Source organism: Saccharothrix sp. BKS2 (assembly GCF_047689505.1).
Lineage (GTDB): Bacteria > Actinomycetota > Actinomycetes > Mycobacteriales > Pseudonocardiaceae > Actinosynnema > Actinosynnema lopnurensis.
Genome location: NZ_JAUQOL010000029.1, coordinates 1 through 54,995 on the forward strand (window position 1 = coordinate 1; position 54,995 = coordinate 54,995).

Here is a 54,995-nt window from a genome sequence, read left to right on the forward strand (position 1 = left end):
CCCACGCATCCGCCAAAGCACGCAGATGATCCTCATTCGCATCCGGCCACTCCTCACCGGACAACACCTGGAACAACATACGCACCTCATCAGGCACCATCATGGCCATCGGAGAACTCCTAGAGCGTGTTGGTGACCGCGTCGGCGTCACCGATGGCGGCGTCGAACGACTGGGAAGTCCCCACGGTGCGCTCGCTCGCGCCGCCGAGGACCTCTTCCAGCAGGCTGAGGAACTTCAGCGCCATCTCGGCGGACGGGCGGTACTTCTCGTTGAACATCTCGCCCATCTCGCCCGTGCCGCCGGAGTTGCCGTACAGCTCGACGGAGTGACGCAGGTCGCCGCAGATGGAGATCGCGAGCTGCGCCGTGGCGTCGATGTCCACCCCACCCTTGCGCAGGGCGTCGACGTCGACGGCGATGCGGTCGCTCACCGGTCCCCCCGCCCCGACGCGAGGTCCTGGACCGCGGACTCGAACAGCGCGTCGAGATCGGTGCCGAGGTCGCGCAGGCGCTCCGGGTCCAGGCCGGCGGGCATGAGCCCCGACATCAGGCTCGCCGTCTGCTGCGCCGCCTGGTCCTGGGCCCGGTTCACGACCTCCACCAGCTTGGCGGCCAGCTCCTTCGGGGCGAGGTCGCGCCACCGGCGGCCGGTGAACTTCAGACCGGTGAGGCGGCCCTGGCCGTCGACGGTCGCCTGGAGGAGGCGGTCCTCGCTGGTGGAGGTCGCCTCCACCGAGCCGAGCTGGGCCAGGGTCTCCGCGATGCGGTCCTGCTGCGCGCGCAGGTCCGTCAACGCGGTGGTCATCTCGTCGTGCAGCGGGCCGGACATCCGTCCTCCTGTCAGGTCGTGGTGCTGGATTGGGCGGTGTGGTCGGCAGTGCGCTCGGCGGGTGCCGTCCGGCCGCGCGGGGCGGCGGAGCGGACGTGGACGTGGGTCGGGACGACCAGCTCGTCGGCGGCGGTGTCGCCGGCGTCGGGCCGGCCGATCACGCCGAGGCCGACGCCGCTGTCGGTGCCCCAGATCTCCTCGTCCTCCGAGAGCCAGGTCTGCCGTTCCCGCTCCTGCTGCTGTTGGTTGTTGTTGAGACCGCCCATCCCGCCCATCATCGGCGGGAAGAACGGCATACCGCCCCTGCCCTCATCACGGCTGCCGGCGCCTCCGGGGTTCGCCTGCCCGGCGAACTGACCGCCGAGGAACCCGTCACGCCCGTCGGGCGCACCGGCCAGGAAGCCGTCCCGGTCCGTGCCGGGTCCGCCGAGGCCGTCGCCGGCGGAACCGCCGAACCCGGGCGTCCCGGCGAACGCCGAGCCGAGGCCGCTCCCCGCGCCACCGCCCGACTCGTCCCCCGGCATCGTCGGCATCCCCGGCGCTTGGAGCGACCCGGCGCCGAACGACATCTGACCGTCGGCGGCCAGGCTGGGCAGCGACGGCCTGATCTCGCCGGGGGTGGGTTCGGGGGCCCAGCCGTCACCGGCGCCACCCTGGCCGGGTCGGCCGGGCTGGTCGGGCAGGTCGAGTTCCGGCACGTCGAACTTGCCGTCGCCCAGCGAGGGCTGCTTGCGCTCCGGTTCCCCGGTCGGGCGACCGCCCTGGCGGAGGGCCGGCACCAACGGGACCGGACCCCCGAGACCGCCGTCGCCCGCGCCGTTGCCGAAGCCGTCCACGCCCGGCCCGCCGTTGCCGAAGCCGTCGAAGCCGCCCGAGCCACCGGACCCGCCCAGGCCCCCGGGACCGTCGACCCCGGCCCCGTTGCCCAGTCCGTCGCCGAGGCCGTTGCCCAGTCCGTCGCCGAGGTCGAAATCGCCGGTGCCGTTGCCCAGGTCGAGACCGCCGTTGCCGGTGCCGTTGCCCAGGTCGAGACCGCCGCTGCCGTTGCCCAGGTCGAGGTCGCCGTTCCCGTTCCCGTTCCCGTTGCCGTCGCCCGGGTCGAGGTCGAGGTCGAGGTCGCCGTTGCCGCTCCCCTTCCCGTCCGGCGGCATCGGGGGCCACTCGAACTTGAACTCCTGCTCGCCCTTGCCGTCGCCATCGCCCAGCTCCGGGATGTCGCTGCCCGGCGGACCGTTGCCGTTGCCGTTGCCGAAGTCGGGCGGTGGACTGCCCAGGTTCGGCGGCTGGTTGGTCTTCAGGGCGGTCATCGACCGGCCGCTGCGGGTGTAGACCTCGGCGAGCTTGACCATCTCCTCGCGCGCCTTGAGGTCCAGCTTCTCCACCTCCTTGCGGAGGTAGCCGCTGAGGGCGGCGTTGAGCGATTGCCACAGGGCCGGGTTGGACAGGTCGCCGCGCACGTGCTGGAAGCCCGGCGGCAGCGGGTGCTCGTACGGGACCGAGGAGTCGTAGCGGGCCATCACGCTCCTGATGTACTCCTCGGCCTCCTCCCTGCTGCCGTAGTCGTCGAGCACGTAGTAGCGGTTGTCGTTGACGGGCAGGTCCTTGTTGCTCACGAACAGACCGGCGTACCGGAGGTGGTCCATGACGTTGCCGATGATCTGGGTGGCCGTCGCCCCCGCCTGGTTGAACAGGAACTTGTTCGACTCCCACCACACCCAGGCCATCGACTGGCCGAAGTGGCGGAGCGCCTCTGCCGCGTCGTCCAGCGCGACGGGCGTGGCGGGCTTGCGGTCCTCCATGATCTGGTCGCGCAGGTCGTTGAAGGTGAACGCCAGCCGCTTGAGGTTGACCTGGATCGCGTACGCCGCCTTGCCGCGGAACGCCGAGTCCTCGCTGTCCAGCCCCGCCACCCAGGTCTTGGTGGTCTCCAGGGAGTTCTCCAGCCAGCGGACGTACTTCTCCGTGACGTTCCTGGCGTCCCACAAACGGGGGGCGTCCATCAGACCGAGCTTGCCGTTGGCGAGGGCGGGCGCCAGCTCCTCGACACCGTTGGCCGCCGCGTTCCAGTTCTGGTAGGCGGAGTTGTTGATCTCGACCCGGAAGTACTCGTGGTCCCACGCCCGGTAGGACATGGTGTTGGACGCGCCCTCGGGCTCGGCGGTCTTGAACCAGCCCCCCGCCCCCAGCCCGGCATCCAGGGTGCTGTGCAGCTTGATGTCGTACCCCGTGACCGCCTTGATGATCTGGTCGAACGTCGACCGGGAGTAGTCCCCGCCGGGCGACCCGGAAGACTCGGCCATTGGTGCTCCTCTCCTGACCCGGTGCTACTTCTTCGGCTGTTCTTCGGTCTCGGGCGGCGTGTTGTCGCCGCCGAAGGGGTTGCCACCGCCTCCGTAACCGCCACCGCCGCCCAGACCGCCCGTGTTGAAGTCCGGGTACTCGGCGACGAACCGGCCGATGTCGTACGTGGCGAGGTCGTCGGTGTCCTTGAAGATGCCCCTGGCGGCCACCAGGGCGTTGCGGAACTTGACGAGCCCCTGGCGCAGCGACTCGTTCTGCTGGTCGACCGAGCCGCCGAAGCCCTTGCCCTTGGACACCAGGTTGGTGGCGGCCTGCCAGCCCTGCCCGTCCGGCTGCACCTGGAAGTCCGTGTCGAGCGGGACCGTGTCGGACTGGGTGGCGTGGTGCACGAGCCCGTCTTCCAGCTCCTCGATCACCGCGATCAGCTTGTTGTACTTCGCCTCGTCGAACGTGGTGTTCTCGGCCATGGTCTCTCTTCCGCGGGTGTGGTGGTCACGGCGGCACGCCGCGAGTCCGGTGTGGACTCGCGGCGTGCCGGTCGATCAGCTCATCATGATGGTCGCGCTGCGGTTGTCGCCGTTGTTGAAGATCTCGTGCACGTCGATCGAGGCCAGGGTGTTCCGGTTGAGCTTCTGGGTCATCTCGGTGTAGGCGTTGTTCCACTCCTTCTGGAGCTCCAGCCAGACACCGGTGGCCTTGTTGTCGACGGCCGTCGGCACGGAGGCCATGACGGCGTTGAGGTTCTCCAGGATCTCGCCCACGGTGTGGACCTGTCGGTACAGGTGCTCGTTCAGCTCGGTGAGGCCGTTGTTGTTGATGTCGAAGGAGGTCACGGTCGTTGGTTCCTCTCGGTAGCGGTGTGCGGGTCAGCTGCCGGTGCCGGCGCCGGCCGCGGCTTCTGCTTCGACCGCGGCGGTGCGGAGTTCGTCGCGCATCCTGATGACGTTGTCGTTGAGCGCTCGCAGGCTGTTGACCACGCGGTTGAAGCCGTGGCCCCAGTCGGTCAGCGCGTAGGTCAGCTTCTGGCCGGCCGTGGACTGGTTCGCCATGCCGAGCTGCCCGGCGATGAGCGTCACCTGCTGGTTGACGGTGCCCATGTTCTGGAGCGCCGTGTCCGTGCCGTTGATGATCTGGATCAGCAGCGCTTCGTCGTAGGCGTTGCGGGACAAGGTCTTCTCCTCGGGTCGTGGGATCGTGCGGTCGGGGGTGGTGGTGCGGTCAGGTGATGCGGTCGAGCACGGGGCCGGTCGGCAGCAGCGCCAGCAGGTCCGCGGGGACCGCCGTGGCCGACTCGACCGGGAGCCCCAGGGCCGCGGCGGCGTCGGCGCTCGCCACGGGGTACTTGGCACCGGGTTCGGTGATCAGGTAGACGCCCTCGCCGGGCACCCCCGGCGCGGGGCGGGTGCGGGCCAGCAGACCCGCACCGGGTGCGACCTCCACCCGGTCGGCGACCCGGTCGTCCCGGGTCGCGCCGGGCAGGGCGGTGGCGCGGGCGGGGCCGGCCGCGGGCGCGGTGACCAGTTCCGCGGTGTCGCCGGCCCAGCGCACGCACGCGGTGCGGCCGTCGCGGTCGAGCGGTGCGGGCGGTTCGGGCGGCAGGTCGGCCTGCAACTCCGGCGCGGGCAGCACGGTCTGCTCGGCCAGCTGGGCGGGGGTGATCTCCAGGACCGGCAGGCCCGCGCCGGCCGGGTCCGCGGCGAGCAGCGCCGCCACCGTCGCGGTGACGGGCGCCAGCCCGGCCGGGGTGACCACGAAGTCGCCGCCCCCCACCGCGCCGGGCACCCGCACGGACTGGCCGGCGACGGCCGCGCGAACACCGATCGAGCGGCCCGCTCCGCCCCGTTGGACGGCGGGCGCCCCCAGGTCGGGTCCGGCGGGCAGGGCGTTGAGCCACGCCGGGTCGACCTGCACCGCGTCCGCCGGGTCCAGCCCCAGCGCGCGGGGCGCCCAGGGGGCGGTGACCCGGAACCTGCGGTCCCGCCAGGCCACGTGCAGCTCCTCGCCCACCCGGACCAGCGCCGCGTGGTCGGTGGGCGCGGTGCCGGGGGCCTCGCCGATGGTCAGGGAGACCTCGGCGTCGTCGCCGGCGCACACCGTCCACGGCTGTGCGGCCACGCGGGTGGGCACCTCGTCGGGTGCGCCGAGGATGCCGACGGCCGCGCCCCTGGGCGTGCCGTCGAGGTCCGCGGACGACACCGCGACGACCCGCATGTCCGCGCCCAGCGCCAGCCTGGCCGAGGCGTGGTTGAGCACCGGCCGCAGCTCGCCGGCGACCAGCAGGTAGCGGTTGCCGGTGTCCTCGTCGACGACGAGCGTGCCGGGGGCGCGCCACTTGTCGCCGCCGCCGGGCGACAGCAGACCGGCGACCAGCACGCCCGCGATCACCAGGCCGCCGATCGCGATGCCGCCGAGCAGTCCGGTGGACGTCCGCCGCAGGGGCTGCTCGGCGGCGTCCGGGTCGGTGCGCAGCAGGGCCGAGTTGAGCCGACCGGACAGGAAGGAATGGGCCTGGACCTGCTCACGCCTGTCGTACACGGTGTTCCTCCTCTCCGCGCTGATCCGTTCTCCGTCTGTCCCTGCTCCTGTCACGCGGCGCGGGTGAGCCGGGGTTCACGCGAACGCGTCCCGGATCGCGCCGTAGGCACCGGCCAGCGACAGCACCAGCGGGACGACGGCCAGCGCGCACGCCCAGTGCGCCAGGTCGCCCCAGCGGCCCCAGCGCGGCACGAGCCGGCGGCCGGGCAGCAGGCGCGCGCCCGCCGCGGCGGCGACGGCGAGCACGACGAGCCCGCAGAGGAGCGCCACCCACCCCGCTTCGCCCAGGCGCGGTGTCCACGCGCACGCCAGCACGGCCGGGCCCACGAGGGCGGGCACGAGCGCGGAGAGCCGGTGCCGGGTGCCGGCCAGCTCCCGCGAGTGCAGCAGCAGGAGCAGCGAGATCACGCAGGTGCAGGCGACGGCGTCCCACCGGGGTGTGGCGGCGACCACGAGCAGACCGCCGGCGAACAGCGCGCCCAGCGCGCCCAGGAACGCCGTCAGGTGGGTGTCGGCGCGATCGGCGCGGTCCAGCACGTCGCCGCTGGGCAGCGGGTCCAGCCCTTGCTGGAACTCCTCGGTGGTCGTGGGCACCGGTTCGACCGCCAGGCCCGCCAGCCGGGCCGCCACCGCCGGTGCGGCCTTGGTCAGCAGCAGTGCGACCACGAGCACGGTGGACGCGGCGGCGGCGCCGCTCAGCGGGGTGAACGCGGCGACGGCCCCGCCGGCGGCGGTGAGCGCGCCCGCGACCGACACCGCGAGGAAGGCGGAGGGCGCCACCCCCGCCGCCACGCGGGCCAGGGCCGCCGCCACGGCCACCGCCACGCCCGCGGCGAGCACCCCCGGCCCGGTGAACCACCGGTCCGGCGGCGCTCCCCCGGCGGGCACCGCCAGCCCGGTCACCGCCGCGGCGAGCACGCCCGCCGAGCCGAGGGCCACCGCGCCGGCGCGTTCGCCGAAGGCGTGGACCGAGGCGGCGGACGCGCCGAGCAGCACCAGTGCCAGGGCGCCCGCCGCGACGGGGGAACCGGCGAGGGCGGTCACGACGGCGGCGAGGAGGGCGCTCGCCCCGGCCAGCGCGGTGCACGTGCGGCGCGTCACGTCCGGGGTCCAGCGGTCCTCCCGCCGGGACAGACCGGTGTGGACCCCGTCCACCAGGTCGTCGAAGTCCACCAGCGGCAGCAGGTCGTCGCGGGGCCGCAGGTGCAGCAGGTCGCCGTCGTAGAGCCCGGCGGCGGCGGTGCCCTGGTCCTCGTCCAGCGGCGGTTCACCGAGGCGCTGGAGCACCCAGCCGCCGTGCGCCAGGCCACTGGTCGCCAACGCCGGGTCGAGGTGGCCCAGCACGGTCGGCATGAGGTCGGCGATGGGGACGTGCGCGGGGACCGCGAGCTCCACCCGGGAGGTCGGCCCGCAGATGGTGAGCCGGCACATCTCCCCGGAGCCCGCGGTCGTGGCGGTCGGAATCGTGGACATACCCCCTCCACGCGCCGCACGCCGCCCGCGGTTCGCGGTCCGCCGGTGAACCCCGGGCGGGGGCCGTGCCGTGTCTGGGGTGCAGGCCCACCCAGACCGAGGAGCCGAGGGCGATGACCACGACGTTGTTCCGCAGGCAGGGCCGCGAGCAGCCGCCGGAGATGCCCTCCGGGGAGCTGTCGCTCCAGGAGCCGCCGGTGCTGCCGGAGAGCACCGGCGGCGGGCTCGGGGCGGCGCTGCTCATGCTGCCGATGGCCCTGGGCGGCGCGCTGATGATGGTGTTCATGTTCGGCCGCACCAACATGGCGATGGGCCTGGGCATGGGCGCGATGATGGGCCTGATGGCGCTGGGCATGGTGTTCAGCCAGGCCGGGCGCGGCGGCGGCGAGCGCAGGCAGCGGATGCGCGGCGAGCGCCGGGACTACCTGCGCTACCTGGGGCAGACCCGGGCGCAGGTGCGGTCGGTGGCCCAGCGGCAGCGCACCGCGCTGGCCTGGCGGCACCCGGACCCGGCGGGGCTGTGGTCCGTGGCGATGACCAACCGTCTGTGGGAGCGGCGGGCGGCGCACGCCGACTTCGCCGAGGTGCGCGTGGGGGTCGGGCCGCAGCGGCTGGCGATGACCATGAGCCCGCTGAGCACCAAGCCCGTCTCCGACCTGGAGCCCTTGTCGGCGCGGGCGCTGCGCCGGTTCATCAACGCCTACACCACCGTGTCCAACCAACCGACCGCGCTGTACCTGCGCGGCTTCGCGCAGGTGCGGTTCTCCGGCGACGAGGATGCGGTGCGCGGGGTGGTGCGCGCCGTGCTGGCGCAGTTGGTGACCCTCCACTCGCCGGAGGACCTGCGGGTGGCGGTGTGCACGAACCCGGAACGGGCGGAGCTGTGGGACTGGGTGAAGTGGCTGCCGCACGCCCAGCACCCCACCGAGCAGGACGGCGCGGGGCAGGCGCGGCTGCTGGCCGACGGCGTGGACGGGCTGACCGAGCTGCTGGACGCGGAGCTGTCGTCCCGCGCGCGGTTCGAGGCGGGCACGTCGCCCAGCCGCGAGGAACCCTACGTCGTGGTCGTCCTGGACGGCGTCGCCGCGCCGGTGGAGTCGCGCCTGGCCGGCGCGGGCTACCGCAACGCGGTGGTGCTCGACGTCTCCGGCGGGCTGGGCGAGACGGCGGGCAAGTCGCGGCTGCGGCTGGAGGTCGCCCCCCGGCAGGTGCACGTGGTCCGCACCGACCGCACCGGTCAGGCGGTGCGCACCGCCCTGTGCGCGCCCGACCTGCTCAGCGCGCCGCGCGCGGCGGCCCTGGCGAGGGTGATCTCCCCCTACCGGCTGGGCGGGGTCTCCGAGGTCTCCGAGCCGATGGTGGGCGACTTCGACCTGCCCCGGCTGCTGGGCGTGGCCGACCTGGACGCCCTGGACCCGGCGTCCCTGTGGCGCACCGCGCCCGGCCCGGAGCGGTTCCGCATCCCGTTGGGCGTGGCCGAGGACGGCTCGATCGTGGAGCTGGACATCAAGGAGTCCGCCCAAGGCGGCATGGGTCCGCACGGCCTGCTGATCGGCGCGACCGGCTCCGGCAAGAGCGAGCTGCTGCGCACGCTGGTGCTGGGCCTGGCGATGACGCACCCCTCGGAGGTGCTGAACTTCGTGCTGGTCGACTTCAAGGGCGGTGCGACGTTCCTCGGCCTGGACCGGCTGCCGCACACGTCGGCGGTGATCACCAACCTGGCCGACGAGGCGCCGCTGGTCACCAGGATGCAGGACGCGCTGCACGGCGAGCTGGTGCGCAGGCAGGAACTGCTGCGCTCGGCGGGCAACTACAGCTCACTGCTGGACTACGAGCAGGCCCGTCAAGCGGGTGCGCCGCTGGACCCGCTGTCCACCCTGTTCGTGATCGTGGACGAGTTCAGTGAGCTGCTCGCGGCCAACCCCGACTTCGCCGACCTGTTCGTGATGATCGGCCGGCTGGGCCGTTCGCTGGGCGTGCACCTGCTGCTCGCCAGCCAGCGCATCGACGACGGGCGCATGCACAAGCTGGAGAGCCACCTGTCCTACCGGATCGGCCTGCGCACCTTCTCCGCGATGGAGAGCCGCTCGGTGATCGGCGTGCCCGACGCCTACCAGCTGCCCAGCGCGCCCGGCAACGGCTACCTGCGCAGCGACGTCGCGAGCCTGGTCCGCTTCAAGGCCGCCTACGTCTCCGGCAAGCACCGCCGCCGCACCCGCGAGCAGCGGCAGGAGGAGGTGCGCCGGCAGGTGGTGCCGTTCGGCGCGGCCCGGCTGCCGATGCCCGCCGCGCCCGAGCCCAAGCCCGCCCAGGACGTCACCGAGACCGGTGAGTCGGTGCTGGAGGTCGCGGTGGACCGGCTGGTGGGGCACGGCCCGCCCGCGCACCAGGTGTGGCTGCCGCCGCTGACCGCCCCGCCGTCGCTGGACCAGCTCCTGCCGCCGCTGGTGCCGGACCCCGAACTGGGCCTGGTCGCGGTGGGCGGCACCTCGCGCGGCGGGCTGGTGGTGCCGGTGGGCGTGGTGGACAAGCCGTTCGACCAGGTCCGGGACCTGCACCTGGTGGACCTGTCCGGGGCCGGTGGGCACGTCGGCATCGCGGGCGGCCCGCAGGCGGGCAAGAGCACGCTGCTGCGCACCCTGATCACCGCGCTGGCGCTCACCCACACCCCGGCCGAGGTGCAGTTCTACTGCCTCGACTTCGGCGGCGGCACGCTGACCGCGCTGGAGGGCCTGCCGCACGTGAGCGGGGTGTCCAGCCGCATGCAGGCCGAGCGGGTGGCCCGCACCGTCGCCGAGGTCCAGGGCGTGCTGGCGCTGCGCGAGCGGCTGTTCACCGACCACGCCGTGGAGGGCATGGCCGCCTACCGGGCACGCCGCGCGGCCGGTGAGTTCGCCGACGACCCGCACGGCGACGTGTTCCTCGTCGTGGACGGCTGGGGCTCGCTGCGCACGGACTTCGAGCAGCACGACCAGGCCATCCGCCAGCTCGCCCAGCGCGGCCTGTCCTACGGCGTGCACCTGGTGCTGACCGCCAACCGCTGGTCCGACGTTCACAGCGCGCTGCGGGACCAGCTGGGCACGCGGCTGGAGCTGCGCCTGGGCGACGCGATCGACTCGGTGATCGACATGCGCAAGGCCGGGCAGGTGCCCAAGCAGCCTGGCCGCGGCCTCACCCCCGACAAGCTGCACTTCCTGGGCGCCGTGCCGCGCGTGGACGGGCGCGCGAGCGCGGAGGGGCTGGCCGGGGCGACGCGGGAACTGGTGCAGGCGGTGTCGGAGAGCTGGCCGGGCACGCGCGCGCCGGTGGTGCGGATGCTGCCCGCGGTGCTGCCCGCCGCCGAGCTGCCGGAGCCGCAGCGCGGTCCGCGGGTGGCCCTGGGCGCGGGCGAGCTCGACCTGCTGCCGGTGTGGCACGACTTCGCGGACAAGCCGCACCTGAGCGTGGTGGGCGACGCGGGCAGCGGCAAGACCGCCGTGCTGCGGCTCATCGCCTCGGCCGTGCCCCGCGTGTACTCCCCCGAGGAAGCGCAGATCGTCGTCGTGGACCCGCGGCGTACGCTGCTCGACAGCGTCCCGGAGGCCTTCCGGCGCGGGGTGGCCGTGTCCGCCGCCGCCGCCGCAGACCTGATCAGGCCGGTGGCGGCGGAGCTGAAGCAGCGGGTGCCCGGCGCGGACATCGCGCCCAGCCGCCTGCGCGAGCGGGACTGGTGGTCCGGCCCGGACGTCTTCATCGTCGTCGACGACTACGACCTGCTGGTCGGCGGTCTGGGTGGCCCGCTCGAACCGCTGGTGGAGCTGCTGCCGCAGGCGGGCGACATCGGCCTGCACGTGGTGCTGTCCCGGGCCGCGGCCGGGTCGAGCCGCACGTCGATGGACGCGGTCGTGCGCAGGCTCCAGGAGTCGAACACCCCGGAACTCGCGCTGTCCATGCCGCCCAACGAGATGCCGCTGCTCAACGGCGCCCGGGGACGGCAGCTGCCGCCGGGGCGGGGCGCGCTGGTCACCCGGCGCGACGCCACCGGCCTCCAGGTCGGTTGGACGGAGGAGCCGTGACGGCGGCGGGCAGGGCGGCCGTGGTCGCCGGTCTGCTGCTGGGGATCGCGGTCCCGCCCGCGCCGGTCGCCCTGGCGGAGGGGTGCGCGGCGGCCCAGGAGCAGGTGGTCGGCGAGGAGTCGTGGGCCCAGCGCAGGCTGGCGCCTTCCCGGGTCTGGGCGTTGGCCGAGGGTGCGGTGCCGGTTGCGGTCGTGGACACCGGGGTCAGCGCGACCGCGCCCGCCCTGGCGGGCGCGGTGACGCCCACCCCGGACCTCGGCGGCGGACCGGCGGACGTGGACTGCTCCGGGCACGGCACGTTCCTCGCCGGCCTGATCGCCGCGCGTCCGCGCGACGGCGTCCCGTTCGCCGGCGTGGCCCCGGCCGCCCGGCTGCTGCCGGTGCGGGTGACGGACAACCCGGCCGAGGTGGACCCCGTCCGGCTCGGCGCGGGCATCCGCGCCGCGGTGGACGCGGGCGCCCGCGTCGTCGCCGTCGGCCTGGTGACCCCGCTCGACCGGCCCGAACTCCGGGCCGCGGTCGCCGCCGCCGCGGAGAAGGACGTCGTGGTCGTCGCGTCGGCCGCCGTGCGGGAGAGCGGGACGCGGGCGTACCCGGCCGCGCTGCCGGGTGTGGTGGCGGTGGCCCCGCTCGGCGTCGGCGGTCCGCCGCCGAACACCCCGCTCGGCGCCGAACCCGCGGTGGCCGCCCCGGCCGAGGCCCTGGTGGGCATCGCGCCGAGCGGTGCCGGTCACCGCGAGGCGTCCGCCCCCGAACTGGCCGTGGCGTACGTGGCGGGCGCGGCGGCGCTGGTCCGCGACCGCCACCCCGGACTGCGCGCGCCCGCCGTCGTGGCCCGCCTGCTCGCCACCGCGGACCGGCCCGCCGGTCCGTCGCCGCACCCGCGGGTCGGCCACGGCGTGGTGGACCCCGTGGCGGCCGTGACGACCGTGTTCGCCCCGAGCGGGCCGGTCCGCGAACCCGTCGCGGAACGGCTGGACGTTCCCCGGCCGCCGGAGCCGGACACCGCCCCGGCGCGTCGGGCGCTGTGGTTCGCCGCGGTCGTGCTGGGCGCGGCGCTGGTGCTGGGCGGCGGCGCCGGGCTGGTGGCGCTCGGGCGGCGGGGTAGGGGTAGCCCTACTCCCGCACCGGGGGATGCCCGCTGAAAGCGTCGGGTGCGCCCGGTGTCCCGGAGGGACGGTCCCACCGATTTCCGCCGCCGGAATCGCGATTCTCTTCCCAGAGAGAACACGACCGGGAGGAAGAGGGATGTCCGCCTTCGAAGTCATCGTCAACACCCACGGCGCCGCCCTGCTGGCCTACGCGAGCAAGCTCACCGGCGACCACCACCGCGCAGAGGACGTCGTCCAGGAGACCTGGGTGCGGGCTTGGCGGCACCAGGACCGGCTGACCGAGGACCGCGGCTCCGTCCGGGGTTGGCTCATGCGGGTCGCCCACAACATCGTGGTCGACCAGTACCGCAGCCGGCGGGCCCGACCGACCGAGGTCGAGCTGCCGGACTGCGACTTCACCGCCGTCCCGGAACCGGCCGACGACGTGGTCAACCGCATGGTGGTCGACTCGGTGCTCGACGTGTTGTCCTCGCCGCACCGGGACACCGTGGTGGAGGTGTACTTCGCCGACCGCACCGCCGCCGGGGCCGCCGAGGTGCTGCGGGTGCCGGTCGGCACCGTCAAGAGCCGGGTGCACAAGGCCCTGCGGACGCTGCGGGAGGCCCTGCCGGAGGCCGCCGCCCTCGAAGCCGCCTGACCGGGGCGCGCCCGGTACGACCGCGCACCCGCGCGCCGCGGCCTCATCGGGCAGAGATGCCCACCCCGAAGGGGCAGTGGGGGCACCTCTTCCCCCAGTGCGGTGTATCCATTGCGATGAACCGCCACGACCGCCGAGAGGAGTGTCCACAGTGGGCTACGGACTGGGTGTCGACCTGGGCACGACGTTCACGGCAGCGGCCGTGTCGGGGGACTCCGGCACCCGGGTGGTGCCGCTGGGTCCCGACGTCGTGGTCCCCTCCGTCGTGTTCGCCACCGCGGGCGGTGGGCTGTTGACCGGGTCCGGCGCGGCGGCGCTGGCGCCGACGGACCCCCTGCGGGTGTCCCGCGGCCACAAGCGCCGGTTGGGCGACCCGACACCGGTCGTCGTCGGCGGGGCCGCCTACTCCCCCGAGGCGTTGCTGGCGGCGCAGCTGCGCGACGTCGTGGCCGACGTCACCTCCCTCGAAGGGGCGCCGCCGGATGCCGTGGTGCTCACCTGCCCCGCCATCTGGGGACCCTACCGACGCGAGCACTTCGACGAAGTACCCCGCCTCGCCGGACTCGACAACGTCCACATCATCACCGAACCCGAAGCCGCCGCCACCCACTACTCCACCGAACGCCGACTCGGCAACGGCGAACTCGTCGCCGTCTACGACCTCGGCGGCGGCACCTTCGACACCACCATCCTGCGCGCACACCACAACGGCACCGAAATCCTCGGCACCCCCGAAGGCATCGAACGCATGGGCGGCATCGACTTCGACGAAGCCCTCCTCACCCACCTCGACACCCGACTCGACGGCGCACTCACCACCCTCGACCCCACCGACCCCACCACCACCACAACCCTCACCACCACCCGCACCGCCTGCATCAAAGCCAAAGAAGACCTCTCACTCGAACCCGACGTCACCATCCACATCCCCCTACCCCACACCACACACCACATCACCATCACCCGCACCGAGTTCAACGACATGATCCGACCCTCGCTGGTGCAGACGATCGAGGCGCTGCACCGCACCCTCGCGTCGGCGGGGGTCGCCCCGCAGAGCCTGGCCGGGGTGCTGCTGGCGGGCGGCTCCTCCCGCATCCCCCTCGTGTCCCAGATGGTCTCCGACACCTTCGGCAAACCCGTCCGCGTCAGCCTCCACCCCAAGTTCACCGTCGCCCTCGGCGCCGCCACCACCGCCCGGTCCGCGTCGGTCCCCCCAGCGCGGCGGGTCCGCTCCGGTCCGGTCACCGCCGCTCCTGCGGCAGGTGGTCGGCCCGCCGCGCGGAAGTCCCGGTGGCTGGTCCTGCTGGCCGCGGTCGCCGTGGCGGCCGTCGGCACGACCGCCGCCCTCGCGTTCACCGGTGCACCGCCGGAGGAGGTGCGCGCGACGGGTGCGGTGCCGGGCGCCGCACCGGACACCTCGGCGAGCGCAGCGCGGACCACCGGCGACGCGGCAGTCGCGGGCGGGGGGTCGACACCGGACCTGGACGTCCACCCGAGCGACGACGCGGGCGCGTACCGCGGCATGCTCGGCTCCGCCGAGGACGGGTGGGCGGGCACGGTGATCGGCGACGACGGCCGGGCCGCCTACGGCGCGATCTCCGCGGCCCCCGAGGGGGCGACGGGCGTGCGGGTGACGTGGACGGGCACCTCGAACGCCCAGGTCTACTTCCAGCACGGCAACGGCGGCAGCGACGTGACCGCCCACGCCGGCCCCGGCAGCGCCCTGGTGATCGACCTCGTCGTGCACCAGCGGCCGACCGCGCCTACCGTGTTCGCCGTGCACTGCGTCTACCCGTGCGCGGCGGAGTTGGACGTCACCTCGGTCCTGCGGGGGCTGCCGGTCGGCGCGCCGCGGACCGTCAAGATCCCGATCAAGTGCTTCACCGACGTCGGCCTCGACCCCCGGCAGGTCAACACGCCGTTCCTGGTCGGGACCGCCGGCCGGTTCGACGCCACCTTCGGCCATGTGCGGTGGGCCGCGGCAGCGGCCGGGGACCCCGACGCCACCGGCTGCGGAGCACTCGGCTGACCCCGACCCGGCCTCGTAGGATGGGACGACGCGGATGGCGGTGCTGTCGACCCGACGCCGTTCCCGTGCGTGCCGGTGCCGTGCGGGGCAACGTTGATCGGAGGAGTCGTGACGGAGCCGGCGGACCGCTCGCTGCGCGTCAAGGTGCTGGGACCGCTGCGGGCCTGGTTCGGCAACCGCGAACTGCCCCTGGGCTCGAACCGCCAGCAGGCCGTGCTCGCCGTGCTCGCCGCCCAGCCCGACCGACCGGTGCCGCAGCGGGCGCTGATCGCCGGTGTGTGGGGCGGGGAGGTCCCCGCGAGCGCGACCGGCAACCTGCACACGTACCTGTCGGGGCTGCGGCGGGCCCTGGGACCGGCACGTGACCTGCTGGTCTCGGGGGCCGACGGCTATTCGCTGAAGTTGGACCAGGCGGCCCTGGACAGCGCGGTGTTCGACCGCGCGCGGCGGGAAGCCGAGCAGCGGTACGCGGCGGGCGACCGGCGCGGTGCGGTCACGCTGCTGGACGAAGGGCTCGCGCTGTGGGCGGGCGAGGCCTACGCCGGGGTGCGCAGCCCGTTCGCCGAGCGGGCCCGTCGCCGGCTGGCCGACCTGCGGCTGGAGGCGCTGCGGCTGCGCGCCCGCGCCCGGCTGGAGCTGGGCGAGCACGCCGCCCTGGTGGCGGAGCTGGCCGACTTGGTGCGCGAGCACCCGTCGGACGAGTCGCTGCACGAGTTGCTGATGCTGGCGCTGCACCGCGGCGGGCGGCATGCGGAGGCGCTGGAGACGTTCCGCGCGGCACGCCTGGCGCTGGCGCGGGACGGGGCGGAACCGGGCCGGGCGCTGCGCGACCTGCACCAGCTCGTGCTGGCCGGTCCGGCGGAGGCGCGAGCGCCGGCGAACGCGGCGGACCCGGTCGAGCTGCTGCGGGTCGAGCCGCCGCGCACGCCGCCGCCCCCGACCGGCGAGCTGGTCGGTCGTGACGCGGAGCTGGCCATGCTGACCAGGGCTCTGGAGAACGTCCTGGACGGGCACGGGCGGGCCGTGTGGGTGGAGGGCGAGGCGGGCATCGGCAAGACCGCGCTGCTGGTGGCGGCGCTGGCCGCCGACCCGGCCCGGCCGCACCACCTGGCGTGGGCCGCGGCCGACGAGCTCAGCAGCCGCTTCCCGCTCTCGGTGGTGCTGGAGGCCCTGGACGTGACGCCGTCGGCGCCCGACCGGCGACGCGCGGAACTGGCCGTGCGCCTGCGCGAACCGTCGGCGGGACGCGGCTGGAACCGGACCGCGCCGGTGGACCTGCTGCTGGCGTACGTGGCCGAGCTGTGCGCCACCGCGCCCCTGGTGCTGGTGCTGGACGACCTGCACCGGCTGGACGAGGCCGGACTGCTGTTCTGGGACCGGCTGGTCGCGGCCACCGGTCACCTGCCGCTGCTGCTGGTCGGCGCGACCCGCCCGGCCGGGCCCGGCGGCCTGCTCGCCCGGCCGCGGCGCAGCGTGGAGGCCGCGGGCGGGCTCGTGCTGCGCCCCGGACCGCTGGCCGAGGCCGACGTGGAGCGCTTGGTGGGGGCGTCGGCGGGCGCCGCGGGCGGCCCGGGGCTGCGCTCGCTGGCCTCGACGGCGGCCGGCAACCCGCGCTACGCCGTGGAGATCACCGGGATGATGACCCGCGACGGCAGCCTGCGGGTGGTCGACGGGCGGGCCGAGCTGGACGACTCGGTGCTCGGTGATGCCCTGCACCAACTGCGCGACGGCGCGAAGCACGTCCTGGGCGACCTGTCCCCGACCACGCGGGAAGTGCTCCGGTCCGCCGCGCTGCTGGGCACGCGGTTCGACGTCACCGCCCTGGCGGCGGTCACCGGGCGGTCCCCGGTGCACCTGCTGCGGGTGGTGGACGAGGCGGTGGCGGCCGGCGTGGTGGTCGAGTCGGGGGATCACCTGGCGTTCCGCCACCCGTTCGTGCGCTGGGCGGTGTACAAGCGGATGCCCCACTCGCTGCGGGCGGGGCTGCACCGCGAGGTGGCCGAAGCGCTGGCGGGGGCTCGCGCGCCGGTCGAGCGGGTGGTGGAGCACCTGGTGCCGGCGGCGGTGGACGCGTGGGTGGTCGACTGGCTGGTGCGGCACCACGAGGACGCGGTCGAGCGCGCCCCGCTGTCCGCGATCGACCTGCTGCGGCGGAGCCTGGCGAACGGCCTGCCCGCGGGCGCGGACCGGACCACGCTGCTGATGGCGCTGCTGCGCGTGCTGGCCCGGCTCGGGCACGACCTGCGCGCCGAGGCCGCCGACGCGCTGTCCGGGGCCATCGGCCCGGGGGACGCCGCCGAGGCGCGCCACCTGCTCGCCCGGTACCGCTACCGCCAGGGTGACGCGGCCGGCGCCATCGCCGTGCTCACGGACGCCGTGCGCGTGCCCGGCTCCCCCGCCCTGTGGCGCACCCGGCACCACGCGCTGATCGCGTCACTGCACCGCCACGAGGCGGGCGACCCGGACGCGCTGGACGCGCTCGCGGAGCGGGTGCACGCCGAGTCGAGCGCCGCGGGGCAGCGCTGCGCCGCGGCCTACGCGTCGCAGAACAGGTGGTACGCGGCGTCGGTCCGCCGGGACCACGAGCGCGCCCTGCGCCACTCGGACGAGGCGCTGGCCCTGGTGGGCGACGACCCGGACCTGGCCGCGGCGCGGTGCGACCTGCTGGACAACCGGGCGTTCACGTTGCAGAACCTGGACCGGCTGGCCGAGGCCGAGGCCGCGCTGCGCGAGGCGCGGGAGGTGATCGCCCGGCACGGCCTGCCGTCGGGGATGGCGGTCCCCCTGGCCGTGCAGCACTACTGGACCGGTCGCTGGGAGGCCGCGCTGGTGGAGCTGAGCGGCGTCAACTCGGACTCGTCGGGGCTGTCGTTCCACGGCGTCCGGGAGGCCGGGCCCGGCCGGGTGCTGCTCCACGGGCTGTCGGCGCTCCTGGCCGTGTGCCGCGACGAGCCGGCGAACGCCGCGGTGCACTTCGACGCGGTGCCGTCCCCCTTGGCGCTGGACGGGGCCGAACGGGACAACGGCGACTTCCTGGCGGCGGCTGCCGCCCTGGCCGCGGAGCGGCGCGGCGCGCTCGACGAGGCGGTACGCCTGCTGGCGCCGCTGCTCCGGCCGTGGGAGGCGCCCGTGGTGCTGCGGCACCAGTGGCTCCCCCTGCTGGTGCGGCTCGCGCGGGACGCGGGCGAGGACGAGGTGGTGACCCGGGCGCTGGAGGTGTGCGAGGAGGAGGCCGCGAAGGAGGTCGTCCCGGCCCGCGCCGCCTCGGCGGCGGCCCACTGCCGGGCCTTGGCGGCGGGCGACCCGGGGGCGCTGCTCGCGGTGGCCGGGCAGCACGCCTCGGTGGGCCGCGCGGTGGAGCGGCTGACCGCGCTGGAGGACGCCGCGTCCGCGCACGCCGCCCGGGGTGACCGCGCCCCGGCGGCGGCCGTGTTCGCCGAGCTGGTCACCGGGTACGGCGCGTTGGGCGCGCGGTGGCTCGTGGAGCGCGCCCGACGACGCCTCGACGTGGCCCGCGGGTAGCGGTCCTCCCCCGCCCCGCGTCGCGCGGTCGAGCCGCCCTCACCCCTCGTGGTGGGCCACCGCCTCGACCGCCGGGGTCCCGACCGCCACCGTCCCGTCCACCGGGGTCCCGTCCACCGGGGTCCCGACCCCCGGGTCCTGCTCCGCCGGGTCCTGGTCACCGGTCACGGGCAGGGGCGCTCCGATGCCCCTGGCGCGCGTCAGTTCGCGCACGGCGGCACGCCCCTGCCCGCTGGGCAGGCCGAGCACCGACAGCCGGACCCGGCGCAGCACGGGCGCTTCGAGCCGGTCCAGCAGGTCGCACAGCACGGGCCACACCTCGTCCGGCAGCGGCTCGCCCAGGTCCCCGACGGCGATGGTCACCACCGACGGGTCGACCGGGGCGCCCACGGGCACCGGTTGGGCTGCGCCGCCCGCCCGGCGCAGCCACAGACCGCTGCGCATCACCCCGACCACCCAACCGTCGCGGACCAGGAACAGCCCCGGCCCCTGGGCGACGAGGCCGGTGTGCGGCGGGCGCCACCGCAGCGGGACCGCCGCCGTCTCGCCGGTGAGGCAGCGGATCTCCTGGAGGTACGGCGTCCACGTGGGCCGGCCCGCCGGGTCGTGCAGCATGAACTCGACCTTCCCCCGGCGCACCACCGGCAAGCCGTCGATCGCGGTGACGGCGGTGTCGAGGCCCCGTGCGACGGCACGCCCCAGCACCACCACGTCCTGGCCGTCCCCGCACGCCAGGCGGGCGGTCTTCAGCACGTCCAGCGGCAGGGTGGACAGGTAGGCGATGACGTCCTCGGCGAGGACCCGCGCACCTCCCGACACGCCCGCGATGACGGTGAACCGGTGCGGGTCGGGCGGCACCGCGTGCCACCCCCGCGCGGACGCGGTCGCGGCCGGGCGCAGCAGCACGCCGGCCGGGAGGTGCTCGACGACCAGGCCGCCGTGCACGTCGAAGGAGTCCTCCGCGGCGGTGTCCTGCCAACGGGGTGCGGGGTGGCGCGGGCCCGAGTCGTGGTCCGGCTCTCCGGGCGCGAACCGCGACCACCTGCCCTCCAGGCCACCGTGGGGACCGCGGACGAACAGCGTCCCACCGACGGGCACGACGGTCCCGGACGGCACGAGCAGCGTCACCCGGGTCCGCTCGGCCAGCGCGCGCCACCGCTCGGGGGCGACGGCGGGGAACCCGGCGAGGAGGACCAGTCGCACCTCGCGGACACCTCGCCGCGCCCCCTCGGTCACCACGCGGGCCAGCCGGTCGAGCACGGCGCCGGCGGGGGCGTCCCCGCCGGCGACCACGATCGACAGCGGACCCGCGGGCAGCGCTCCGGCGATCTCGCGCAGCAGGTGCTCCTCGTACCGGGCGGGGCGCACGACGATCGCCGGGCCGACCTGCTCCGCGACGACCTCGCCGTCCGCCCCGGACCGCGCGTGGTCCAGGAACCACTTCAGCGCGGTGCGGGGTCGTCCCGGCGTGCGCGACCGGTTCACGCCGCGACCGGGACGGCGACCGCAGGGGACATCGGCTCTCCTCGACAAGCGACGGTTCCACCGCCTCGCGACGTGGTGGCCGCACCGCGCAGGGGTTCTCACCGAGAGTAGGGCGACCCGGCGCCGCGATGCGCACCTGCCGTCGATCGTGCCCCGTCGGCACCCCGACGTTGCCCCAACGCACCCGCGCGGAGCCCGGCGGGACGTCCGCCGCCCCGGCCGACAACGGGCGCCCGCCGACGACGAGTGCGCCGCACCGCCGTCCGAACAGCCCGGCAGACCTGCGTCCGAACGGGTTAAATCCGATCGCCGACCCGGCAACGCCGCCAGACCGCCGAGCCCCCCGCGCACGTCCGCGGTCCGGCCGACGCGCCGGGGGGTTCGGCCGACGCGACCACCACCGGGGCAGGCCGGTTCGACAAGACCTTGAGCAGCGCGTTCCTCCCATCGGATGATCATGCCGCCGGCTCGCGGAGGGGGCCGCGGCAGGGCGACCGGGCCCGCCCCGGGGCCGGCCCTCCCGAGCGGGGCGGCCCACGACCGCCGTTCACTGTTATGCCGGCCGGTCCACCGGCGATTAACATCAGGGCGTCTTCCCCCGAAGGGGCCTACCACCACACCCTTGCGGATGAACCATGCCCTTTGTTGAGCCGCTGACGGCGGAACTCCTCGGTCCACCGCGGGCCTTCCTCGGCGAGACCGAGGTGGACCTGGGGGCCGCCCGGCGATGTGCCGTCTTCTCCGTCCTCGCGCTGCGCGCCGACCAGCCGGTCCCCCTGGACGAGTTGATCACCGCCGTGTGGGGCGACCACCCGCCGGGCAACGCGGAGGCGTCGATCTACACCTACGTCTCCGGTCTGCGCAAGCTGCTCGAACCGCACCGGTCCGCGCGCTCCGCCTCGGGGGTGCTCGTCTCCACCGGCTCGGGCTACTCGCTGCGCCTGGGCCCGGAGGCGACGGACGTGGCGCGGTTCGAGACGCACCGGCAGCGCACGACCTCCCTGGTGCCCGGTGCGGCGCTGAAGGAGCTGGACGAGGCGTTGGCGCTGTGGCGGGGCGAGGCGCTGGCCGGCGTCCCCGGACCGTTCGCGCAGGCCCAGCGCGCCCGGTTGGCCGAGCTCCGGCTGGTGACCGCCGAGCGCCGCGCCGAACTGGCCCTGGAGCTGGGGCGGCACGCGGAAGCCGTCGCCGACCTGACCGCGCTGGCCGCCGAGCACCCGCTGCGCGAAGGGCTGCGCGCGTTGCTGATGACCGCCCTGCACGGCGCGGGCAGGCACGCCGAGGCGCTGGAGGTCTTCCGCGACACCCGGCGCCTGCTCGTGGACCGGCTGGGCATCGAGCCCGGCGCCGAACTGCTCGCGGTGTACCAGCGACTCCTCCAGGGCATGGTGGCGCCCGCCGCGCCGCTGCGCGCCGCCATCCCGGTGCGCCGCCCGCCCACGCCACCGAGCGTGGTGGGCCGGCGGCACGAGCTGGAGGCCCTGGACCGGGCTGTCGCCGACCTCTCCGCCGGTCGCGGCGGCAGCGTGTGGCTGGAGGGCGAGCCGGGCATCGGGAAGTCGGCGCTGCTGGCCGTGCTGCTCGACGAAGCCGGGCAGCGGGGGCACCAGGTCGCGTGGGGCGAGGGCGACGAGCTGGGAGCGCGGTTCCCGCTGCGGGTCCTGCTGGACTGCCTGGAGGTCACCACCACGTCGGCCGACCCGCGGCGCGCCCGGGTCGCCGAGGCGCTCCTGGAGGCCGGTGACACCGACCCGGAGCTGGAGGCGGTCGGCAGGTTGGTCGACCTGGTGACCGACCTGTGCGGCAGCGGGCCGCTGCTGCTCGCGGTGGACGACCTGCACTGGGCCGACGCGGCGAGCGCGCTGGTGTGGCACCGGCTGGTCCGCCTGACCCGCCGGTTACCGCTGCTGCTGGTCGGCACGTGCCGACCGGTCCTGCACCGGGACGACCTGGAGCGGGTGCGGGATGCCGTGCTCGGCTCGGGCGGCGAGGTGCTGACGCTCGACCCGCTGCCGGACGAGGTCCTGGTGGAGCTGGTCACGCGCCGCTTGGCCGCCGCCCCGTCGGCGGAGCTGCGCCGCCTGCTCGCCCAGGCGGCGGGCAATCCGTCGTACGCGCTCAGCGCGCTGGACGACCTGCTCGGCCGGGACCTGGTCCGGACCCGCGCGGGCGTGGCCGAGCTGGTGGGCGAGGACGACGACCGGACGTGGTCGTCCGACGCGCTGCCCTCCGACCGGCTGGACTTCCTGTCCGGCGACGCGGTCGAGGTGCTGCGCGCGGGCTCGCTGTTCGGCACGGGGTTCGCCGTCGGTGACGTGGCGGTGGTGGTCGGTCGCCCGGTCTCGGAGCTGGTGGGGTCGGTGCAGGAGGCGATGGCGGCCGGCGTGCTGGTCGAGTCGGGCGCGGAGTTCGCGTTCCGGCACCCGCTGGTCCGGCACGCGCTGTACGAGGGAATCCTGCCCCCGGTGCGCGCGGCGCTGCACCGGCAGGCGGCCGAGGCGCTGGCCGGTGCGGGCGCCCCCGCGGTGCTGGTGGCACGGCACGTGGCAGCCGCGACGCCCGTGGTGGACGCCTGGAGCGCGGGCTGGGTCGCCGACAACGTGCGCGAGGTGATGCTCGCCGACCAGGACCTCGCCATGACCCTGGTCGGATCGGCGGCCGACGGGCCGTCGCTGACCGACGCCCAGCGCGACCGGCTGACGTCGTGGATGGCGTGGCTGAAGTTCTGGCAGGGCAAGCGGCCGGAGAGCGAGGCCAAGGCGGTGCTGGCGCGCACCAAGGACCCCCACCTGGCCGCCGAGATGCGGTGCGTGCTGGCGATGCTCCACCTCGGTGAGGGTCGGGTGGAGGCGGCGGCGGGCACGCTGCGGGTCGCGGTGGAGGACGAGGGCACGCCGGAGCCGTGCCGGACGCGCCAGGAGGCGCTGCTGGCGGACATCCACCGGTCGGGGTTCGCCGACCTGGAGACCGCCGAGTGGTACGCGCACGACGCCATCAGCCGGGCGGAGCAGTCGACCGACGGGTTCTCCATGAGCCACTCGCTGCGGGTGCTGTGGCAGATCAGCACCGTCCGCCGCGACCACGCCGAGGCCCTCGGCCAGGTCGACCTGGCGCTGACCATGATCGGCGACCCGCAGGACGTGCACGAGATCCGGCCGGTGCTGTTGCAGGACCGGGCGTTCACGCTGCAGAACCTCGACCGGCTGGACGAAGCGGGTCAGGCGCTGCGCGCGGCGCGGGCCAGGGCCCGCAAGGGGCCGAGCGCGGCGTTCCTGCGCGCGTGGACCGCCGTGCACGAGTTCTGGACCGGCCGTTGGGACGACGCGCTGACCGACCTCGGGCACGCGGCCGACGTGGTCAACCACCACGGCGCGCAGGGGCACGGCCCCGCGTTGCTGGTGCCCGGCCTGGCGGCGCTGGTGGAGGCGCACCGGGACCGGTTGGACGCCGCGCGGGAGCACCTGATGACGGTGGACGGGCAGTCGATGACCCTGGTCGCGGACCAGGAGCACGCCGACTTCCTGCTGGCCGCGCGGGCGTTCGTCGCCGAGTGCGACGGCGCGGACGTGACCGAGGTGTTCGGCCACCTGGAGCCGTTGCTGGTCGACCAGCCCGGGCGGATGACGCTGCGGCACCAGTGGATGCCCAACGCGGTGCGGGCGGCGGTCCGCGCGGGTGCGACGGCCTTGGCCGAGCGCGCCTACCGGGTGTGCGCCGACGAGGCGGCGCGGGAACGGGTGCCCGCGCGGGCGTTCGCCGCCGAGGCGCGCTGCCGGGGGCTGCTGCACGGCGATCCGGAGCCGCTGCGCACCGCGGTGGCGCGCTACCGGATGGTCGGGCGGCCGGTGGAGCTGGCCGAGGCCCTGGAGGACCTGGCCGCGGTGCTGGCCGGGAACGGGGCCGCGGACGAGGCGGTGACCGTCTGCCGGGAGGCGGTTGCCGGGTACGCGGCGCTGGGCGCGGTGCGCGACGTGCGGCGCGCCGAGGAGCGGTTGGCGCGGCACCTGGCCCGGTGACGGCGTCGGGCTCCGTCGACGCCGTCCGCACCGGACCGGGTTCGCGAGCGCGCACGTCGTCCCCGCCTGGTGGACGACGTGCGCGCCGGAACGGTCGAGGAGGAAGGTCAGGCGGGGGTCGCGGGCAGGGGGTCCGGCGGCGAGGCGAAAGCCATCGGTCCGCCGGGCAGACCGGATTGGACGTACCAGCACTCACCGGTCCCCGACGAGGCCAGGACCGACTCGAACGCGTCGACGACCTCCGCGACCTCCATCACCGGCAGCGCCATGTCGCGGATGAAGCCGCGGAACCCCGTGATGGCGGCGGTGTCGGTGAAGGACGGGCAGAACGCGTTCAGCAGGATGCCCTCGTGGGCGATCAGCGGCGCGAACGACCGCACGTAGTTCACCACCGCGGCCTTGCTGGCGCCGTAGACCGGGTCGAACGGCACGGGCACCAGCCCGGCCAGGCTCGCGACGGCGATGATCCGCCCGCCGCCGCGAGCGCGCAGGGCCGGCAGGGCCGCCTGGACGCCGTAGACGACGCCGTCGACGTTCACGGCGAAGACCTCGCGGTAGGACTCGACGTCGAACTCCCCGCCGCCACCTGTCACCACCCCCGCGTTCAGGCACGCGACGTCCAGTCCCCCGAACTCCCGCACGGCCGCCTCGACCGCGTCCGCGCTGGCGCCCGCCTCGCGCACGTCGCAGAGCACGTACAAGCCGCCGATCTCGTCGGCGACGGCCGCGCCGGCCTCGGCGTCCACGTCCGCGACCACCACGCGCGCGCCGCCGGCGGCCAACCTGCGCGCGACCGCCGCGCCGATGCCGTGCGCGGCACCCGTGACCAGTGCGACCTTGTCGCGGTACGCCTTGTCGTCCACCAGATCTCCTCATCGTTCCCGGACACGCATCCCACCTCCGCGCCGGTGGCGCGACAAGCCGCCAGACGGAGGGCCGACCCCCGTCGTCCGCCGCTGTCCGGACGGACAGGGGCGGCAGCGGACCGCGCCGATCGGCGTGCACGCCCGGGGGGAGAGCGTCACCCCACGTCGGGAACAGCAGCGTACAACGCGCCACCGCTGCCCGAACGCGCACTCCGCTCCACAGAACGGGAAAGCACCACCGCGCGGACCGGGCCCGCCCGCGACCGCGCACTACCGTCCTGGCCTGGCCCACCCGGGTGAGCCTCGTCGAACGGAAGGTGCGCCGTGGACCCGAACTACTACCGGTTCGTCCTCACCTGGGCGGTGGACCACCCGCGAGGAGCCGTCTTCGACGCACTCGTCAGGATCGACGAGTACCCGCGGTGGTGGCCGGACTACCGCCGGGTCACGCGCATCGACGAGGACGCGGTGGCCATCGCGCTGCGGTCGTCCCTCCCCTACACGCTGCGGCTCACCAACAGGTTCGTGATCCGCGACGCGGCGGGCGGGCACTTCCGCCTGGCGCTCGACGGCGACATCGCCGGGTGGATCGACTTCGCGGTGACCAGCCGGGCCGACGGCTCGACCACCGTCCACATCACCCAGGAGTGCACCGCGCGGAAGAGGCTGCTGCGCGTGTTCGCCCCGGTCGCGCGCGGCGCTTTCGCCCACAACCACGCCTTGACGATGCGGCGTGGTCACCGCGGCCTGACCCGGCTCCTGGCCGCGGGCCGGCAGCACTGAGGTGGAGAGCACCGCAGGGCCCGTGCCGCTGGGCCCGGACTCGTTGACGTGGCGCTACTTCGGCGACTGGCGCAACGTGCTCGTCATGCTCTGGGTCGGGTCCATGCAGAACATGCACCCGCGCCTGGGCCTCGCCGTCGAACAGCACTCGCAGTTCTTCGGCGAGCGCTGGAAGCGCGTGTTCCGCTCCTTCTACCCGATCCTGGGCGTGGTCTACGACGACGCACGCGCGCGCGAGACGGCCGCGGGGGTGCGCGGTCACCACACCGCGATCCGGGGCGCGGACGACTCGGGCCGGGCTTACCACGCGCTGGAGCCGGACGTGTTCTACTGGGCGCACGCGGTGTTCTTCATGACCACGATCCGGTTCGGCGACAGGTTCATGGGCGGGGTTCCCGAGGCCGCGCGGCGGCGGTTGTTCGCCGAGCACGTCCAGTGGTACGCGCTGTACGGCCTGAGCATGCGGCCGGTGCCCGGCTCGTGGGAGGAGTTCCAGTCCTACTGGGACCACATGTGCTCCCGGGTGCTGGAGACCAACAAGGCCACTCGCGACGTGCTCGACCTGACCGGCCTGCCGAGGCCCCACTTCCTGCCCGGCGTGCCGCACGCGCTCTGGTCACCGCTGTGGGCCCTACTGGCGCGGTGGCTCCGGTGGTTGACCACCGGGCTGTACGACCCGGTGGTCCGCGACCGGCTCGGCCTGGGCTGGAGCGACCTCGACGAGCGCCTGCACCGGCTCCTGGGCCAGGCGGTGCACCTGGTGTTCCGCCTCATCCCGCACGATCGCCGGTTCCACCCGAGGGCACGTGCGGGTTGGCGCCGTTCGCGCGGGGCGACCACGGAGCCCGTCGAGTCGCCGCTCCGGCACCTCCCCGGCTGAAGCGGCCCGCGCGCCGGCCGCCGGTCGTGGCGCGCGGGCCGGGCCGATCAGATCGGGTCGGGCGACCGGGCGGCGACCGGTCCGCCCACCCGGTCCGCTCCCGAGGCGTCAACGGCCTCCACCCACCGCCGGGTCAGTTCGAGCGGATCGGGCGCGCCCCCGGGCACCAGCACGGACAGCCGAGCGCGGTCGCCGTAGCTGATGAGCGACGCGAAGCAGGTGTGGCCGGGCGGCAGCCACGGGATCGCGGTCACGTCGAGGACCCGCCCGCCCATCAGGGCCGGCAGCTCCGGCACGCGGACGCTCGCCACCGTCACGCCCACCCGCGCGGGATCGGTGATCCGAGCCAGCACCCGGCCGGCGACCTGGGCGGAGGCGTTGTCGGTCAGGTCGCGCCACGCCCGGCGGTGGCGGGCGAGCCGGGCGCGGCTCGCCGAGGCCACCACGGCGCGCAACCTCTCGGCCGGGGTCACGTCGCCGCACGGCAGGACCGCCCGCATCAACCCGATCCGGTTGGCGAAGTCGTCGTGCGGCTCCCCGTCGCGCCGGGTCTCCACGGGCAGGCACACCTGCCTGGCGGGCACCCGCGGCAGCCACCCGGCCAACGCCTCGGCCATCGCCGCCAGGTGCACCTGGTTGACCGTGGCCCCGGTACACCGCGCGACCCGCTTGAGAGCGTCGACGGGCACGACCCCCTGTGCGAACACCGGCCCCGCACCGGGCGCCCCCTCCCGGACCGGCCACCGCGGAGCCGGCTCGGCGGGCAGGCGGGCGCGCAGCAGGTCGGGCAGCAGGGACGCCACCGCGGGCCACCCGCGCGACCACGACCGGCGGCGGTCACCGGCCTTCCGCCACGCGGCGGGCTCGGCGTCCCCCAGCAGCGCCTCCGCGGTGCGCACCGCGCCACCCGCGTCCTGCCGCGCGTGGTGCACCAGGTAGTAGGCGTCCCACGTGCCCGATCCGTTGTCCGAGATCCACAGACCCCACGGCGGCCTGGCCGGGTCGAACGAGCCGGCGAACACCGCCCGCGCCGGCGCCACGACCTCCTGGCGGGGCAGCACGCGCACGTGGTGGGCGAGGTCGAAGTCGGGGTCCGGCTCCCACCGGACCACCTCGCCGGGGACCAGCCTCTCGGTCAACGGCGACAACCGGTCGAGCCTCGACGCGACGCGTTCCCGCACCGCGTCCACCGAGGGGCACGGTCCCGAGAGCCGGAAGACCAGCCCGATGAACAGGTCGGTCGGGTCGGGCGCGAACCGCCCGAGCGCGGCGAAGGCCCCGGCCATGAAATCGGCCGGGGTACCCGATGGGTCAGTCGTGTGCATGCGGACGCCTTCCGTTCATCCCTCGACCCGAGGGCGCGTTCGGTGAGCTGGAGCAGGGCCTGCCCCCGGCCGTCGATCACCCGGCCGACCCCCGCCACCTCCGCACCGGCTCCAGCCTGTGCACGGGGACCTGGCGGCACGCCATCGCACCGGCCGCCGCCGCGGCGGCGGCCCGCACGGCGTGGAGGACCGCACCCGCCGAGGGCAGCCACGGGCGGTTCGGCTCGGGCGCGACGAACCAGGACTGCGACGGCCTCGGCGAAGGCAGCGGCAGCGACACGGGCGCCCGCAGGTACCGGGTCCCCACGGGCATCTCGGATTGGGCGAACACCGCGTCGTTGACGTCGCACAGGAACACCACCCGGCCGTCGCGCTCGCCGATGCGCAGGGCCGGTCCCACGGCGCCGAAGTCGGTCAGCCGTTCCACGACGCCCCCCGCCTGGTGGCCCGGCACCTCGAACCCGACCAGGCCGCCGGTGAGGAGCAGGTGGACGCCGCGGTCGACGACCTCGACCGGCCACCCGAGGCGACTCCGGTACCACTTGGCGACCTCTGCCGCCCCGCACGGCAGCGGACGGACCCGCGCCGCCTCCGCGTCCTGGTGTGCCGAGGACCCCATGTGAGCCTCCTTCGGAAGGTCTGTGCCAAGCCGACCACGCGATCGGCGTCCCGACGAGGTGTCGGAGCCTTCCGTGCCCACCCGGGACGGGAACCTTGCCCACAGGGTCACCGGAGTCCCGCGAGGGCTGCGCGTCAGCCGAATTCCGTGACCAACAGGAGAATGCGACGCGGGTCGTCGGGGGTGAACGCGATTCCCGCCAAGGCACAGACGACGCGTGCCGGTGGCGAGGTCGGGCTCGCCGGGTTCGGCGTCGTCGAGATCGAGGTCGCAGGCATCGGCCCAGAACAGCTCCACGCGCCGACGCGGCGGGACGGCTGTCACGTCCCCGCGACACGTGATGACGCCCGCGGTAGCCACCTCTCCGCCCCTGCCCCGCGCGTCCGGCGAGCGTCGCTTCGGCGGCTGTTCTGTGCATCGGGGGCACGTCGTCGTTCGCCTCCACCACGCCGGGTACGTCCTCGGTGACCTTGCCGGCGGACACCCGGGCACGTCCGGCGCGGCCGGGCCTGGAGGAGATCAGGCGGTAGGCGGCGCGGACGGGAGTTCCGCTGGAGCAGGCCGTGGACAGGTTCATCTCCGCCTGGTCGGGGGCGCCCGTTCCGGCGCTCCGGTCGCCGAACGCCTGGAGGTGCCCGCGCAGGAGCGCCGGGTGCGCTTGAAGGCCTCGGAGGGCGCCGAGGCGGCGGTGTTGGAGGAGGACCCGTACATCCGGGGTGGCGGCATCCCGGGTTCCTGCACCTCGGGGTTCGACCTCGCGCTACGTCGGCACCATGGCCGGCATGCCGGTCGTCGGCACCGTGCTCCGCCACGTCGGCGAGACCACCGGGGCGTCCTGCGCGAGAGTCGCGGAGCGGTACGCGAACGTCAGTGGGATGGGCAACGTGGTCATCATGGACAGGAAGGTGAGCGCCCCGGGCGACTCCGGTGGTCCCCGGTACCACGGCGGGACCGCCTACGGAGTCCACAGCGGCCGGATGGCCGGTGACGAACGCGCCTGCTCCACCGCCGCATACCGGTTCCAGCATCGGGGTGCACGGTGTACCGCTACTCGTCGACGAGCTGTTCGCGCAGGATGTCCGCGTGTCCGCAGTGCTGGGCGAGCTCGCGCAGCACGTGTAGGTACACCCAGCGCAGCGGGAGCGGGCCGCGCCGGTTGCCGTGGGCGAGGTCGTCCAGCCCCGGGGACGACGTCGCACGGCGGGATGCCTCGCACGCGGCGCGGTGTGCTCGCCGGACGGTGGCGGTGGTGTCGTCCTCGTCGAGGGCGAACGACTCGTCCGGCGTCGCGGGGATGCCGATCTCGGCGCGCGGGCGGCAGGTGACGGCTTCGTCGAACCAGACCTTCTCCACGAAGGTCGCGTGCTTCACCAGACCCAGCAACGTGGTCCGGGAAGGCACCAGCGATCGGCGCACCTGCTCCTCGGTCAGCCCGTCCAAACAGCGGTTGAGCGCGTTGCGGTGCTCGTCGAGGAACGCCTCGAACTGGACTCGGACCGGGTGATCGACGACGTCCTCGGCGGACGCCGGTGGGTCAGCGGACATGCGCGGAGCCTCCCAGACCGTCGTCGGGAGCGACACCCGCTCCTCGGCACGGCGGGAGAGCCGTGGCCGGGGACCTCGCCGCAGGACGGCGACGGCGTGCACCGGCTGACCGGGAGGGCGGCCTCCGTGACGCGGAGGCCGCCCTCCCGGAGCACCTCGCGCCGGTGCCCGTTCCCGCCCGCCGAGGCGGCTCGATCAGCAGTAGCCGTTGATCGGCCCGGAGAGGCCGGTCCACATGTAGGCGTCGCTCACCCACGTGCCGTCGGTGAGCCGGTTCCACAGGCTGGAGGTCCCCACCTGCCGGTGTGGCTCGTGCCGTTGGCGGAGCAGGCGACGTTCACGGTCGTCCCGTCACCCACCGTGCCCGCGAGCCCGTGGCCGGAGCCCGGACCGGTGCGCTTGTTCACCACGCCGCCGCCGTTGGCGTCCATGACGGCCTGGGTGAACCCGAGCGGACCGTGGTTGTGCAGCGAGCCGCCCGCGCCCGCGCGGGCGCTGCCGTGCAGGGCCGAACCCTGGTAGGCGGCACCCCGTTCTGCAGCACCCACTTGCCGATGTCGTGGTTCACGATGCCGGTGTACGCGTTGTTCTGGCGCAGCGCGAAGTGCACGTGCCTGCCGGACGCGGAGCCGCCGCAGGTGACGTCCGTGCCGGTGTTGCCGAGGAAGGCGCCGCCCCGGGCGGCGCGCACCACGTGGTCACCGCCCGCCAGGTCCAGCGAGTTCCACGGTGCCGCGGCACCGCTCCAACCGTGGGAACAGCCGGGCATCCCCCACGACTGGCCCACCGCGAACGGCAGTGCCATGCCGGTGCGCCAGTCCCCGGGGCCCAGCGCTCCCGGTCGACCCTGCGCCGTCAGGAACGGGCGCTCCGCCTCGGACATGACCGGCGCCTCGGCCGCGAGGTCGGCGAAGGCCGGCTCACCCTCCAGCGCGACCTCCCAACCGGCGCCGTCCCGGTGGGCGACGAACAACCACCCCGTCGGGTGGGTGTCCGATCCCGGTGCGGTCGCCAGCACCGCGGTGCCGAACGCCCACTCCCCGTCCTGCTCGGTGACGTTCACCCGCGGTGTCGTCGCGGCGACCGTGACGCCGGACGCCTCGGCGTGCATCCGCGCCGTCACCGCCGAGGCGAGATCGGTCACCGGTTCGGCGGTCGCGGCGTCCGCCACCGCCTGCGTGGTGACCAGCGCGGTCACCACCAGGCCGGTCAGGAGTCGTGATCTCATGTCCTACCTCCACTGTCGGGCGTGCCGGCTGGGAGGGACCGGCTCATCCGGGGCGTCCGCAGCCCTCGGAGGACAGGGCAGCCGGCTGAGCACGCGAGTCGATTCCACCAGGGAGCCCGAGGTCGGCACGGGTTGTTGCCGGAGCCGCCGGTAATCGCAATTACTCCTCGGGCCGGGGCCGGGGCACGTCAGCCACCAGCCCGCCGCGGCTCGGACCCCCGCGGGCAGGTCCGGTCGGCTCCGCACGTCTGACAGGACGGGCGTGACGCCCTGCATCCCGGACCGCTTACTACGACAACGACAGGTTGTTATCAAGGCTGGGATCTGGTAGTTGATCTCTGTGTCGATAGGGTTGGTGGCGGGTTGGTCGGCGGGGTTCGATGCGTTCCTGGGCCGGTTCGCGGGCCGATTTCCGCGGGTGGAGTCGCGGCGCCGGATGCGGTGGTATGTCCGGGGTTTGCTGTCCGAGGTGGAGCGTAAGAACGGCTGGACGCTCGCCGAGGAGGCCGGTGACGCGGGTCCGGAGGGTATGCAACGGCTGCTGAACTTCTATGCCTGGGATACCGACGGACTGCGTGACGACGTGCGGGCGGCGGTGGTGGAGGCGATTGGCGACGCGTCCGACGGCGTGCTGATCGTGGACGAGACGGGGTTTCTGAAGAAGGGCGCCAAGTCCGCCGGAGTGGGTCGTCAGTACTCCGGCACGGCCGGGCGGATCGAGAACTCGCAGATCGGGGTGTTCCTGGCCTATGCCTCGCCGCACGGGCGGACGTTGATCGACCGGGAGTTGTACCTGCCCAAGGACTGGACCGGGGATCGGGAACGGTGCCGGGCGGCGGGAATCGGTGACGAGGTCGGGTTCGCGACCAAGCAGACGCTCGCCCGGCGGATGATCGAGCGGGCGGTGGAGGCGGGGGTGCCGTTCGGGTGGGTCACCGCGGACGAGGTCTACGGCAACGACACGATGTTCCGTCTATGGCTGGAGAACTTGGACATCCCGCACGTAGTGGCTGTGCAGAAGAACGCGATGGCGGTGTCGTTCGGGTTGCTCAAGGTCCGCGTTCACCGCCTGATCGCCGGGTTGCCGGACACGGCGTGGGAACGGCTTTCCTCCGGCACGGGTTCGAAGGGGCCGCGAATGGCCGACTGGGTCGCGGTCGACATCCGTCCGCTGCGCAGGCCGGGTTGGGGTCACTGGCTGTTGGCCAGGCGGAGCGTCTCCGATCCGTCCGACATCGCCTACTACATCTGCTTCGGCCCGGCCGACACCACCCTGCGGCGCCTGGTGGGGATCGCGGGAGCGCGGTGGGCGGTCGAGGAGTGCTTCCAGACCGCGAAGAACGAGACCGGGCTGGACCACTACCAGGTCCGCGGCTACCAGGCATGGTATCGGCACATCACATTGTCCATGACCGCCCTGGCCTTCCTGGTGATCACTCGCGAGATCACCAAAAAGGGGGCTCCGCACCTGACGTCGACTGCCCGCTGATCCCGTTGTCCGTCAACGAGATCCGCCGATTATGGAACCGGCTCGTCATTCGCGCCACCCATACCGTCGACCACGTCCTGCACTGGTCGACATGGCGACGGACAAGCCAAGCCCGCGCCCGAATCGGTCATTACAGAAGACGCGGACATCACGACCTGTCGTTGTCGTACTAAGCCGACCGGAATCATCGGTGGACGCCGAGTGCACGCGGGGTCGGTTCCGTTTGATCGTGCATGCACCATCGGCGACATCGTCACCCACCGTGGCCGTTGTCGCCAGCATGGCTGGGCGTCGGAGCTACCGACACAGGCGGGTCGCCGATCGGTCCCACCGCTGAACCGAGGCTCCATGCGGCGGCAGCGATCAACACCAGCACGATGCCGAATGCGGCGAGCTTCGCCATCGGGGTCAATCGGGCGACCAGGTCGCCGACACCGCCCATGCCGATTATGCAGCCGCAGCCTGCGATGAGTATCAGCGCGAGCACCCCGGCGACGACCGCCATCACGAACGGCCCGCTGCGTCAACGACCATTGCCACGCGGAAACAGTACCGGGTACCCCCACAGGTTCGTGGTTCGCAGCACCGGTGATCGCGCTGAACGCGACGCTGGCCCACCTCACCGTGTCCGGACCAACGCAGGTCGGACGCCGCACGGAGTCCGACGGTCGTGGCTCGGTCGTTCACCACTCGTGGCTTCGCTGTCCGGTGGATGGGCGGAAGGTCTGGCGGTATCGCTGAGGACTGGTGTGCAGTTCGCGGTCGAAGTGGGTGCGCAGGGCGGTGGCGGAGCCGTGGCCGCTGCGTTCGGCGACGGCGGGGATGGGCAGGTCGGTGGTTTCGAGCAGTTCGCGGGCCAGGTGCAGGCGGCGGCGGGCGAGCCAGTGCAGTGGTGTGGTGCCGGTCTGCTCGCGGAAGCGGCGGGTGAGCGTGCGGGTGCTGAGGTTGGCGTGCCGGGCGATGTCGGCGAGGGTGAGCGGTTCGGCGGCGTGCTCGTGCATCCAGGCCAGCGTGGCGGCCAGCGAGCCGTCACCGGTGGTGGGTGGCGGAGGTGGGATGAACTGGGCTTGGTCGCCGTCGCGGGTGGGCGCCATGACGACGGCGCGGGCGGTGGAGGCGGCGACGGCGGCGCCGTGGTCGCGGCGCACGAGGTGCAGGCACAGGTCCAGGCCGGCGGCGACGCCGGCGGAGGTGAAGGTGCGCCCGTCGCCGAGGTAGAGGGCGGCGGCGTCGACCTCGACGTCGGGGTGTCGGCGCGCGAGTTCGGCGGCGGCGGCCCAGTGGGTGGTGGCGCGGCGGCCGGAGAGCAGGCCGGCGTCGGCGAGGACGAACGCGCCGGTGCAGATGGAGATCGTGCGAACGTTGCGCGCGGCGGCGCCGCGGAGCAGGTCAAGGACTTCGGGTGGAGTGCTCCGACGCATTCGGACGCCGGGCACGACGATGGTGTCGGCTTCTTCGGCGGCGTCCAGGGCGTTGGGGGCGGCGATGCGGTAGTAGTCGACACCGCCCGCCGTGGCGGTCACCGACGGTGCGGTGCCGCAGACGCGGACCTGGTAGGGGTAGTCGCCGCCGGGCAGGCGGGTGAGGCCGAAGACCTGGCACGGGATGGCCAGGTCGAAGCCGACCACGCCGTCGAGGGCGAGGACGGCGACGACGTGCGGGTCAGCGGGCATCGGCGGCTTCGGTCAGAGGGGTGTGGCGGCGGGTGCGGCAGCTCCAGCGGCACGGCTGGTCGGGGCAGACGCAGCGCGGGCGCAGGGCGAAGCGGGCGGTGCCTTCGTCGTGGTGGACGGTGGCGTCCACGTCGAACACCTTTCGGATCGCGGTAGGGGTGAGCACCTCCTCGGGTGGGCCGTGCTCGACGAGGTGGCCTGCGTCGAGCAGTGCGACGCTGTCGGCGTAGGCGGCGGCCAGGTCGAGGCTGTGCAGCGCGGCCAGGACGGTGATGTCGAGCTCTCGGACGAGTTCGAGAATGTCGAGCTGGTGGCGGATGTCGAGGTGGTTGGTGGGTTCGTCGAGCACGAGCAGCCGCGGTTGCTGGGCCAGTGCGCGGGCCAGCAGCACCCGTTGGCGCTCGCCCCCGGACAGCTCGCCCACCCGCCGGTTCCGGAACGGGATCAGGCCGGTGCGGGTCATGGCGTCGTCGACCGCAGCGCGGTCGGAGCGGGTGAACCGGTCGAACATGCCCAGGTGGGGTGTACGACCGAGGGCGACGGTTTCGGCGACGGTGAACTCGAACCCGCTGTGCTGCTCCTGCATGAGCACACCGGTGTGTCGTGCGGCCTCAGCCGCGGACATCGACCACAGGTCACGGCCGTCGAGCCGGACCGTGCCGGCGTCCGGCCGGCGGGCGCGGTAGACGGTGCGCAGCAAGGTGGACTTGCCGCTGCCGTTGGGGCCGACCAGGGCGATGAACCGTCCCGTGTGGACGGTCAGACTGACCTGATCGAGGATCGGGCGTCCGGCGATCGAGACCGAGATGGCGTCGAGGTCGAGTTTCACGCGTTCTCCTGAGTGGCCAGGCCGCGGGCGCGCATGACGAGCAGGAAGAACGGCACGCCGAGGAAAGCGGTAAGGATGCCGATCGGCAGCTCGGCCGGGGAGATCAGCGTCCGGGCGGCCACGTCGGCCCACAGCAGGAACAACGCGCCGAGCAGGGCAGTCACCGGCAGCATCCGCCGGTGGTCGGCACCGACGAGCATCCGGGCCAGATGCGGGACGATAAGGCCGACGAACCCGACACCACCGGAGACCGCGACGACGGTGCCGGTCACGAGGGTGGTGAGAACCAGCAGCTGCCGGCGCAGCCTGCTGGTGTTGACGCCGAGGGCCGCGCCCGCTTCCTCGCCGAGCACGAGCGCGTTGAGCCGCCGCGCCCGCACCAGCAGCAGCACCACTCCGCACGCGACCACGACGGCCGGAACCGGCAGGGTGGCCCACTGCGCGCCGGACAGCCCGCCCAGCAGCCAGAAGATGATCTGCTGCTGGGCGGCGGAGCTGTCGGTCTGGGAGAGCACGAACGAGGTGATCCCGGCGAACAGGTGCCCGATGGCCACCCCGACCAGGATCAGCCGCACCGGCAGCAACCGACCGCAGTAGCGGGCCATCGCCAGCACCACGGCCATCGCCGCGCCGGCGCCGGCGAACGCGGCCGCCGGCAGCGTCAGCGCACCCAGTGCGGTGGCTCCGGTGGTCAGCACGAGTACCGCGCCCACCGACGCGCCGTGGGACAGCCCGAGCAGGTACGGGTCGGCGACCGGGTTGCGCACCACGCCCTGCACGACCGCCCCGGCGAGTGCCAGCCCCGCGCCCACGACCGCGCCGAGCAGCACGCGCGGGAACCGGATCCGCCAGATGATCAAATCACTCGTGCCCGCGGTGTCACCACCACCGGTCAAGTGGTGGAAGAGGATGCGGGCCACCTCACCGGCCGGTACACCGACCGGGCCGATGCCGGCGGCGAGCAGCGTCGACACGACCAGCGCGGCAGCCAGCAGGGCGAGCAGGGCCAAGTAGGGCAGGGTCGGGCCGTTGGGTTTCCACCTGCGGCGCGCACCTGTCGCGGGTCGCTCGTCGACTGCGGTCGCCACGTCAGCGGGCACCCATGTCGGTGGCCAGCTGCTCCAGGCCGTCGACGTTGAGCGGGCTGGGGAACGACACCGCATACTGCGACGTCGAGACGATCCTCCCATGCTTGGCGGCGGTCGTATTCGCCAGCAGCGGGTTGGCCTTGACCGCCGCCACCAGCTCCTGGCCCTTCAGCTTGACGAAGTTGTAGTCGGTGATGACCCAGATCACCTCCGGGTCGCGCTGGACCACCTGCTCGGGCGAGACGTCCGCGTGCATAGAGGAGATGTCGGTGAACAGGCTCTCCCCGCCGGCCATGGTGATCAGGGCGTGCGCGATGGTGTTGATGCCCGAGGTCTTGATCGGCTGCCCGGCGACCGGGTTGTCCTGCAACACCAACACCTTGGGCTTGGCCCCGGAGTCTGCTTTGTCCGCCGCCTTCGCCCGCGCGTCCAGTTGCGAGATGAGCTGTTCGGCGCGGTCGGAGACCCGGAACACCCTGCCGAGCTTGCGCAGGTAGTCGTACGTCGGGGCGAGGTCGGTCAGCGCGGAAGGCGTCCCCACCCCACCCATGTCCGTACCGCCCGGCATGCACGCGGCGAGCCCTGTGACGCCGATCGTGACCAGGTCGGCGTCCTTGGGGCTGCCCGCCGGGCCGCCGAACGCCGAGAACGCGGTCACGACCACGTCCGGCTGCTGCGCCGCGACGACCTCGGTGACCGGTACCTTCTCCGACAACACCGGGATCTTCGCGAGCTGGTCACGGTAGGGCGGGGTGTCCGCGGTGAACGGTGCGGGGAAGCCGGTGCCCACGACCTTGTCCGCCAGGCCTAGCCGGACCAGGGCCTGCGCGGCGTAGCCGTCCAGGGCCACCACCCGCTCCGGGGTCGTGTCGAACGTGATGTCCTTGCCCGCACAGTCCTTGACGGTGACCGGTTCGTCCGCCGAGGACTGCACCGGCGCTGCGGGTCCACTCGCCGGGCTGCCGCACGCGACCACCGCCACCAGCGGCAGCACGACGGCCAACGACAGGATCACTCGCCTCATCGGGCACTTGCTCCTTGATCGCCCGGAAGCCGCGTCGGCACGTCCTCACCGGAGCGCCACAGCGGTTCGCGACGCTCGTACTCCATGACCTGTTGCAGCAAACCCGCCGCGTCCGGCCCGCGGAACCTCTCCACCAACCACAGCGCCAGGTCCAGACCCGAGGTGATGCCACCGGCGGTGACCAGATCACCGTCGTCGACCACCCGCCCCTCGACCGGCACACCACCCGCCGCCGCCAGGTCCTCGATCGCCCGGTGGTGCGTGGTGCACGGGCGCCCGGTCACCAAACCCGCCGCCGCCAACAGCAACGCGCCCGTGCAGACCGAGGCGAACACCAGACCGGGACGGGCCGCCGCCGTCAACGCGGCCGGCAGGCCCCCTGCGGCGATCTCCGCACGCACGCCCGCACCCTCACTCGCCGCGTAACCGCCTCCCGGCACGATCAGCACGTCCGCGCTGTGCGGCGCCCACTCGCCGGGGTACAGGGGCAGGCCACCCCGGGTGGTCGCCTGCGACACGCCACCGACGGCGGTCAGCCGCACCTCCACACCGAGACCGGCGCGACCCGCCAAGCCCAGCACCGAGAACGGCCCCACCACGTCCAGATCGTCCATGCCGTCGAAAACCGCGATGTCGACGCGCAAGACCCACCCCCTCACCATCCGTGCCGATCAACAGCACCAATGGTCACCCTCCGCGACAACACTCAAAAGTGGCCGGCAAGCCAACATCCGCCCGGATCTCGCCACGGTCCTGAGCGGACTCCAGGCCGTACGAACGAGTAGTCGTGAGGACACCCGGATCAGTTCCCGCCGAGTGCGCCGTCACGCGTGCGGATCGTCGACATCGCCCACTCCGGACTCTTCCTCCCCGGTTCTCGAATCGCCGGGAACCGAATGCCACCCGCATCCGACTAGTGGGCAGGTCCTCCCTTCGCCCCCACCAGAGGTGCTCCGTGTCCGCTCCCCCGATCGACGACGTGCGAACCGACGAGCCCTCCGGCCCGGTCCGGGTGTCCGTGGTGCCGCTGCTGCGCCGACTGCACTTCTACGCCGGAGTTCTGGTGGCGCCGTTCCTCCTGGTCGCGGCGTTCTCAGGGTTGCTGTACGCGCTCGCGCCACAGTTGGACGCCGTGCTTTACGACGACGTGCTGGAGGTGTCGTCGACCACCGGCGCACCGCGTCCGTTGGCCGACCAGGTCGCCGCCGCCCAGGCTGCGCTGCCCGACGGCGCGGTCACCGCCGTGCTCACCGCCGACGAGTCCGACGCCACGACGCAGGTCGTGTTCTCCCTGCCCGGCCTGCCCGAGGGCGCCAACGAGACCGTCTACGTCGACCCCCGCACCGCGCAGGTGCAGGGCCGGCTGACCACCTCGTTCGGATCCACCCCTGCCACGACCTGGTTGGGAGGCCTGCACCGGCACCTGCACCTGGGCGAGCCGGGCCGGCTGTACTCGGAGCTGGCGGCGAGCTGGCTGTGGGTGCTCGCCCTCGTCGGCATGGTGTTGTGGCTGTTCCGGCAGCGCACCGCACGCCGCAAGGTCCGCGCGGTGCTGACGCCGGAGAGTGGTGCGAAGGGCGTGCGCCGGACCCGCTCCTGGCACGGCAGTCTCGGCGTGTGGGTGCTGCTCGGTGCGCTGTTCCTCTCGGCCACCGGGTTGACCTGGTCGACCTACGCCGGCGACAACTTCAGCGCCGCCCTGACCGCGCTCAACGCCAAGGCCCCCGCCTTGGACACCAGCCTGGGCAGCGCCGTGGCCACCACCGGCTCGGACGGGCACTCAGGGCACGGGGAAGCGTCGCAAGACGCCGAGCCGGTGGACCCGGCAACGTTCGACCGGGTGCTCGTCGCCGCCCGCGGCGCCGGTCTGGACGGTCCCCTGCAGCTCGGCGTCGCGGCCGAGCCGGGCACCGCGTGGACCGCCGCCCAGATCGACAACACCTGGCCGATCCGCTTGGACAAGGTGGCGGTCGACCCCGCGACCTCGAGCGTGACCGCACGAGCCGACTTCGCCGACCGGCCGCTGCTGGCCAAGCTGTCGTCATTGGGCATCCAGGCGCACATGGGCCGGCTGTTCGGCGTCGCGAACCAGATCGCGCTGTTCCTGCTCGCTGCCGGACTGCTCACGCTGATCGTGCTCGGCTACCGGATGTGGTGGCAGCGCCGCCCCACCCGCGCCGACCGCCGCGCCCCACTCGGCACCGCACCCAAGCGCGGAACCTGGCAACAGCTCCCGCTGTGGTTCGTCATCCCCGCGCCGCTCGTGCTCATCGCCATCGGCTGGGCCATCCCGCTGCTCGGCCTGAGCCTGCTCGCCTTTCTCGTGCTCGACGGACTGATCGGCCTGACCCGCAAACGCGCCAACGGACGGACCTCATCTCAAGGCGGGTGACCGCTCGCTCTTGCACCGAAGATCTTCAGAACGACGAGGAGATGCTCGCTAAACGCGCCGGTCGGGGAGCACCGGGCGCAGGTCAACCGTCTCGGTACGGGAACCGATCCCAGGTCTTGAACGACCACCTGTACACGGGCCTTCCACGTTGAGCCCGACCGCAGGACGCAGCGGGGATCGGGGCGAGGAACCCGGTCTCCGCTGCACAGCACGACACGCCGCCGGTTCACGCCACCACTCACCTCCGGAGGCAGCTGTGAGGCCAGTGACGTCTTTGCCGCACGAACCGGGAATGGACCACCGTGCACGCGCCGCCCGGCCAGGACCGACCGCCACGGCCGGCACGTTGCGTCCCGAGGCGGCCTCCGGGGCGCTGACCGCACGTGAGCCGGACGTGATGGCGGTGGTCGCCCGAGCCGGCGCGTCGCACACCACGACTTGCCGGGTTCCCCTCGCCGACTCCCCCGTCCTCGGTCCGGTCCTGTCCCGCGCCGGCCTCGGCATCGCAGGCCCGGGACCGGCCGATGCCGAGATCCGGTCCGTTCCCGGCGGCTACGTCGGGTTCGCCGACGGCCGGCGGACCGACCTGCCCGACGTCGTGGCCGTGTTCCGGTGGGCGCGGGAGCTGCCCACCGGGCCGCGCGTGATCCGGCGTGCCGACCCTGCCGACATCACCGCCGCGCTGACCTCGGCTTCGGGCAACGGCCCGTACTTCGCCCTTGACGACGATCACGGCGGTGGTCTGCTGCGCTCGTTCCACACCGATCCCGACGCCTTGGCAGAGGCCGTGCGACGGGTCGGCGCGAAGTTCGGGACGGCCGAGGCGCGCGTGGCCGCCTCGACCCTGCAGTTCCTCGTCGCGGCCGGGCTGTGGTCGGTCGCCCTCGGCGCGCTGGCCCGCAACGGGGTCGTGCCCGACCTGGACCGGCTGCGCTACCGGATCGACGAGGACGCTTCCGTGCGGTTCGCCCTGCCGGAGCCCGGCGGCTGGAGCACCACCGGCGATCCCGCGCCCCTGCTGCTGCGCGCCGTGGTCGAAGAGCACTTGAAGCCGTTCCACACCGGGTTGCGGGCCGTCGCCAAGGTCGCCGCCGGGTTGCTGCGGGGCAACGCCGCCGCGGCCCTGCGCAGTGCCCTGCGGCCACTGCCCGCCGATCTCCACGACCTGGGCGATCGCCTGCTGACGACCTCGGAGCTGCGCGACGCGCTGTCCCCCGACGGCACCCGCCGCAGCTGCTGCCTGTTCTACCGCACACCCACCGGACACACCTGCCGCGCCTGCCCGCTCATCGGCGCCGTCGTCACCCGGCGCCGGACACACCAGGCCTGACGGGCGGTCACGCGGCAAGCACTCGACCGGACGACCCGCCGGATGGCCGACAAGCCGGGCGAGGATGTGGGTGTGCTCGTTCACCGTCTGACCGCTGGAGATCGCGGGTTGCTCGACGTCGCGGTGCGGACGTTCCGGGGGATCGTGGTCGAGGATCACGCCCCGTTCCTCGAGGACCCGGCGACGGTCGCGTTCGTGGCGCTGGAGGGCGGTGAGGTGGTCGGGTGGGTGTGGGGCTGCCGGCAGCGCCACGTCGGCGGGTACTCGCAGGTGCAGTTGTACGAGATCGGCGTAGTGGAGTCGGTGCGCAGGCGTGGCATCGGACGCGCGCTGCTGACGACGTTCCGCGACCACGCGATCGGGGAAGGCCACCGGAAGATGTGGCTGTTCACCGACGAGGACAACCATGCGGCCAAGGCGCTGTACGAAGCCGCCGGCGGGCAACCCTCGCCGCACGCCGACGCGGGTTACTGGTGGCTGCTCGACAGCACCGGGGGGCGATAGCGTCCGGGTTCGTGCGCAAGTGGTGATGCGGCGGGGTTCTCGGCGTCAATCGTGATCCGGACGGCCGGTGAGGTGGTGATCGGCGGTCTCGACCGCCTCGGTCAGCAACCGCCGAACGTGGCCACCCCGCACCCGGTAGACCGCGCGGCGCCCCTCTCGGCGCACGGACACCAGGCCGGCCAGCTTCAGCTTCGCCAAGTGCTGGGACACAGCGGGGCGGGCGATCCCCACCGCGGCGGCCAGCGTCGTGACGTCGTACTCGGCGCCGCACAACAGCCACATCATCCGCAACCGGGTCGCGTCGGCCAGCATCCGGAACCCGTCGACAGCCGCCTCCACGTGCGTGCCAGGAGGTAGCTGTTGCCAGTCATGCGTTATTGCAACGTCGTCGCGTGCGTACATGAGCACATATGGTGTCACCCGGTTCTGCGGAAGGCCAGCCGACCGGAGGTGTGCACCAATGCTCGGGGTGTTGTCGAATCGCACGTACCGACGCCTGTTCGCCGCGCAGGTCGTCGCCCTGGTCGGCACCGGCCTGGCCACCGTCGCCCTGGGCCTGCTGGCCTACGACCTGGCCGGACCGGACGCGGGCGCGGTGCTCGGGACGGCCTTCGCGATCAAGATGGTCGCCTACGTCGGCATCGGTCCGCTCGCGGCGGTCCTGGCCACCCGCTTCCCGCGCAAGCCCCTGCTGGTGGGCTTGGACCTCGTGCGCGTGGCGGTCGCGGCCTGCCTGCCCTGGGTGGACCAGGTCTGGCAGGTGTACCTGCTGATCTTCTTGTTGCAAGCCGCCTCCGCGGCGTTCACGCCGACGTTCCAGGCGACCATCCCGGACATTCTCACCGACGAGAGCGACTACACCCGCGCCTTGAGCCTGTCCCGCCTGGCCTACGACCTGGAGACGTTGCTCAGCCCTCTGCTGGCCGCCGCGGTCCTGCTGGTGGTCGGCCACGACTCCTTGTTCCTGGGCACGGCGGCAGGTTTCGCCGCTTCGGGCCTGCTGGTGCTGGCCGCGGCAATGCCTGCCTCACGCGGCACCACGTCGTCCGGACGGTCGTTCGCCGCCACCACCGGAGGCATCCGCGTCTACCTGGGCACGCCCCGGCTGCGCGGCCTGCTCGCCGCGCACCTGGCTGTCGCCGCCGCGGGTGCCATGGTCCTGGTGAACACCGTCGCCTACGTCCGCGACCTGCTCGGGCGCGGAGAGACCGCCGTCGCGGTCGCCCTGGCCGCCTACGGCCTCGGTTCCCTGACCGCCGCCCTCATCCTGCCGCGCCTCCTGGACCGCCACCCCGACCGCCCGGTCATGCTGCGCGCCTCGGTCGCCCTCGCCGCGCTGCTGTTCCTCGCCGCACCGGCGACAGCGTTCCTCGACGACCTGCGCTGGCCGGTCCTGCTGGTGCTGTGGGCCGCGCTCGGCGCCGCCGGATCGCTCGTGCTGACCCCCGGGGGACGCCTCCTACGCCGATCCGCGCACCAACCGGATCTCCCCGCTGTCTTCGCCGCCGACTTCGCCCTTTCCCACGCCTGCTGGCTGCTCTGCTACCCGTTGGCCGGGTGGCTGGCCGCCACCACCTCCATGACGATGACGCTTCTCGCGCTCGGCGCCATCGCCACCGCGGCCACCATCGTCGCCATCCGGCTGTGGCCCGCCCACGACCCCGAGGTGGTCGAGCACGAGCACCACGGGCTCGGAAGCGACCACGTCCACGTCCACGGCGCGGTCCTCGTCGACGGGCGGCACCGGCACGCGCACCACTTCCGCATCGACGGGCTCCACACCCGCTGGCCCGCGTGAGCGTTCTCCGCTCCGCGCCTCAGTAAGACGTGCCGGCACCATGCCTGATGCGCGTCCGCACCTCCTATGAAGGTCCTCTCGGTGACCTGTTCGCACACCGGGCCACCGACAGCGCCTACAACGCCCATACCGACCGCCCGGCCGTGCTCGCCCTCGCAGGTGATGTCGCGGGGTCGAGCGTCCTCGACGTCGGATGCGGTGCCGGGCACTACATCGCCGAGTTGCGTGCGCGGGGAGCGGCCGAGGTCGTCGGTGTCGACGGCAGCGAAACCCTCCTCGCCCACGCGCGAGAGCGCGTCGGCGGCGATCCGGGGGTGACGCTGCGCCGCCACGACCTGGAAGAGCCGTTGACGTTCCTCGCCGACAACTCGTTCGACGCCGTGGTGATGGCTTTGGTGCACCACCACGTCGAAGCCCGGCGGCAACTGCTCAGCGAGGCGCACCGCGTGCTGCGGCCCGGCGGCGTCCTGCTGCTGTCCACGACCCACCCGACGGCCGACTGGACGTGGCACGGCGGGTCCTACTTCGATGAGGAACGCGTCGAGTCGAGCGTGGGCGACGGCCTCACCATCAGCTATCGCCGTATGACGCTCCAGACATTCCTCAACGAACTCCTCGACGCCGGCTTCACGTTGGAGCGCGTCGCCGAACCACGGGCTGTCGAGGCAGCCCGGCACATCGACGAGCGGCGCTATCTCAAGACGCGGCAGACTCCGTTCTTCCTCGCCGTCAGGATGCGGAAGACCAGGTGACGGGGAGTCGGTCCAGGCCGCGCGCCATCCGGCCGTGCCGCCAGAACAGCTCTTCCGCCCCGACCGCGAGGCGCAGATCCGGGAACCGGCGCAGCAAGGAGCCGATGGCCACGCGCAGCTCGGCCTTGGCCAGCTGCGCGGCGACGCAGTAGTGCAGGCCGAAGCCGAACGCCAGGTGCGGGTTCGGCTTGCGGGTGAGGTCCAGTTCGTCGGGGCGGTCGAAGACGCGGCCGTCGCGGTTGGCGGCGTCGGGGTGCACCATCACCGCGTCACCGGCGCGGACGACCACGCCGCCCAGTTCGACGTCCTCCAGCGCGATGCGGGTGAACCCCGCCGAGGTCACCAGGGGGTTGAAGCGCAGCAGCTCGTCCACCGCCCGGTCGATCAACGCCGGGTCGGCGCGCAGCGCGGCGAGCTGGCCGGGATGGGTGAGCAGGGTGAAGATGCCGTTGCCCAGTTCGCTGGTCGTCGTTTCCAGGCCCGCGTAGAGCAGGGTCACGCCCAGCACCACCAGTTCGTCCTCGCTGAGCCGGTCGCCGGTGTCACGCGCCTCGACCAGGGCTCCGAGCAGGTCATCGCTCGGTTCTCGCCGACGGGTGTCGACAAGGCCGGCCACGTAGTTCTTCAACTTCGCGAACGCGCGGTGGATCTCCTCGCTGGAGAACGCGGTGGTGGCCAGGGCGACGTCGATCCACCCGGCGAACTCCTCGCGGTCGCTCACCGGCACGCCCAGCATCTGGCAGATGACGGCGACGGGCACGGGCACCACGAAGCCGGCGATCAGGTCGGCGGGCGGGCCTTGCTCCTCGATGCGGTCGAGCAGGTCGTCGGTGACACGCTGGGCGTGGTCGGCCAGTCGCTCGATCCGGCGGGGGCTGAACGCGGCGGCGACCAGGCGACGCAGCCGGGTGTGCTCGGGCGGGTCCACCGTGTGCAGCGTCGCGTCGGTGTGCCGTCGGGGTGAGGCGCGGGGCACATCGCGGTCCAGCAGCGCGGCCCGGCTGAATCGGGGGTCGCTCAGCACCGTGCGAACGTCGGCGTGCCGCACGGCCAGCCAGGCATCACCGCCGTAGGGCAGGGAGATGCGGCTGAGCGGATCGTGGTCCCGGAGGTGTGCGTACTCCGGCTCCAGCTCCAACGCGGTCGGTTCGCGGAACGGGTAGGCGCGGGCTGCCTGCGTGGGTGGCATCGGTGTCCCCAATCCCGTGAAATCCGGTCGTCACCAGTGGTCGTACCGAGGCCACCGGAAGTTCCCGAACACGACGACGGTCCACGTGTCGCGGGAACCGACCGGCGCCTGCCTACGACCAGTAGGACGGGGCGGGGCTATTCCGCGCGATCACGACACGGACGGAGCGGCATGGGCTGGTACGAGGACGACGACCTGTGGGTGGGGTTCGCCGAGGTGATGTTCCCGCCGCGGCGGGCGGCGGAGGCGGAGCAGGTGGTGGCCACCTCGCCGTTGTTCAAGGTCACCGCGGGCGACCGGGTGCTGGACCTGGCGTGCGGCCCGGCGACGCACCTGGTGCCGTTGGCCCGACGCGGGGCGGTCGTCACGGGGGTGGACCTGAGCGAGGCGATGCTCGCACGCGCACGCCAGGCGTGCGAACAGGCCGGAGTCGACGCACGGTTGGTGCGTGCGGACATGCGCGAGCACGTCGAGCCGGACTCCTACGATCTGGTGATCAACATGTACACGTCGTTCGGCTACTTCACCGACCCCGGCGAGAACCTGGCCGTGCTGCGCAACGCCCACGCCAGTCTCACGCCCGGTGGTCGGCTGCTGGTCGACGTGCTGGGCAAGGAGGTGTTCGCCGGGTGGGTGGGGCGCACGCAGGCGGTGGACGTCGGCGGTGGCACGGTGTTCATGCGCGACACCGTGCTGGACGACTGGACGCGCCTGCGTTCCGACTGGACCTGGGTACGCGGTGACGAGGTGCGGCGCACCTCGCTGTACTCCACCCTCTACAGCGCCGCCGAGCTGCGGGCGCTGTTCGAGGCCGCGGGGTTCGCCGACGTCGAGTGCTTCGGCGACTTCGACGCCTCTCCCTACGACAACCACGCCCGCCGCCTGATCGTGCGGGGCACCCGCGCCTGAGCCGGCGACCGGTCCGCCGCCGGACCCACACGCGTGCCCGGCGGCGGACCGGGTCGATCAGGACGAGCGGGCGAAGCAGGTGCCCTTGGCGCCCGGGAACAGGTCCGGAGCCAGGCCGATGGCGAAGTCGCGGATCAGCACGTCCACGTCCAGGTAGGTCTTGGCTCGGCACTCCTCGAAGTTGTCGTCCACGCCGGCGATGAAGGCGTTCTCCCTGAACGGCCGGAACTGGCTCGTGCGCGGGTCGGCCTGGAGCGTGGCGCGGGTCATCTTCATCGGGTCGTAGACGATGAAGAAGTCCGCGTCGGCGGCGGTGCCGACCGCTTTCTCGAAGTCGTACGGTTGACCGTTGGGCGCGGGGTTGTCGGGTGCGAAGACGTTGTCCACCCCGAGTTGGCCGAGCAGGCGACCGACGAGGGTTTCGGCGCCGTGGCCGTGGAGGAACTCGCAGCCGCGCTCCGGCGCGATGCACAGGTAGCCCGTCTTCCGGTTGTCGATCTTGCCGGAGACGGTGGAGACGACTTCCTCGTACTTGCCCTTGATCTTGTCGAACTCGGTGTTGGCTGCCGCTTCGGCGTTGTAGAACGCGGCCACCATCTTGATCCACTCCGCGGAGGCCAGGGCGTGGCGCTCCAACCGGTTGGACACGCTCACGCCGGGCATGCCGGCGGCGCGGGCGTTGCTGATGTCGTCGAAGCCCTTGCCGAAGCCGGACATCAGGATGACCTGGTTCTTCAAGCCCAGGACCGCTTCCTTGTTCAGGTCGGTGTACTCGCCGATCGACATCGGCTTGCCCGCGGCCTCGGCAACCCCGGCGTACCACTTGTCCTTCTCGGCGTTGCCCACCAGTTGGCCGCTCAGCCCGGTGATCGTCTTGTTCTTGCCCAGCCGGTCGACCATGGCCAGGGCGTTGAACGAGGTGACGGACACGTTGGTGACCGGGACCTGGACGACCAGCGCGCCTTCGAGGTCGCCGGTGGCCTCGGGTGCGGGTGTGCCGCACTGGTGGAGCACGTACTTCAGCTCGGGGCCGTCGGCGTTCTCGGTGTCGGTGAGCGTGATGGTCTTGTAGGAGTTGTGGTAGCTGATCTTCCACAGCTCGGATTCGGTGACGGTGCTCTTGTCGGGGAAGTAGTCGCGGCCCTCGGCGTAGTCGGTGACGCAGCCCTCGGCGCCGGCTTGGCCGCTCGACGCGCCGGGACTCGATCCCCCGCAGCCGGCCAAGGCGAGGGGCAGCGCGAGCAGCGCGACGGCCGAGCGGATGAGTGTGTTCACGGTGGTGCTCTCCTGCGTGTGCGTGACGGGTCCGGTGACGGGAAGGGTTGTCGGCCTGTCGGCGGTCACCCGGTTCGCGCGTCTTCGGGTAGCGGTGCGGTGCGGCCGCGCAGGTGGGTGACCAGGGAGTCGAAGCCGACGCCCTGCGCGCGGTGGACACCGTCGACGTTCCAGCGGCACGGGGTGCCGTGCTCGATGGTCAGGACGTGGTCCGCGTCCTCGGTGGTGGGCTCCCACCCGGCGCGACGGGCGGCGTGTTCGGCCCACTGCCGCAGCCGCCCGTCGGCGATCACCCGCACGGTGGCGCCGGGTTCGGTGTCGTCGGCGACGACGATGGTGGCCGCGGCGTCGTCGAACGACATGTTCTCGCCGGTGAAGGTGCGGGTGACGGCGTCGCTGTAGGCGAGGTCCTCGGGCGCGCCGGCGGTCACCGTGCCGTCGCCGCCGACCAGCCACACCTGATCGGCGCGGCGCAGTGCGAACCCCAGGTCGTGGGTGGACAGCACGATCGCCGTGCCGGTGGTCGCGGCGAGCCGGGTGAGCATCGCCGCGAACTCGATGCGGCGGGCCACATCCAGGAACGCGGTGGGCTCGTCGAGCACCAGCACGGCGGGTTCCTGGGCCAGGGCGCGGGCCACCATGACGCGCTGGCGCTCGCCGTCGGACAGGTCGGTCAGCGGGCGGTCGCGCAGCTCCGCCACCCCGGCGTCGACCAGTGCCCGGTCCACCGCCGTGCGGTCCCGGGCCTTCTCCCGGCCGATCCAGGACCGGTAGGGCATCCGGCCCAGCGCCACCACCGCCTCGACGCTCATCTGCCCCACGTCGACCGGTTCGGTCAACGTGACCGCCAACCTTCGCGCCCGCTGCCGAGGTGACAAGGCCGCCAGGTCGCGGCCGTCGAGCAGGACGTGCCCGGCCAGCGGCGGCTGTGCCCCGACCAGGGTCCGCAGCAAGGTCGACTTGCCCGCGCCGTTGGGCCCGATCAACGCGATCAGCTCACCGGGACGGGCGGCCAGGTGCACGTCGCGCAGCACGGTGGCCGCCGGCTGTCGACGGCGGCGGCGGTAGCCAGCGGCGAGCGCGACCGCCTGCAGGGCGGGTCGGCGGTTCTCGGTCATCGCGTCTGCCTCCTCGCCCGGCCGGACAGCAGCACCCACAGGATCACCGGCGCGCCGACGAACGCGGTCACCGAGTTCAGCGGCAACGACGTCTTGGTCAAGCCGTTGCCGCCGGCGACATACTCGGCCACCAGCACGATCACCGCCCCGATCAGGGCGCTCGCGGGTAGCACCACGCGGTGGTCGGCGGTGCGCAGCAGACCACGGGCGAGGTGCGGTGCCGCGAGACCGACGAACCCGATCGCCCCGCAGTAGGCGGTCGTGATGCCCGACAGCACGGCGACGCTGGCCAGCGACAGGAAGTGCACCCGTCGGACGTTGATCCCCAGGCTGCCCGCGTACCGGTCACCCAGCAGCAGCGCGTTGAGCGGCTGCGCCAGGAACACCGACAGCACCAGCACCGCCGCGCAGGACACCGCGATGACCTGCAACTCGTTCCACGTCACGTTGCGCACCGAACCGCGGGTGAACGTGGCCAGCGCCTGCAACCGGTCCGGGTCGGTGTAGTAGACCAGCATGTCCACCACCGCCCCGGCCAGGTAGCCGAGCATCACGCCCACCACCAGGACCACGACCGGGTCCCCCACCCGACGCGCGATGCCCAGGGCGATCAGCAGCACCCCGGCCGCACCGGCGACCGCGGCGCCGGTGACGCCGAGCTGGCTGACCAGCCCCAGCCCCGACAACCAGCCCACGCCGCTGGTGCCCAGGATGACGATCGAGGCGCCGAGGATCGCGCCGGAGCTGACGCCGAGCACGAACGGGTCGGCCAGCGGGTTGCGGAACAGCGTCTGCATCTGCGCCCCACCCACCGCCAGCGCCGCACCGGCCAACAACCCGGCCACCACTTTCGGCAGCCGCGCGTCGAGCACGATCGTGCGACTGACCTGCGACTCCACATCCTGACCGGTCAGGATGCGCAGCACATCACCGATCGGGATGGCGATCGACCCCTGCGCGACCAAGACCACCACCGCGGCCAGCAGCAGGAAGACCAGCAGGGCGAAGAGCCCCGCCACGTACCCGGTGCGCCGACGCGTCCCCTGCCCGCGTGGCGGCGCGGTGACCTCGTCCTCGACCGCCTCCTCGACACCCGTGCCCCTACTCGACACCGCGCACCCTGTTCCTCCCGCTCCGGGCGCCGTCGAACCGGCCACCACCGTAGAAGTCGTATCGCACTCGCGTCCGGTTCCCGCGATCGACGAACCGTGCCGGTGATGACGTGTCCGCACCGAGCCGGGAACTCCATCCATCGGCCGGCCGACCTGGTGGACGTGCCGTGACCGCCCCGCGCGATCCGGCCCCCGGGAGGAGATCTCATGCGCGACTTGGGACCGGAGACCTACGGCGACCTCAACGCCGACGTCTACGACGAGTGGCACGCCGCCCACGACCCCACCGAAACGGTACGAGGCCTGGCCGAACTCATCGAGGAAGGACCGGCAGGTCCGGTGTTCGAACTGGCCGTGGGCACAGGGCGGGTGACGATCCCCTTGGCCGCGCTGGGCATCGACTTGAGAGGTGTCGACGCCTCGGAGGCGATGGTGTCCCGGATGCGCGCCAAACCGGGCGGCGACCGCATCCCCGTCGTCATCGGCGACATGGCCGACGTCGACGACGGCACCGACGACCTGTTCGCCATGGTGTTCGTCGTGTTCTCCACCTTCTTCTTCCTCCAGGACCAGGAAGAACAAGTGCGCTGCTTCGCCAACGCCGCGAAGCGCCTGCTTCCCGACGGCCGGTTCGTCCTGGAGTGCCCGATGCCCGACGTCGCCCGCTACCAGCGCAACCAAACCCTGGAGACCCACCAGGTCGGGCTGGACCGGGTGCGACTGGCCGCCGTCCGCCACGACCCGGTCCACCAGCGTCTGGACGGCCACCACGTGCTGATCACCGAGCACGGGATCAAGCTGGCACCCGCGTTCATGCGCTACGCCTGGCCGGCTGAACTCGACCTGATGGCCCGTCTGGCGGGGTTGCGACGCGCGTACCGGTGGGGTGGTTGGCGCCGAGAGCCGTTCCGCGCCGAGGGCAACTACGTCACCGTGTACGAGAAACCCGCCACGATGGCTTCGTGATCCCGCAGGGCCCGCCGGCGCGTCACCTCGTCCTGGACGACCGGCGGGCCACCACCAGCACCAGCGGCGGCAGCAGCACACACTGGGCTGCCACCACCAACCAGAACCCCTGCAACAGCTGCGCCCGCTCGAACAGCCCGTACACCGCGCCGCCGACCACGCCGCTGAGCAGGGAACCCACGCCGACCGCCAGTCGCTGCTGCCCGAAGGTCACCGTGGCCGACCGCGTCGACCCGGCCAACGCCTCCAGGTCGTTCTTGAGGAACAACACCGCGGTGCCCACGCTCATCACCACAACACCCACCATGAGACCACCCGCCCGGCCACCGGCGAAGGACCCCATGCCCAACGCCATGCAGCAGAAACCGACCGCCATCGCCACCGGGTAACCCACACGGCCGACCCGTCGCGCCACCAACGGCTGCACCGCGACAAGGCCGATCGAGTACCCCATCATGACCACCCCGTAGACCACCGTGGGCACACGACCTTCCGCGAAGGTCGACAGGTATTGGTAGAACTGCATGTACAGGTAGTGCGTCACCACCGTGACCGCGAACGGCAGCCCGGCCAAACCCCGCAACACCCGCCGGAACGGCTCGACCGCGGCCTGGGCCGCTGCCCTTCCCTCGGTACGCAGGAAAAGGTGACCGACCGCCAACAGGGCGTAGAGCGCCGTGGTCATCGCGAACAACCGCCCCGGTTCGTGCAGGAACAACGCCCCGACCACCGGCCCGAGCGCGATGCCGAGGTTGCCTGCCGCGTTGCCCGCCGACAGCAGCTTCGGGCGCTGCTCGGTCGTCGCCGAGTGCACCAGGTAGCCCCGGTAGGCGGGCGAGTACAGCGCGCCGGCGCCACAGCTGAACAACAGCGCGAGGACCGTCAACGCCGGGTCGTCCGCCCCGATCAGGTACGTCACCGCACCCAGGCCGTACACGAACGTCGCCAAGAGCAGGCACCGCTTCAAGCCGATCCGCTCGGCCAACGCCGCGGTGAACGGCGCACTGGCGAACTGCACCAACGTGGCCACCCCGAGGACCACGCCGACCTGCGCCATCCCGGCACCCAGCCGATCGCGCAGCAGGACCGCCAAGTAGGGGTAGACCGAAAACGTGCCGACGTTGACCAGGCACCCGCCGACCAGCAGCGCGGTCTGGGCGCCGGTCAGGCCCCATCCGACCCCGGTGCCCCGGGAACGCCGTCGGTTTCCCGTCCGACGCGACACACCCGTACCCATCAACCACCCCGGCCCATTCGTGACTCCCCCTGCCTTGCCATGTACCACGCCGAGCGTTCCGCAGGGCTCGACACAGCAATGGTCGTTCCACCACTCGGGCAAGTTCCCATAGCCCGCACCCGATTCCACCGCCGCGGGAACCGACGAAGTCTCGCCAACGACCAGTAGGACTGAAGCGGTGCGGTCCCGAGCGGAGGGCCGACCGCGTTGGAAGGACATGCGCCGGCACGAAAATTGGAGTTCGTCGACCAGCGACCACCCCCGCACGTCCACGACCCATCGTGACGCCACGACCACACCCGAAAGGGCTCGACCATGATCCTGACACGCACGACGGCGACACCGGGCACGGGCCGCTGCCCGGGCTCGATCGGAAGGTGAGGACCGTGCTCGACCACAACGCCGTGGCCCCACCGGTCCACGAGCACATCACCGACGCCATCAAGACCCCGGCGCTCGTCCGGCTCACGCCCAACACCGTGCTGGTCCGCTTCGAGACCCTGAAGGTCTACGCCGCGCTCGGCGCGGTGCGGCACCTGATCGACGCGGGGGTGCTGCGCCCGGGGCAGACGGTGGTGGACAGCTCCAGCGGCATCTACGCCCTCGCGCTGGCGATGGCCTGCCACCGCTACGGCCTGCACTGCCACATCGTCGCCTCCACCACCGTCAACGACACCATGCGCGCCCAACTGGAGATCCTCGGCGTCACCGTGGACCAGATGCCGCCGACGGACGACCTGCGCCTGGACCAGAGCCGACGGGTCGCACGGGTACGCGAACTGCTCGCCCGACGGCCCGACATGCACTGGATGCGCCAGTACCACGACCCCGTGCACCACCTCGGCTACACCGAACTGGCCGACCTGCTGCTGCGCGCGTTACCCCGCGAACCGCTGACCGTGGTGGGCAGCGTCGGCACCGGTGCCTCCACCGGCGGACTCACCCGCGCCCTTCGAGGGCACGACCCCCTGACCCGACTGGTGGGCGTGCAGCCGTTCGGCAGCGTCACGTTCGGCAGCGAGCGGTTCACCGACCCGGACGCCATCATCGCGGGCATCGGCAGCGCCATCCACTTCGACAACGTCCACCACGAGCTGTACGACCGCATCCACTGGCTCGACTTCCAGCACGCCATGGCCGCCACCGTCGACCTGATGCGCCGCCACGCCGTCTTCGCCGGCCTGTCCACCGGCGCCGCCCACCTCGTCGCCACCTGGGAAGCCGCCCACGACCCCCTGCGCACCTACGTGGTCATCGGCGCCGACACAGGCCACCGCTACACCGACCGCGTCTTCACCCGCCACCGCGAAGCCCTCGACCCCGCACTGCTGGCCCCCACGGAGATCGACTCGCTGGACCGGCTGGCACCGCCGTGGGCGGCGATCGACTGGGCACGACGCCCTTGCGGACCGGCCGTCCCCACCCAGGAACGTCCCCACGAACGCAGGAAGGACCCCGTTCCGTGACCATCGTGCTGCTGGAAGCCCTCACCTTCGGCCTCGGCCGACTCGCCGACGCAGCCCGCACCCAGGGCCACCACCTGGTCCTGCTCACCGGCGACCGCTCGATCTACCGCCACGAGCTGTCCCGCCACGGCGATCGGGTCCAGGTAGTGGACGTCGACACCACCGACGTCACCGCGTGCGAGAAGGCGCTGCGGGACATCCCCGACCTGGCCGGGCTGATCAACTCCACCGACACCTGGGCCTTGCCGGGCGCGGACCTGGCCGCGCGCCTGGGATTGCCCGGACCCGCCCCTGACGCGGTGCGCGTGCTGCGTGACAAGGCCGCTGTCCGCGCCAGGTTGCACGAGCACGGCCTGAGCCGCAGCGGCCCGCTCGACCCGGTCACGACCGAGGTGTTCCCGTTGGTGCTCAAGGACTCCGCCGGCACCTCATCGCGCGCAGTGTGGTTGGCACGCTCTCCAGCCCAACGTGATGCCGCCCTGCTGGAGGCCGCGGCCACGCCGCTCAAGGGCCGCCTGATCGCCGAACCCTATTTCGAAGGTCCGCTCTACAGCGCCGAGACGATCACCTGGCAGGGCGAGACCCGGCTGCTCGGCCTGCTCAGCCGGGTGATGTCCCCCGAACCGCTGCGCCGCGAGGAGGCTTCCGGGTTCCCGGTCGCCTTCCCGGACGCCGACCACGCCGCACTGGCCGACTGGATCGGCCGGGTGCTGGCCGCCGCGGGCCACGAGCGCGGCTTCGCGCACACCGAGTTCGTGCTCACCGCCGCCGGACCCGAGGTCGTCGAGATCAACGCCCGCATCGGCGGCGCCCTCGTCGGCGAAGCCCTGTGCCGGGCCCTGGGCGTCAACGCCTACGACGCCATGGTCCAAGTCGCCCTCGGCACGCGACCCGACCTGCTCGACCACCCGGGCAACGGCGGCACCGCCACCGGGTTCGTGGTCGTCTACCCGCGTGCGGCCGGCGTGCTGGAGGACTGGACCGGCCTCGACCGACTGCCCGAACTGCCCGGCAACCCCGAGTGGTACCCCACCGCAAGCCCCGGCGACTTCCTGGAGCACCTGACCGACCAACGATCCGGCACCGGCATCGTCCTCGCCGAGGGCCCCACCGCCGAACTCGCCCTGCACCGCGCCCAAGCCGCCGCCGGTGGCATCATCCCGGTGGTCCGGGTCGGCGAACGCGTCGAAGCACCGGTGTGACCACGGCCGAGCCATCGTGCTTGCCGGCGTCCGACATCCGTGGAGGTCTTGTTCGTGCGAGTGCTGTTCCTCAACGGCGCGTCCTCGGCGGCAAGACGACGCTGGGCAAGGTGCTGCAGGACCTGCTGCCCGACCCCTATCTCCTGTTGGGGCTGGACACGTGCTTCGGAATGGTCCCCGCGCGGTGGGCGGGCGGATCCGATGGCGTGTACCGCCACCTCGGCTTCGCCTACGAGCAGTTGCCGGACGACGGCGGGCACCCGATGCCGGCAGTACGCTATGGCGATGTCGGCCGGCGCATGACGACCGGGTTCCACCGCGGTGATCCTCCCCTGGTTGCACGGAGTCGGGTTACTGGATGATCACTCATCTCAGTAGCCCGGAGGACAACCCACGATG

At 73.2% G+C, this 54,995-nt stretch carries 46 protein-coding genes; 19 read left to right on the top strand and 27 right to left on the bottom strand.

The window, feature by feature from the left end; all coding sequences use genetic code 11:
- Window positions 1-119: 119 nt before the first annotated feature.
- From Q5530_RS36925 to eccD, 8 genes are all read right to left on the bottom strand, one after another.
- Entirely contained in the window at window positions 120-431 is a 312-nt protein-coding gene (locus tag Q5530_RS36925) for a hypothetical protein (RefSeq protein ID WP_415367567.1), read from the bottom strand.
- Window positions 428-829: a YbaB/EbfC family nucleoid-associated protein gene (locus tag Q5530_RS36930; RefSeq protein WP_415367568.1), complete on the bottom strand. Its 402-nt coding sequence runs from the start codon at window positions 827-829 to the stop codon at window positions 428-430. Before Q5530_RS36930 ends, Q5530_RS36925 begins: the two co-directional genes overlap by 4 nt.
- 11 nt (window positions 830-840) lie before the next feature.
- A complete protein-coding gene (locus Q5530_RS36935; protein ID WP_415367570.1) occupies window positions 841-3,129 on the bottom strand; it encodes a hypothetical protein in 2,289 nt (762 codons plus the stop codon).
- Window positions 3,130-3,153: 24 nt separating this feature from the next.
- The gene (locus tag Q5530_RS36940) at window positions 3,154-3,597 is read right to left on the bottom strand and encodes a hypothetical protein (protein ID WP_415367571.1); all 444 of its coding nucleotides are present in this window, start codon (window positions 3,595-3,597) and stop codon (window positions 3,154-3,156) included.
- Between the two features lie 75 nt (window positions 3,598-3,672).
- On the bottom strand, window positions 3,673-3,963 hold the full coding sequence (locus tag Q5530_RS36945) for a hypothetical protein (protein ID WP_415367573.1): 291 nt from the start codon (window positions 3,961-3,963) through the stop codon (window positions 3,673-3,675).
- A 33-nt stretch (window positions 3,964-3,996) separates the two neighbouring features.
- Window positions 3,997-4,299 (bottom strand): hypothetical protein, encoded by a 303-nt coding sequence (locus Q5530_RS36950; protein WP_415367574.1) that lies wholly within the window; start codon window positions 4,297-4,299, stop codon window positions 3,997-3,999.
- Between the two features lie 49 nt (window positions 4,300-4,348).
- A complete protein-coding gene (gene eccB, locus Q5530_RS36955; protein ID WP_415367575.1) occupies window positions 4,349-5,665 on the bottom strand; it encodes a type VII secretion protein EccB in 1,317 nt (438 codons plus the stop codon).
- A 75-nt stretch (window positions 5,666-5,740) separates the two neighbouring features.
- Window positions 5,741-7,138 (bottom strand): type VII secretion integral membrane protein EccD, encoded by a 1,398-nt coding sequence (gene eccD / locus Q5530_RS36960; RefSeq protein ID WP_415367576.1) that lies wholly within the window; start codon window positions 7,136-7,138, stop codon window positions 5,741-5,743.
- A 113-nt stretch (window positions 7,139-7,251) separates the two neighbouring features.
- Here eccD and eccCa point away from each other — a divergent pair, with 113 nt between their 5' ends.
- The 5 genes from eccCa (at window position 7,252) to Q5530_RS36985 (ending at window position 18,496) form a co-directional block, all read left to right on the top strand.
- A complete protein-coding gene (gene eccCa, locus Q5530_RS36965; protein ID WP_415367577.1) occupies window positions 7,252-11,193 on the top strand; it encodes a type VII secretion protein EccCa in 3,942 nt (1,313 codons plus the stop codon).
- Window positions 11,190-12,338 (top strand): S8 family serine peptidase, encoded by a 1,149-nt coding sequence (locus Q5530_RS36970; RefSeq protein WP_415367578.1) that lies wholly within the window; start codon window positions 11,190-11,192, stop codon window positions 12,336-12,338. The genes eccCa and Q5530_RS36970 overlap by 4 nt, the downstream gene beginning before the upstream one ends.
- 103 nt (window positions 12,339-12,441) lie before the next feature.
- A complete protein-coding gene (locus tag Q5530_RS36975; protein WP_415367580.1) occupies window positions 12,442-12,942 on the top strand; it encodes a sigma-70 family RNA polymerase sigma factor in 501 nt (166 codons plus the stop codon).
- A 151-nt stretch (window positions 12,943-13,093) separates the two neighbouring features.
- Window positions 13,094-14,974 (top strand): Hsp70 family protein, encoded by a 1,881-nt coding sequence (locus Q5530_RS36980; protein ID WP_415367581.1) that lies wholly within the window; start codon window positions 13,094-13,096, stop codon window positions 14,972-14,974.
- Between the two features lie 108 nt (window positions 14,975-15,082).
- A complete protein-coding gene (locus Q5530_RS36985; RefSeq protein WP_415367582.1) occupies window positions 15,083-18,496 on the top strand; it encodes a BTAD domain-containing putative transcriptional regulator in 3,414 nt (1,137 codons plus the stop codon).
- A gap of 39 nt (window positions 18,497-18,535) precedes the next feature.
- On the opposite strand, the gene Q5530_RS36990 is transcribed toward Q5530_RS36985, so the two are convergent.
- Window positions 18,536-19,981 carry a hypothetical protein gene (locus tag Q5530_RS36990; RefSeq protein ID WP_415367583.1) on the bottom strand — a complete coding sequence of 482 codons (1,446 nt, stop codon included), beginning with the start codon at window positions 19,979-19,981 and terminating at the stop codon, window positions 18,536-18,538.
- Between the two features lie 635 nt (window positions 19,982-20,616).
- Here Q5530_RS36990 and Q5530_RS36995 point away from each other — a divergent pair.
- Entirely contained in the window at window positions 20,617-23,997 is a 3,381-nt protein-coding gene (locus Q5530_RS36995) for a BTAD domain-containing putative transcriptional regulator (protein WP_415367584.1), read from the top strand.
- 107 nt (window positions 23,998-24,104) lie between these two features.
- On the opposite strand, the gene Q5530_RS37000 is transcribed toward Q5530_RS36995, so the two are convergent.
- Complete coding sequence (locus Q5530_RS37000) at window positions 24,105-24,860, bottom strand: SDR family NAD(P)-dependent oxidoreductase (RefSeq protein WP_415367585.1); 756 nt, start codon at window positions 24,858-24,860, stop codon at window positions 24,105-24,107.
- 327 nt (window positions 24,861-25,187) lie between these two features.
- Between Q5530_RS37000 and Q5530_RS37005 the strand changes: the two genes are divergently transcribed.
- On the top strand, window positions 25,188-25,646 hold the full coding sequence (locus Q5530_RS37005; protein WP_415367586.1) for a polyketide cyclase: 459 nt from the start codon (window positions 25,188-25,190) through the stop codon (window positions 25,644-25,646).
- A 1-nt stretch (window position 25,647) separates the two neighbouring features.
- On the top strand, window positions 25,648-26,526 hold the full coding sequence (locus tag Q5530_RS37010; RefSeq protein WP_415367587.1) for an oxygenase MpaB family protein: 879 nt from the start codon (window positions 25,648-25,650) through the stop codon (window positions 26,524-26,526).
- A gap of 47 nt (window positions 26,527-26,573) precedes the next feature.
- Here Q5530_RS37010 and Q5530_RS37015 read toward each other — a convergent pair whose 3' ends face one another.
- From Q5530_RS37015 to Q5530_RS37035, 5 genes are all read right to left on the bottom strand, one after another.
- On the bottom strand, window positions 26,574-27,851 hold the full coding sequence (locus Q5530_RS37015; protein ID WP_415367589.1) for a wax ester/triacylglycerol synthase domain-containing protein: 1,278 nt from the start codon (window positions 27,849-27,851) through the stop codon (window positions 26,574-26,576).
- 76 nt (window positions 27,852-27,927) lie between these two features.
- Window positions 27,928-28,470, bottom strand: a complete 543-nt coding sequence (locus Q5530_RS37020) for a hypothetical protein (RefSeq protein ID WP_415367590.1) — start codon at window positions 28,468-28,470, stop codon at window positions 27,928-27,930.
- A gap of 760 nt (window positions 28,471-29,230) precedes the next feature.
- Entirely contained in the window at window positions 29,231-29,353 is a 123-nt protein-coding gene (locus Q5530_RS37025; RefSeq protein WP_415367591.1) for a hypothetical protein, read from the bottom strand.
- 164 nt (window positions 29,354-29,517) lie between these two features.
- Window positions 29,518-30,015, bottom strand: a complete 498-nt coding sequence (locus Q5530_RS37030) for a DinB family protein (protein WP_415367593.1) — start codon at window positions 30,013-30,015, stop codon at window positions 29,518-29,520.
- 403 nt (window positions 30,016-30,418) lie between these two features.
- A complete protein-coding gene (locus tag Q5530_RS37035; RefSeq protein WP_415367594.1) occupies window positions 30,419-31,243 on the bottom strand; it encodes a hypothetical protein in 825 nt (274 codons plus the stop codon).
- A gap of 355 nt (window positions 31,244-31,598) precedes the next feature.
- Here Q5530_RS37035 and Q5530_RS37040 point away from each other — a divergent pair, with 355 nt between their 5' ends.
- Complete coding sequence (locus tag Q5530_RS37040; protein ID WP_415367595.1) at window positions 31,599-32,732, top strand: IS701 family transposase; 1,134 nt, start codon at window positions 31,599-31,601, stop codon at window positions 32,730-32,732.
- 253 nt (window positions 32,733-32,985) lie between these two features.
- Here Q5530_RS37040 and Q5530_RS37045 read toward each other — a convergent pair whose 3' ends face one another.
- From Q5530_RS37045 to Q5530_RS37070, 6 genes are all read right to left on the bottom strand, one after another.
- Entirely contained in the window at window positions 32,986-33,240 is a 255-nt protein-coding gene (locus tag Q5530_RS37045) for a hypothetical protein (protein ID WP_415367596.1), read from the bottom strand.
- Between the two features lie 175 nt (window positions 33,241-33,415).
- Window positions 33,416-34,405 (bottom strand): GlxA family transcriptional regulator, encoded by a 990-nt coding sequence (locus Q5530_RS37050; protein ID WP_415367597.1) that lies wholly within the window; start codon window positions 34,403-34,405, stop codon window positions 33,416-33,418.
- A complete protein-coding gene (locus tag Q5530_RS37055) occupies window positions 34,395-35,234 on the bottom strand; it encodes an ABC transporter ATP-binding protein (protein ID WP_415367598.1) in 840 nt (279 codons plus the stop codon). Before Q5530_RS37055 ends, Q5530_RS37050 begins: the two co-directional genes overlap by 11 nt.
- Window positions 35,231-36,244, bottom strand: a complete 1,014-nt coding sequence (locus Q5530_RS37060) for a FecCD family ABC transporter permease (protein ID WP_415367599.1) — start codon at window positions 36,242-36,244, stop codon at window positions 35,231-35,233. The genes Q5530_RS37055 and Q5530_RS37060 overlap by 4 nt, the downstream gene beginning before the upstream one ends.
- A gap of 79 nt (window positions 36,245-36,323) precedes the next feature.
- Window positions 36,324-37,346, bottom strand: coding sequence for an ABC transporter substrate-binding protein (locus tag Q5530_RS37065; RefSeq protein WP_415367601.1), 1,023 nt, complete (start codon window positions 37,344-37,346; stop codon window positions 36,324-36,326).
- The gene (locus Q5530_RS37070) at window positions 37,343-37,990 is read right to left on the bottom strand and encodes a DJ-1/PfpI family protein (protein WP_415367602.1); all 648 of its coding nucleotides are present in this window, start codon (window positions 37,988-37,990) and stop codon (window positions 37,343-37,345) included. The genes Q5530_RS37065 and Q5530_RS37070 overlap by 4 nt, the downstream gene beginning before the upstream one ends.
- Before the next feature lie 311 nt (window positions 37,991-38,301).
- On the opposite strand from Q5530_RS37070, the gene Q5530_RS37075 reads away from it, so the two are divergent.
- From Q5530_RS37075 to Q5530_RS37085, 3 genes are all read left to right on the top strand, one after another.
- Entirely contained in the window at window positions 38,302-39,738 is a 1,437-nt protein-coding gene (locus Q5530_RS37075) for a PepSY-associated TM helix domain-containing protein (RefSeq protein WP_415367603.1), read from the top strand.
- 292 nt (window positions 39,739-40,030) lie between these two features.
- Window positions 40,031-41,068: a (2Fe-2S)-binding protein gene (locus tag Q5530_RS37080; protein WP_415367604.1), complete on the top strand. Its 1,038-nt coding sequence runs from the start codon at window positions 40,031-40,033 to the stop codon at window positions 41,066-41,068.
- 42 nt (window positions 41,069-41,110) lie between these two features.
- Window positions 41,111-41,572: a GNAT family N-acetyltransferase gene (locus Q5530_RS37085; protein WP_415367605.1), complete on the top strand. Its 462-nt coding sequence runs from the start codon at window positions 41,111-41,113 to the stop codon at window positions 41,570-41,572.
- A 45-nt stretch (window positions 41,573-41,617) separates the two neighbouring features.
- Here Q5530_RS37085 and Q5530_RS37090 read toward each other — a convergent pair whose 3' ends face one another.
- Window positions 41,618-41,974 carry an ArsR/SmtB family transcription factor gene (locus Q5530_RS37090; RefSeq protein ID WP_415367606.1) on the bottom strand — a complete coding sequence of 119 codons (357 nt, stop codon included), beginning with the start codon at window positions 41,972-41,974 and terminating at the stop codon, window positions 41,618-41,620.
- A gap of 58 nt (window positions 41,975-42,032) precedes the next feature.
- On the opposite strand from Q5530_RS37090, the gene Q5530_RS37095 reads away from it, so the two are divergent.
- Window positions 42,033-43,370, top strand: a complete 1,338-nt coding sequence (locus Q5530_RS37095; protein WP_415367607.1) for an MFS transporter — start codon at window positions 42,033-42,035, stop codon at window positions 43,368-43,370.
- A 47-nt stretch (window positions 43,371-43,417) separates the two neighbouring features.
- Window positions 43,418-44,122 carry a class I SAM-dependent methyltransferase gene (locus Q5530_RS37100; RefSeq protein ID WP_415367608.1) on the top strand — a complete coding sequence of 235 codons (705 nt, stop codon included), beginning with the start codon at window positions 43,418-43,420 and terminating at the stop codon, window positions 44,120-44,122.
- On the opposite strand, the gene Q5530_RS37105 is transcribed toward Q5530_RS37100, so the two are convergent.
- The gene (locus Q5530_RS37105) at window positions 44,100-45,311 is read right to left on the bottom strand and encodes a cytochrome P450 (protein WP_415367609.1); all 1,212 of its coding nucleotides are present in this window, start codon (window positions 45,309-45,311) and stop codon (window positions 44,100-44,102) included. The genes Q5530_RS37100 and Q5530_RS37105 overlap by 23 nt on opposite strands.
- A 171-nt stretch (window positions 45,312-45,482) precedes the next feature.
- On the opposite strand from Q5530_RS37105, the gene Q5530_RS37110 reads away from it, so the two are divergent.
- Window positions 45,483-46,220, top strand: a complete 738-nt coding sequence (locus Q5530_RS37110; protein WP_415367611.1) for a class I SAM-dependent methyltransferase — start codon at window positions 45,483-45,485, stop codon at window positions 46,218-46,220.
- Between the two features lie 57 nt (window positions 46,221-46,277).
- Here the strand turns inward: Q5530_RS37110 and Q5530_RS37115 are convergent, their stop codons facing one another.
- The 3 genes from Q5530_RS37115 to Q5530_RS37125 all read right to left on the bottom strand — a co-directional run bounded on the left by Q5530_RS37115 (window position 46,278) and on the right by Q5530_RS37125 (window position 49,725).
- The gene (locus Q5530_RS37115) at window positions 46,278-47,495 is read right to left on the bottom strand and encodes an ABC transporter substrate-binding protein (protein ID WP_415367612.1); all 1,218 of its coding nucleotides are present in this window, start codon (window positions 47,493-47,495) and stop codon (window positions 46,278-46,280) included.
- Between the two features lie 65 nt (window positions 47,496-47,560).
- Complete coding sequence (locus tag Q5530_RS37120; RefSeq protein WP_415367613.1) at window positions 47,561-48,613, bottom strand: ABC transporter ATP-binding protein; 1,053 nt, start codon at window positions 48,611-48,613, stop codon at window positions 47,561-47,563.
- Window positions 48,610-49,725 carry a FecCD family ABC transporter permease gene (locus tag Q5530_RS37125; RefSeq protein WP_415367615.1) on the bottom strand — a complete coding sequence of 372 codons (1,116 nt, stop codon included), beginning with the start codon at window positions 49,723-49,725 and terminating at the stop codon, window positions 48,610-48,612. The genes Q5530_RS37120 and Q5530_RS37125 overlap by 4 nt, the downstream gene beginning before the upstream one ends.
- A 207-nt stretch (window positions 49,726-49,932) precedes the next feature.
- Here Q5530_RS37125 and Q5530_RS37130 point away from each other — a divergent pair, with 207 nt between their 5' ends.
- Entirely contained in the window at window positions 49,933-50,691 is a 759-nt protein-coding gene (locus Q5530_RS37130) for a class I SAM-dependent DNA methyltransferase (RefSeq protein ID WP_415367616.1), read from the top strand.
- 22 nt (window positions 50,692-50,713) lie between these two features.
- Here Q5530_RS37130 and Q5530_RS37135 read toward each other — a convergent pair whose 3' ends face one another.
- Entirely contained in the window at window positions 50,714-52,201 is a 1,488-nt protein-coding gene (locus Q5530_RS37135) for an MFS transporter (RefSeq protein WP_415367617.1), read from the bottom strand.
- A gap of 104 nt (window positions 52,202-52,305) precedes the next feature.
- On the opposite strand from Q5530_RS37135, the gene Q5530_RS37140 reads away from it, so the two are divergent.
- The 3 genes from Q5530_RS37140 (at window position 52,306) to Q5530_RS37150 (ending at window position 54,958) form a co-directional block, all read left to right on the top strand.
- Window positions 52,306-53,394, top strand: a complete 1,089-nt coding sequence (locus Q5530_RS37140) for a pyridoxal-phosphate dependent enzyme (protein WP_415367618.1) — start codon at window positions 52,306-52,308, stop codon at window positions 53,392-53,394.
- Window positions 53,391-54,596: an ATP-grasp domain-containing protein gene (locus Q5530_RS37145; protein ID WP_415367619.1), complete on the top strand. Its 1,206-nt coding sequence runs from the start codon at window positions 53,391-53,393 to the stop codon at window positions 54,594-54,596. Before Q5530_RS37140 ends, Q5530_RS37145 begins: the two co-directional genes overlap by 4 nt.
- A 110-nt stretch (window positions 54,597-54,706) precedes the next feature.
- A complete protein-coding gene (locus tag Q5530_RS37150; protein WP_415367621.1) occupies window positions 54,707-54,958 on the top strand; it encodes a hypothetical protein in 252 nt (83 codons plus the stop codon).
- Window positions 54,959-54,995 lie beyond the last annotated feature (37 nt).

Bases quoted from the DNA above. Each gene is read 5' to 3' on its own strand.
- Q5530_RS37095 (WP_415367607.1), top strand. From the start codon at position 42,033: ATGCTCGGGGTGTTGTCGAATCGCACGTACCGACGCCTGTTCGCCGCG.
- Q5530_RS36940 (WP_415367571.1), bottom strand. From the start codon at position 3,597: ATGGCCGAGAACACCACGTTCGACGAGGCGAAGTACAACAAGCTGATC.
- Q5530_RS37130 (WP_415367616.1), top strand. From the start codon at position 49,933: ATGCGCGACTTGGGACCGGAGACCTACGGCGACCTCAACGCCGACGTC.
- Q5530_RS37090 (WP_415367606.1), bottom strand. From the start codon at position 41,974: ATGTACGCACGCGACGACGTTGCAATAACGCATGACTGGCAACAGCTA.
- Q5530_RS37020 (WP_415367590.1), bottom strand. From the start codon at position 28,470: ATGGGGTCCTCGGCACACCAGGACGCGGAGGCGGCGCGGGTCCGTCCG.
- Q5530_RS36930 (WP_415367568.1), bottom strand. From the start codon at position 829: ATGTCCGGCCCGCTGCACGACGAGATGACCACCGCGTTGACGGACCTG.
- Q5530_RS36975 (WP_415367580.1), top strand. From the start codon at position 12,442: ATGTCCGCCTTCGAAGTCATCGTCAACACCCACGGCGCCGCCCTGCTG.
- Q5530_RS37015 (WP_415367589.1), bottom strand. From the start codon at position 27,851: ATGCACACGACTGACCCATCGGGTACCCCGGCCGATTTCATGGCCGGG.
- eccCa (WP_415367577.1), top strand. From the start codon at position 7,252: ATGACCACGACGTTGTTCCGCAGGCAGGGCCGCGAGCAGCCGCCGGAG.
- Q5530_RS36935 (WP_415367570.1), bottom strand. From the start codon at position 3,129: ATGGCCGAGTCTTCCGGGTCGCCCGGCGGGGACTACTCCCGGTCGACG.
- Q5530_RS37105 (WP_415367609.1), bottom strand. From the start codon at position 45,311: ATGCCACCCACGCAGGCAGCCCGCGCCTACCCGTTCCGCGAACCGACC.
- Q5530_RS37080 (WP_415367604.1), top strand. From the start codon at position 40,031: ATGGACCACCGTGCACGCGCCGCCCGGCCAGGACCGACCGCCACGGCC.
- Q5530_RS37100 (WP_415367608.1), top strand. From the start codon at position 43,418: ATGCGCGTCCGCACCTCCTATGAAGGTCCTCTCGGTGACCTGTTCGCA.
- Q5530_RS37050 (WP_415367597.1), bottom strand. From the start codon at position 34,405: ATGCCCGCTGACCCGCACGTCGTCGCCGTCCTCGCCCTCGACGGCGTG.
- Q5530_RS37035 (WP_415367594.1), bottom strand. From the start codon at position 31,243: ATGAGATCACGACTCCTGACCGGCCTGGTGGTGACCGCGCTGGTCACC.
- Q5530_RS37065 (WP_415367601.1), bottom strand. From the start codon at position 37,346: ATGAGGCGAGTGATCCTGTCGTTGGCCGTCGTGCTGCCGCTGGTGGCG.
- Q5530_RS37030 (WP_415367593.1), bottom strand. From the start codon at position 30,015: ATGTCCGCTGACCCACCGGCGTCCGCCGAGGACGTCGTCGATCACCCG.
- Q5530_RS36995 (WP_415367584.1), top strand. From the start codon at position 20,617: ATGCCCTTTGTTGAGCCGCTGACGGCGGAACTCCTCGGTCCACCGCGG.
- Q5530_RS37110 (WP_415367611.1), top strand. From the start codon at position 45,483: ATGGGCTGGTACGAGGACGACGACCTGTGGGTGGGGTTCGCCGAGGTG.
- Q5530_RS37120 (WP_415367613.1), bottom strand. From the start codon at position 48,613: ATGACCGAGAACCGCCGACCCGCCCTGCAGGCGGTCGCGCTCGCCGCT.
- eccD (WP_415367576.1), bottom strand. From the start codon at position 7,138: ATGTCCACGATTCCGACCGCCACGACCGCGGGCTCCGGGGAGATGTGC.
- Q5530_RS37085 (WP_415367605.1), top strand. From the start codon at position 41,111: ATGGCCGACAAGCCGGGCGAGGATGTGGGTGTGCTCGTTCACCGTCTG.